The sequence below is a fragment of the Candidatus Roseilinea sp. NK_OTU-006 genome (genome assembly GCF_012931985.1).
GTDB lineage: Bacteria > Chloroflexota > Anaerolineae > J036 > Brachytrichaceae > JAAFGM01.
In genome coordinates this window covers 288357-332664 of the sequence record NZ_JAAFGM010000001.1, presented here as the reverse complement: position 1 = coordinate 332664, position 44308 = coordinate 288357, and the positions used below count along the sequence as shown (strand labels likewise).

Annotated in this window: 43 protein-coding genes and 2 tRNA genes (1 of these 45 running past the window's edge); 20 read left to right on the top strand and 25 right to left on the bottom strand. The window is 63.6% G+C overall.

Going from position 1 to position 44308, the window contains the following annotated elements; all coding sequences use genetic code 11:
- Together GXH28_RS01450 and GXH28_RS01445 are read left to right on the top strand one after the other, a co-directional pair.
- A partial coding sequence (locus GXH28_RS01450; protein WP_169237215.1) for a hypothetical protein occupies positions 1-306 on the top strand: 306 nt, incomplete at its 5' end.
- Positions 307-713: 407 nt separating this feature from the next.
- A complete protein-coding gene (locus GXH28_RS01445; protein ID WP_169237214.1) occupies positions 714-2645 on the top strand; it encodes an APC family permease in 1932 nt (643 codons plus the stop codon).
- A gap of 13 nt (positions 2646-2658) precedes the next feature.
- On the opposite strand, the gene GXH28_RS01440 is transcribed toward GXH28_RS01445, so the two are convergent.
- On the bottom strand, positions 2659-3825 hold the full coding sequence (locus GXH28_RS01440) for a pyridoxal phosphate-dependent aminotransferase (RefSeq protein WP_169237213.1): 1167 nt from the start codon (positions 3823-3825) through the stop codon (positions 2659-2661).
- A gap of 74 nt (positions 3826-3899) precedes the next feature.
- Complete coding sequence (locus tag GXH28_RS01435; RefSeq protein ID WP_169237212.1) at positions 3900-4376, bottom strand: Lrp/AsnC family transcriptional regulator; 477 nt, start codon at positions 4374-4376, stop codon at positions 3900-3902.
- 140 nt (positions 4377-4516) lie between these two features.
- On the opposite strand from GXH28_RS01435, the gene hppD reads away from it, so the two are divergent.
- From hppD to fahA, 5 genes are read left to right on the top strand one after another with little or no spacing between them, the layout of a single operon-like run.
- Positions 4517-5620, top strand: coding sequence for a 4-hydroxyphenylpyruvate dioxygenase (hppD, locus tag GXH28_RS01430; protein ID WP_169237211.1), 1104 nt, complete (start codon positions 4517-4519; stop codon positions 5618-5620).
- A 17-nt stretch (positions 5621-5637) separates the two neighbouring features.
- The gene (locus GXH28_RS01425) at positions 5638-6387 is read left to right on the top strand and encodes an amino acid hydroxylase (protein ID WP_169237210.1); all 750 of its coding nucleotides are present in this window, start codon (positions 5638-5640) and stop codon (positions 6385-6387) included.
- 5 nt (positions 6388-6392) lie between these two features.
- Positions 6393-7559 carry a homogentisate 1,2-dioxygenase gene (locus GXH28_RS01420; RefSeq protein WP_169237209.1) on the top strand — a complete coding sequence of 389 codons (1167 nt, stop codon included), beginning with the start codon at positions 6393-6395 and terminating at the stop codon, positions 7557-7559.
- 16 nt (positions 7560-7575) lie between these two features.
- Complete coding sequence (locus tag GXH28_RS01415) at positions 7576-8865, top strand: aminotransferase class I/II-fold pyridoxal phosphate-dependent enzyme (protein WP_169237208.1); 1290 nt, start codon at positions 7576-7578, stop codon at positions 8863-8865.
- Complete coding sequence (fahA, locus tag GXH28_RS01410; protein ID WP_169237207.1) at positions 8849-10126, top strand: fumarylacetoacetase; 1278 nt, start codon at positions 8849-8851, stop codon at positions 10124-10126. The genes GXH28_RS01415 and fahA overlap by 17 nt, the downstream gene beginning before the upstream one ends.
- Here fahA and GXH28_RS01405 read toward each other — a convergent pair.
- The 8 genes from GXH28_RS01405 to GXH28_RS01370 form a co-directional block, all read right to left on the bottom strand.
- Entirely contained in the window at positions 10123-10863 is a 741-nt protein-coding gene (locus GXH28_RS01405) for a hypothetical protein (RefSeq protein WP_169237206.1), read from the bottom strand. The genes fahA and GXH28_RS01405 overlap by 4 nt on opposite strands.
- Positions 10860-11780 carry a carbohydrate kinase family protein gene (locus GXH28_RS01400; RefSeq protein WP_169237205.1) on the bottom strand — a complete coding sequence of 307 codons (921 nt, stop codon included), beginning with the start codon at positions 11778-11780 and terminating at the stop codon, positions 10860-10862. Before GXH28_RS01400 ends, GXH28_RS01405 begins: the two co-directional genes overlap by 4 nt.
- Positions 11781-11823: 43 nt before the next feature.
- Positions 11824-11897 (bottom strand) — tRNA-Val (locus GXH28_RS01395).
- Between the two features lie 197 nt (positions 11898-12094).
- Positions 12095-13201, bottom strand: a complete 1107-nt coding sequence (locus tag GXH28_RS01390) for a glycosyltransferase (RefSeq protein WP_169237204.1) — start codon at positions 13199-13201, stop codon at positions 12095-12097.
- Positions 13192-14238: a tRNA dihydrouridine synthase DusB gene (gene dusB / locus GXH28_RS01385; protein WP_169237203.1), complete on the bottom strand. Its 1047-nt coding sequence runs from the start codon at positions 14236-14238 to the stop codon at positions 13192-13194. The genes GXH28_RS01390 and dusB overlap by 10 nt, the downstream gene beginning before the upstream one ends.
- Positions 14239-14324: 86 nt before the next feature.
- Positions 14325-14582 (bottom strand): hypothetical protein, encoded by a 258-nt coding sequence (locus GXH28_RS01380; protein WP_169237202.1) that lies wholly within the window; start codon positions 14580-14582, stop codon positions 14325-14327.
- 28 nt (positions 14583-14610) lie between these two features.
- Entirely contained in the window at positions 14611-15546 is a 936-nt protein-coding gene (locus tag GXH28_RS01375; RefSeq protein ID WP_169237201.1) for a glycosyltransferase family 2 protein, read from the bottom strand.
- 31 nt (positions 15547-15577) lie between these two features.
- Complete coding sequence (locus GXH28_RS01370; protein ID WP_169237200.1) at positions 15578-18076, bottom strand: hypothetical protein; 2499 nt, start codon at positions 18074-18076, stop codon at positions 15578-15580.
- Positions 18077-18142: 66 nt separating this feature from the next.
- Between GXH28_RS01370 and GXH28_RS01365 the strand changes: the two genes are divergently transcribed.
- Complete coding sequence (locus tag GXH28_RS01365) at positions 18143-19486, top strand: amidohydrolase (RefSeq protein ID WP_169237199.1); 1344 nt, start codon at positions 18143-18145, stop codon at positions 19484-19486.
- A gap of 22 nt (positions 19487-19508) precedes the next feature.
- Here the strand turns inward: GXH28_RS01365 and GXH28_RS01360 are convergent, their stop codons facing one another.
- Together GXH28_RS01360 and lysA are read right to left on the bottom strand one after the other, a co-directional pair.
- The gene (locus GXH28_RS01360; protein ID WP_169237198.1) at positions 19509-20102 is read right to left on the bottom strand and encodes an SH3 domain-containing protein; all 594 of its coding nucleotides are present in this window, start codon (positions 20100-20102) and stop codon (positions 19509-19511) included.
- A gap of 29 nt (positions 20103-20131) precedes the next feature.
- Positions 20132-21385 carry a diaminopimelate decarboxylase gene (gene lysA / locus GXH28_RS01355; RefSeq protein WP_169237197.1) on the bottom strand — a complete coding sequence of 418 codons (1254 nt, stop codon included), beginning with the start codon at positions 21383-21385 and terminating at the stop codon, positions 20132-20134.
- Between the two features lie 70 nt (positions 21386-21455).
- Between lysA and GXH28_RS01350 the strand changes: the two genes are divergently transcribed.
- Positions 21456-21848 carry a DUF3592 domain-containing protein gene (locus GXH28_RS01350; protein WP_169237196.1) on the top strand — a complete coding sequence of 131 codons (393 nt, stop codon included), beginning with the start codon at positions 21456-21458 and terminating at the stop codon, positions 21846-21848.
- Positions 21849-21855: 7 nt separating this feature from the next.
- Here the strand turns inward: GXH28_RS01350 and moeB are convergent, their stop codons facing one another.
- Positions 21856-23322: a molybdopterin-synthase adenylyltransferase MoeB gene (gene moeB / locus GXH28_RS01345; RefSeq protein ID WP_169237195.1), complete on the bottom strand. Its 1467-nt coding sequence runs from the start codon at positions 23320-23322 to the stop codon at positions 21856-21858.
- A gap of 82 nt (positions 23323-23404) precedes the next feature.
- Here moeB and GXH28_RS01340 point away from each other — a divergent pair, with 82 nt between their 5' ends.
- On the top strand, positions 23405-24364 hold the full coding sequence (locus GXH28_RS01340) for a serine hydrolase (RefSeq protein WP_169237194.1): 960 nt from the start codon (positions 23405-23407) through the stop codon (positions 24362-24364).
- On the opposite strand, the gene GXH28_RS01335 is transcribed toward GXH28_RS01340, so the two are convergent.
- The 3 genes from GXH28_RS01335 to GXH28_RS01325 are packed head-to-tail and all read right to left on the bottom strand — an operon-like array spanning position 24354 to position 26684.
- Entirely contained in the window at positions 24354-24803 is a 450-nt protein-coding gene (locus GXH28_RS01335; RefSeq protein WP_169237193.1) for a Mov34/MPN/PAD-1 family protein, read from the bottom strand. The two genes, GXH28_RS01340 and GXH28_RS01335, sit on opposite strands and share 11 nt — an antisense overlap.
- An 11-nt stretch (positions 24804-24814) precedes the next feature.
- Positions 24815-25720, bottom strand: a complete 906-nt coding sequence (locus GXH28_RS01330) for a PLP-dependent cysteine synthase family protein (protein WP_169237192.1) — start codon at positions 25718-25720, stop codon at positions 24815-24817.
- A gap of 1 nt (position 25721) precedes the next feature.
- Entirely contained in the window at positions 25722-26684 is a 963-nt protein-coding gene (locus GXH28_RS01325) for a nicotinamide-nucleotide amidohydrolase family protein (protein WP_240550100.1), read from the bottom strand.
- Positions 26685-26722: 38 nt separating this feature from the next.
- Here GXH28_RS01325 and GXH28_RS01320 point away from each other — a divergent pair, with 38 nt between their 5' ends.
- Positions 26723-27430 (top strand): DUF4397 domain-containing protein, encoded by a 708-nt coding sequence (locus GXH28_RS01320; RefSeq protein WP_169237191.1) that lies wholly within the window; start codon positions 26723-26725, stop codon positions 27428-27430.
- Position 27431: 1 nt separating this feature from the next.
- On the opposite strand, the gene GXH28_RS01315 is transcribed toward GXH28_RS01320, so the two are convergent.
- From GXH28_RS01315 to GXH28_RS01305, 3 genes are all read right to left on the bottom strand, one after another.
- On the bottom strand, positions 27432-27983 hold the full coding sequence (locus tag GXH28_RS01315) for a DNA-3-methyladenine glycosylase I (RefSeq protein ID WP_169237190.1): 552 nt from the start codon (positions 27981-27983) through the stop codon (positions 27432-27434).
- Positions 27983-28258 carry an FmdB family zinc ribbon protein gene (locus GXH28_RS16920; protein WP_169237189.1) on the bottom strand — a complete coding sequence of 92 codons (276 nt, stop codon included), beginning with the start codon at positions 28256-28258 and terminating at the stop codon, positions 27983-27985. The genes GXH28_RS01315 and GXH28_RS16920 overlap by 1 nt, the downstream gene beginning before the upstream one ends.
- A gap of 67 nt (positions 28259-28325) precedes the next feature.
- Positions 28326-30338, bottom strand: a complete 2013-nt coding sequence (locus tag GXH28_RS01305; protein ID WP_320447889.1) for an NAD(+) synthase — start codon at positions 30336-30338, stop codon at positions 28326-28328.
- Positions 30339-30553: 215 nt separating this feature from the next.
- Here GXH28_RS01305 and GXH28_RS01300 point away from each other — a divergent pair, with 215 nt between their 5' ends.
- The 4 genes from GXH28_RS01300 to GXH28_RS01285 all read left to right on the top strand — a co-directional run bounded on the left by GXH28_RS01300 (position 30554) and on the right by GXH28_RS01285 (position 36302).
- Positions 30554-32209, top strand: coding sequence for a DcrB-related protein (locus GXH28_RS01300; protein WP_169237188.1), 1656 nt, complete (start codon positions 30554-30556; stop codon positions 32207-32209).
- Positions 32210-32492: 283 nt separating this feature from the next.
- Positions 32493-34337: a peptide ABC transporter substrate-binding protein gene (locus GXH28_RS01295; protein ID WP_169237187.1), complete on the top strand. Its 1845-nt coding sequence runs from the start codon at positions 32493-32495 to the stop codon at positions 34335-34337.
- Between the two features lie 72 nt (positions 34338-34409).
- Positions 34410-35354 carry an ABC transporter permease gene (locus GXH28_RS01290; protein WP_169237186.1) on the top strand — a complete coding sequence of 315 codons (945 nt, stop codon included), beginning with the start codon at positions 34410-34412 and terminating at the stop codon, positions 35352-35354.
- Positions 35355-35357: 3 nt separating this feature from the next.
- Complete coding sequence (locus tag GXH28_RS01285) at positions 35358-36302, top strand: ABC transporter permease (RefSeq protein ID WP_240550099.1); 945 nt, start codon at positions 35358-35360, stop codon at positions 36300-36302.
- Between the two features lie 104 nt (positions 36303-36406).
- Here GXH28_RS01285 and GXH28_RS01280 read toward each other — a convergent pair whose 3' ends face one another.
- From GXH28_RS01280 to GXH28_RS01270, 3 genes are all read right to left on the bottom strand, one after another.
- Positions 36407-36868 (bottom strand): plastocyanin/azurin family copper-binding protein, encoded by a 462-nt coding sequence (locus tag GXH28_RS01280; RefSeq protein WP_169237185.1) that lies wholly within the window; start codon positions 36866-36868, stop codon positions 36407-36409.
- Between the two features lie 124 nt (positions 36869-36992).
- Entirely contained in the window at positions 36993-37883 is an 891-nt protein-coding gene (locus GXH28_RS01275) for a sugar phosphate isomerase/epimerase family protein (protein ID WP_169237184.1), read from the bottom strand.
- 8 nt (positions 37884-37891) lie between these two features.
- Positions 37892-38608 (bottom strand): SDR family NAD(P)-dependent oxidoreductase, encoded by a 717-nt coding sequence (locus tag GXH28_RS01270; protein WP_169237183.1) that lies wholly within the window; start codon positions 38606-38608, stop codon positions 37892-37894.
- Between the two features lie 136 nt (positions 38609-38744).
- Between GXH28_RS01270 and GXH28_RS01265 the strand changes: the two genes are divergently transcribed.
- Genes GXH28_RS01265 through GXH28_RS01255 form a run of 3 tightly spaced genes read left to right on the top strand, consistent with a single transcriptional unit; the run spans position 38745 to position 41511 of the window.
- The gene (locus GXH28_RS01265) at positions 38745-39503 is read left to right on the top strand and encodes an ABC transporter ATP-binding protein (RefSeq protein WP_169237182.1); all 759 of its coding nucleotides are present in this window, start codon (positions 38745-38747) and stop codon (positions 39501-39503) included.
- Between the two features lie 14 nt (positions 39504-39517).
- The gene (locus GXH28_RS01260) at positions 39518-40192 is read left to right on the top strand and encodes a heme exporter protein CcmB (protein WP_169237181.1); all 675 of its coding nucleotides are present in this window, start codon (positions 39518-39520) and stop codon (positions 40190-40192) included.
- Between the two features lie 32 nt (positions 40193-40224).
- Positions 40225-41511 (top strand): NAD(P)/FAD-dependent oxidoreductase, encoded by a 1287-nt coding sequence (locus tag GXH28_RS01255; protein ID WP_169237180.1) that lies wholly within the window; start codon positions 40225-40227, stop codon positions 41509-41511.
- A 27-nt stretch (positions 41512-41538) separates the two neighbouring features.
- Here GXH28_RS01255 and greA read toward each other — a convergent pair whose 3' ends face one another.
- On the bottom strand, positions 41539-42024 hold the full coding sequence (gene greA / locus GXH28_RS01250; RefSeq protein WP_169237179.1) for a transcription elongation factor GreA: 486 nt from the start codon (positions 42022-42024) through the stop codon (positions 41539-41541).
- A 51-nt stretch (positions 42025-42075) separates the two neighbouring features.
- Between greA and GXH28_RS01245 the strand changes: the two genes are divergently transcribed.
- Positions 42076-42807 carry an SDR family NAD(P)-dependent oxidoreductase gene (locus GXH28_RS01245; RefSeq protein WP_169237178.1) on the top strand — a complete coding sequence of 244 codons (732 nt, stop codon included), beginning with the start codon at positions 42076-42078 and terminating at the stop codon, positions 42805-42807.
- Here the strand turns inward: GXH28_RS01245 and GXH28_RS01240 are convergent.
- Complete coding sequence (locus tag GXH28_RS01240) at positions 42804-43583, bottom strand: glycosyltransferase family 2 protein (RefSeq protein ID WP_169237177.1); 780 nt, start codon at positions 43581-43583, stop codon at positions 42804-42806. The genes GXH28_RS01245 and GXH28_RS01240 overlap by 4 nt on opposite strands.
- A 48-nt stretch (positions 43584-43631) precedes the next feature.
- Here GXH28_RS01240 and GXH28_RS01235 point away from each other — a divergent pair.
- Positions 43632-43703, top strand: a tRNA-Cys gene (locus GXH28_RS01235).
- A 55-nt stretch (positions 43704-43758) separates the two neighbouring features.
- Here the strand turns inward: GXH28_RS01235 and GXH28_RS01230 are convergent.
- A protein-coding gene (locus tag GXH28_RS01230) for a zinc ribbon domain-containing protein (protein ID WP_169237176.1) crosses the window boundary here: on the bottom strand, positions 43759-44308 show its 3' portion. The gene runs 155 nt beyond the window's last position; only the last 550 of its 705 coding nucleotides appear in the window; its start codon lies beyond the right edge, outside the window — the gene reads right to left on this strand; the stop codon is at positions 43759-43761.

Sequence of the window (44308 nt, the reverse complement as noted above, 5' to 3'; positions counted from 1 at the left end):
AGCGGCAGCCTGTCGGTGACGGTGCGGGTGACGGACACGCTGGCGGCGAACGCGACGCTGCTGAGCGCGACGCCGGGCTACGCGCAGAGCGGGCAGACGCTGGCCTGGAGCAATGTGGTGGTGCCGGCCGGCGGGACGACTGTGCTGACGGTGACGGTGCGGGCGGGCAGCGGGCCGCTGCCGGGCGGCTACGCGCTGAACAACAGCGTGACCATCGGCGCGCACGATGGTGAGATCACGCGCAGCGCGCCGGCGGTGGACGTTGCGCCGCATCGGGCGTATGTGCCGGCGGTGATGAGACCGTAAAGGCGAGAGTGACCCTTCCGCAGGTGCACAGCCTGCGGAAGGGTCTTTTTTTTGATCGTCCCTCCTGCAGGTTGTGTACCTGTGGAAGGGTTGCGGATCGCCGGCGGCCGGCGTGCGCGGCATGCGCCGGCGCCTCTTAGCGACTCTCGGCAGGTGGTATACTCACGCGCGTTGCCAGCGTCGGATATCGTTTGCTTCGTGCCATCCGCCGGTTGCGCGGGCTGATCAGAGCGCTGCGCCTATCTGTTGATCGGCGTGCACCTCGGATTACCTCCCATTTGGACTTTCCCTTGCTGATTGCCAAGCTGTTGAATATGTCCCACGTATTGTCAAACGCTTCGCTAGAACCTATCAAGCGGGTGTTAATCGGGCGGCCGCTGCGCACCGAGGAGGCGCCTCACCAAGCCGTGAGTAATCCTATCGGCCTGGCCGTCTTTGCATCCGATGCGTTGTCGTCCACGGCCTATGCGACGCAGGAGATCCTCGTGGTGCTGGCGTCTGCGGTTGCCGTCTCCGGCATCGGCGTGTTTCGCATCTCAATTCCGATCGCCGTAGCCATCACGGCCATTCTCACTGTGTTGATCATCTCTTATCGGCAAACGATCAAGGCGTATGACGGTGCAAGCTGCGGCGCGTATGTGGTCTCGCGCGACAATCTGGGGGTGCTGCCCTCGCAGATCGCCGGCGCTGCGCTGTTAGTGGATTACGTGCTCACGGTGGCCGTCAGCATCTCCAGCGGTGTAGATCAAGTGGCCTCGGCGATTCCCGTTCTGCGTGGACGCGAGGTGCTGGTGGCGCTCGCCGCTATTCTGATCATGACGGTCATCAATCTGCGCGGCGTGAAGGAATCGGGGCGCATTTTTGCTGCGCCAACGTATTTCTTCGTCGGCATGACTTTCCTGACGCTGACGGTTGGCCTGTTCAAGCTGCTGACCGGTCAGCTCACGCCGGTTGAGAACGTCCATATGGTGGCGCAGACGGCCGAGCCGCTGAGCTTGTTCCTGATTCTGTATGCGTTCAGCAGCGGCTGCACGGCGCTGACCGGCATCGAAGCGATCTCCGATGGCGTGCAGAACTTCAAGGAGCCGCGTAGTCGGAACGCTGCCCTGACGATCTCGGCGATGGGCCTATTGCTCGGCGCGCTCTTCATGGGCATCACGCTGTTGGCCAATCAGGTGCAAGCCCTGCCTTCGGAGGAGGAGACGATCATCTCGCAGATCGCGCGTGCGGTGTTCGGCTCCGGCGCATTGTATGGATTACAGATTGCAGCGACGACGATCATCCTGATCATGGCGGCGAACACGGCCTACGCCGACTTTCCGCGCATTGCTGCGTTTGTGGCCAGCGATAGTTTCTTGCCGCGCCAGCTCGCCATCCGCGGCAGCCGGCTGGTGTACTCCGGCGGCATCGTCACCCTGGCGGTCGCAGCCGGTATATTGATTACCGTCTTCAACGCGCGCACGACGTCGCTCATCCCGCTGTATGCGATCGGCGTGTTCATGTGCTTCACCCTGTCGCAGTTGGGCATGGTGCGGCGTTGGTTAGAAGTTGCCAAACTCCAGCCGGGCGAATCGTTGAAGATGGGTCAAAGTGTGGCGACCTACGACCCGCACTGGCGACGCAACCTCGTCATCAACGGCGCCGGCGCCGTCGTTTCATTTGCGGTGATGGTGATCTTCGCAGTGACCAAGTTCACGCATGGCGCGTGGATCACCTTGTTGGTCATTCCGGTCATGGTGTTCGTGTTCCACCGCGTGCATGTGCACTACCGCAACGTCGCGCGCATCCTGAGCCTCAGCAAGGAGCGCGTCAAGCCGAGGCCGCACCCGGTGAAGACCATCGTGCTCGTGGACGACGTGCATCGCGGCACGGTGCGCGTCGTGGACTTCGCCAAGTCGCTGGGCAATCCGTGGACGCCGCTGCATGTGGATTACAACGATCGCAAGACGCACATCGTTCAGCAGAAGTGGCGCGAGCGCATCGGCGAGGGCGAGCTGGTGATCTTGCCGTCGCCCTATCGCCGCCTGGTCGAGCCGATTGTGGAGTATGTGAAGCGCGAGCTTGAAGCAGACCCCAACATCTTTGTCCACGTCATCATGGGTCAGCTAGTGATGGACACGCCTTGGGCGCGCATGCTGCACTCGAACAACTCCCTGGGCATCATGTCAGCCTTGCAAGCCATGGATCGCGTGATCGTCACCGACGTGCCGTATCAGTTACACGCCGAAGATGTGGAGCTATATCCGGAGAACGAGCCGAATGACTACAAGCGAGCCCAGCAGCACGAGGCGCAGCAACCGACACCCGAACAACAGACGATCAGGGCAGCGATGGGCTGACCCGCGGCGCGCCCTAGCGGCGCTTCAACCGTTGTAGCCGCTCGCGCGCCTGTTCGAGCGTCTCGCGCTTTTTGCAAAAGGCAAAGCGCACGATGTTCCGACTCCGCTCGGGCCGGCTGAAGAACGGCGACCCTGGCACGCACGCCACGCCGATCTCCTGCGCCATGCGCAGGCCAAAGGTAATATCATCCTCGTCGCTGATGGCGCTGAAGTCGGCCATGATGTAATATGCGCCCTCCGGCGTGACGGGTTTGAAGCCGACCTCGCGCAGCATCTCCAGCGCGAACTCGCGGCGCTGCGCATAGTCCTCGCGCAGTTGCCTGTAATAGTCGTCGCCCAGCGTCAGCATCGCAATGCCGGCGACCTGCAGCGGGGTAGCGGCACACACGCTCATGAAATCGTGCGCCTTGCGCACGCCGACCATCAGATCTGCGGGGGCCACCGCGTAGCCCAGCCGCCAGCCTGTGACGCTGAAGGTCTTGCTCATGCCGCTGATGGTGATGGTGCGCTCGGCCATGCCGGGCAGCGTGGCGATGGGCGTGTGCTGTGCGCCGTCGTAAGTGATGAACTCGTAGATCTCGTCGGTGATGGCGATCACGTCATGCGCGATGCACAATTCGGCAATCAGTTGCAGCTCGTCGCGCGTGAAGACCTTGCCGGTGGGATTGTGCGGCGAGTTGACGATGATGGCTTTGGTCTTCGCGTTGAACACGCGGCGCAGTTCGTCGGGGTCGAACGTCCATGCGCCGTCGGCGGCCGGTCGCAGCGAGACGAAGCGCGGGGTGCTTTGGGTGATGAAGCAATTGGGGATGTAGCTCTCGTAATACGGCTCAAAACAAACCACTTCGTCGCCGGGGTTCACCACGCCCAGCATAGCAGCGATCATGCACTCGGTCGCGCCACAACAGACCACGACATCCGTATCGGGGTTGACGTCCATCTCGTAGCGTCGGCGGTAATGATCGGCGATCGCGTCGCGCAATGGCTTCAGCCCCCAGGTGACCGAATACTGGTTCCAGTCATCCTGAATCGCGCGCGCGGCGGCGTCTTTGATCGCCTGCGGCGCTGGGAAATCGGGGTAGCCCTGCGAGAGGTTGATCGCGCCGACATCGAGGGCGACGCGCGTCATCTCGCGGATGATGGACTCGGGAAAGCGTTGGGTGCGGATCGAGGTGCGCATCAGGATGCAGGGAGACGTCAAACGGATCGCTGCCGGCACAGAGGCTCAGGGGCGTATTGTACTCGCGCGGCGCTTCACGCTTTAGGCGGGCACAGCCGTACGTCCGGGCCGCGCTTGTCCACCGGCGACTCCAGCACAATGGAGGTGGTGAGGCTGCGCGCAAAAGGCCGCAAACGCGAGATCAGCGCTTCGAGCTGGGCGACCGAGGCCACCACGACCTGCAAGAGATAGCTGTCGCTGCCGGTCAACATGTGGCACTCGATCACCTCGGGCTGCGTCTTCACCAGCCGAATCAACCGCTCGCACGGCTCGCAGTCGCCGACGCGAATAAAGGCTCTGATCGGCAAGCCGAGCTTGTCGGCATTCAGGCGGGCGTGATAGCCGGTGATGATGCCGGCCTCTTCCATCCGCCGCACGCGCTCGGCCACCGCCGGCGGCGTCAGCCCGACTCGCCGGCCCAGCTCGGCGAACGACATGCGCGCATCCTCCTGCAATAGCCTGAGCAGCTCCAGCCCGGTCCGATCCAAAAGCTTTTCGGAATCAAAAGCCATTCGACGCCTTTGATTTTAGTTTGCAAGTCAACGGCGGCAAGTACTTTTGTTTCTGTCTTCAGCGATCCGCTCAGTCTTTCTAGACTTTCTGTCATCCTGCGGCGCAGTCTGTCGCGCCCGGCAATTCACGTGAGGAGGCGATGGAAGTGACCCACGATCCTTTGGAATTTCAGGCGATAGATTACGTGGAGTTCTATGTGTCAAACGCGCGGCAGGCCGCGCATTTTTACCGCACCGTCTTCGGCTTTCGACCGGTGGCGTATGCGGGCCTGGAGACCGGCGTGCGCGATCATGCGTCGTGGTTGCTGACCGGCGGCGCGGTGCATGTGGTCCTCACTTCTCCGCTCGATCCGCATAGCCGGCCCGACATCAGCCAACACATCGCCCTGCACGGCGACGGCGTGAAAGACATCGCCTTGCGCGTGCGCGATGCGCGCGCCGCCTACCAGGAAGCGATCCGGCGCGGCGCGCGCAGCGTGATGCCGCCGGCGGTCGTCGAGGACGAGTGCGGCCGGTTCGTCAAGGCCACGATTGCCGCCTACGGCGACACCGTGCACAGCTTCATCGAGCGCGAAGGCTACCGCGGCTTCATGCCGGGGTTTAAGCCGATCGAGAATCCGCCGCCGGCGCCGGAGACCGGCCTGGTCGCCATTGACCACATCGTCGGCAACGTCGAACAAGGCAAGATGAACGAATGGGTCCGGTTCTACGCCGACGTGCTGGGGTTCACGCAGCTCGTCCACTTCGACGACAAGGACATCAGCACAGAGTACTCCGCTTTGATGAGCAAAGTGATGCAGAACGGCAGCGGCCGCATCAAGTTCCCCATCAACGAGCCGGCCGAAGGGAAGCGCCGCAGCCAGATCGAGGAATACCTCATCCACTATGGCGGCCCGGGTGTGCAGCACATCGCGCTGGCGACCGGGGACATCATCGCCAGCGTGGACGCCTTGCGCGCGGCCGGCATCCAGTTCTTGCGCGTGCCGGAGACCTACTACGAGGCGTTGCCCGAACGCGTCGGGCAAATCGAAGAAGACATCCGCGAGTTGGCCCGGCGCGGCATCCTCGTAGATCGCGATGATGAAGGCTATCTGCTCCAAATCTTCAGCCAGCCGATGCAGGATCGCCCCACGTTGTTCTTCGAGATCATCCAGCGTCGCGGCAGCCGCGGCTTCGGCAAAGGGAACTTCAAGGCGCTGTTCGAGGCGCTTGAGCGCGAACAGGCGCGCAGGGGCAACTTGTGAACATGCGGAGGCCAGCCATGACGCCAAACCTTGAACTGCGCTCCGTTCCGGTGATGCCGAATTACACCGACCAAGATCACCAGACGTGGGCTACGCTATACCACGCGCAGATGCAGCGGGTGCCCGACTACGCTTGCGAACTTTTCTTGAGCGGCTTGTCCAAATTGGCGTTCGACCCCGATCGCTTGCCCGACCCGCGGGTGATCAGCGAACGGCTGTATCGCCAAACGCGCTGGACGCTCGGCGATGCGCAAAACGAATACCTGAATGCGGTCGAGTGGTTCGAGCACCTGCGCGAGCGGCGTTTCCCGGTGACCAACTACATTCGTCAGCCGTCGGAGCTCGAATTTACCCCCTTGCCCGACGTGTTCCACGACTACTTCGGCCACCTAGCTTATTTCATGGACCCCTACTTCGCCGACCTGGCACAAGCCTTCGCGCCGTTGTTCTTCGCCGGCGATGCGCGCCAACAACTCGAAATCTCGCGTCTGTGGTGGTACACCACCGAATTCGGGTTGATCCGCGAACGAGGCGCGCTCAAAGCCTTTGGCGCAGGTCTGATCTCGTCCATCGCGGAGCTGCAGAAAGCCTTCGCGCCGGATACGCCCCGCGTCCCATTCGACATCCGGCGGGCCGCCGAGTTGGATTCGGCCAAGTACCACATGCACAGTTTGTATTTTGTGTTCGACGACGTCGAGCAAATCTACAACATCCTGCGCGATTACGCGCGGATGGAGGGTTTGCCCGAACCGGCAGGGATAAGGTGATTCCGATGGCTTACTACTACAAACTGGGCGACATTCCGCACAAGCGGCACACACAGTTTCGCAAACCGACCGGCGGCCTGTATCGAGAAGAGGTGATGGGCCTTGAGGGCTTCCACGGCGTGCAATCCGTGCTGTACCACCACTTCCTCCCCCCGCGCGTGCTGCGGACGGAATACCTCGGCGACGCTCGGGTCGTATATACGGATTATGGCGCAGTGCGCCACCGCGCTTTTGCGACCGCCAATGTGCCGGCCGGCGACGATCCGGTCTCGGCGCGGCGCACGCTGCTGGGCAACGCCGACGTGACGCTGGGCGTCAGTCGCGCCACGCAGAGTATGCGTTACTTCTACCGCAACGCGCAGGCGTACGAAGTGTGGTTCGTGCACGAAGGCGCCGGCGTGCTCCGCACGCAATTCGGCCGACTGGATTTTGGCAGCGGCGACTATCTCGTCATCCCATACGGCGTCACCTGGCAGATGGCGCTGAGCACGCCCGAAGCGCGCTTCTTCATCATCGAATCGCGCAGCCAAGTGGCGCCCCCGAAACGTTATCGCAACGCGTTCGGCCAACTGTTGGAACATGCGCCGTACTGCGAGCGCGACATCCGTCCGCCGAGCGCGCTGGAGACCTATACCGAGCGCGGCGAGTTCGAGGTGCGCGTCAAGGTGCGCGACGGCATCAGCCGGCACTGTCTCGACCATCATCCCTTTGACGTCGTCGGCTGGGACGGCTATCTATACCCCTGGGCGTTCAGCATCCACGACTTCGAGCCGATCACCGGCCGCGTGCATCAGCCGCCGCCGGCGCATCAGACGTTCGAGGCCCACAACTTTGTGGTGTGTTCGTTCGTGCCACGGCTGTTCGACTATCACCCGCTGGCTATTCCGGCGCCTTACGCGCACAGCAACGTCAACAGCGACGAAGTGATCTATTACTGCGACGGCAACTTCATGAGCCGCAAGGGCATCGCCAAATATGACATCACGCTGCACCCCAGCGGGCTGCCACACGGCCCGCAGCCGGGCATGACCGAGGCATCCATCGGCGCCAAGGAGACTCAAGAGCTGGCCGTGATGGTAGACACCTTCAACCCCTTGCACGTGGCGATACCCGCCCTTGAGCTGGAGAAGCCGGACTACCAGGCCACGTGGCTGGAGGGCAGTGGGGAGTGAGTCGCAACATCGTGCGATGACCATGCTGAACATCTCCCCTGCTCGGCGCATGTCGGCGCTTCACGCGCATCTGTTTGCTCAGCTCAACCGGCGCAAGGCTGAGCTGCGCGCAGCCGGCGTGGATGTCATCTCGCTCGACATGGGTTCGCCCGATCTGCCGCCTGCGTCGCACATCGTCGAAGCGTTGGTGCGCAGCGCGCGCCGGCCCGATCGCTACAGTTACGGCGAATTCAGCGGCTCGCCTGCCGTGAAGCGCGCTTTTGCCGATTTTTACGCACGGCGCTTCGGCGTCACGCTCGATCCGGACCGCGAGGTGTTGCTCTTGCTCGGCTCGAAGGAAGGCATTTACCACCTCAGCTTCGCGTATCTGGACGTGGGCGACGTGGCCCTGGTGCCGGACCCCGGCTATCCCACCTACGCGGCTGCGGCGAAATTAGCCGGCGCGACAGTCTATCCCCTGCCTCTGAAGCGCTTGAGCCACGCAACGCAAGCGGGCGCGTCCGAAGCAGCGGGCGACGTGTGGTTGCCCGAGTTGGATCACATCCCCGGCGATGTCGTCGCGCGGGCGAAAGTGTTGTGGCTGAACTACCCGAATAACCCGACGACCTCGGCGGCGCCATTAACGTTCTTCGAGCACGCAGCGGCCTTTTGCCGGCAGCACGGCCTCCTGCTGGTGCATGACAACGCCTATAGCGAAACCGGCTACGATGCCTATCGGCCGCCCAGTGCGCTTCAGGCGCCCGGCGCTAAAGAGATCGCCGTGGAGTGCTTCTCGCTGTCCAAAGCCTACAACATCGCCGGCATGCGCATCGGCGCGTTGGTCGGCCATGCAGAGGTGATCAAGACGGTGGCAGCGCTGAAGAGCAATGTGGATACCGGCGCCTTTGCCGCCATTGAGGACGCGGCCATCGCTGCGCTGACCGGCGACCAAACATGGCTGGAGGCGCGACAAGCGGAATACCGCCGGCGCCGCGATGTCTGCGTGGCGGCCTTGCGCGCGCTCGGCTGTCTCGTGGCGCTACCCCAGGCCACGATTTACGTCTGGGCGCGCCTGCCGAACGGCGAAACCGACAGCGCGGCGTGGTGCCAGGCCGTGCTCGAAGCGACCGGCGTCTCATTCACTCCCGGCGCGGCTTTTGGCGCAAACGGCGAAGGCTACTTTCGCATCGCGCTCACGGCGACGCCGGCGCGGCTGAGCGAGGCGATGGCGCGCCTGGCCGACTACTTGCAGCGCACGGATGGCCGACCCATCAGCAGCTCCCCCAGCGCTCCGGATCTCCACTGCGAACATGCAATCTTGGCTTGACGTTGATCCAACTTCCGACTTCAGCATCTACAACCTGCCGTTTGGCGTCTTTGAGACGCGCGATCGCGCGCCGCGCGCAGGCATCGCAATCGGCGACTACATCGTGGATCTCGCGGTATTGGCCGAGCGACGCCTGCTTCCTCTGCCCGATCACGCGCCGCACCGCGAAGAAGACTTGCAACGCGCCCTGAACCGTCCAACGCTGAATGATTTCATCGCCCTGAGCAAATCGGTGACCGGCGCCGTGCGGTTGTGCGTCCAGCAGTTGCTGATGGCGTCGTCGCGGGATGCACATCCCCCGGAGGTGTGGGCGCACGCCCTGGTGCGGCAACGCGACGCCAGGATGTTGATGCCGCTGCGTGTGCCGAACTATACCGATTTCTACTCCAGCCTGCATCACGCCACCAACGTCGGCGCGATGTTTCGTGACCCGAAGACCCCCCTGTTGCCGAACTGGCGCCACCTGCCGGTGGCCTATCACGGCCGCGCCTCGTCCATTGTGGTCAGCGGCGCGCCCATCCGTCGTCCACGCGGCCAGATCAAGCGCGATGACGACCCCACGCCTACCTTCGGCCCCACGCTCGCGCTGGACTTCGAATTAGAAATGGCTTTCGTCATCGGCAAGGCCTCGCCGCTGGGCCGGCCGATCACCACTTCTGAGGCTGAACAATACATCTTCGGCTTACTGCTGTTCAACGACTGGTCGGCGCGTGACATTCAAAAATGGGAATATCAGCCGCTCGGCCCGTTCCTCGGCAAGAACTTCGCCTCGACCATCTCACCCTGGATCGTGACGCTTGAGGCGCTTGATCCTTTTCGCGTCCCCATGCCGTCGCAAGAGCCACCCCCATTGCCGTACTTGCGCGCATCGGGCAACCAGAGCTTTGACATCCACCTGGCCGTAGACCTGATCGCCCCGAGTGGCCTGACGTTAACGGTCTGTCGCAGCAACTTCCGCCACATGTATTGGACGATGAGCCAACAACTGGCGCATCACACGGTGAACGGCTGCAATGTCGAGGTCGGCGATCTGATGGCGTCCGGCACGTTGAGCGGGCCGACGCCGGAGTCGTACGGCTCGATGCTTGAACTGACCTGGAACGGGCGAAACCCGCTGCGCTTGCCAGATGGCAGCACCCGCACTTTCCTCGAAGACGGCGATGCCGTCGCGCTGCGCGGGTGGGCGGAGCGCGACGGCATGCGCGTCGGCTTTGGCGAGGCACGCGCACAGATCTTGCCCGCTTTGGATGGCGAAGCTTAATTCGGCGCGCGGCGGTACGGCGCCGCCGGCGGCGCCGTTTGCGTGAACAAGCGTTCACCGACCCGGCGAATCGCCGCATGGGCGACGATCATCAGCCACAGATTGCGCGCCGTCACGTAAAGCAGACCGCTGGTCAGCATGCAACAGGTCGCTGCGAGCGCATGTGGCCGATTCGCATGCGGCGGCGTATGGCGCAGCCGTCGCGCGAGCACCCACTCCACAGCGACCAGGGCGAAGCCGGCAGTTGCGCCCCAGTAGGCATCCTGGAACAGCAGCACGAACGGCGCGCGGTAGAACGCCCAGTGCGCCTCGGCGTATGCGGCTTCGCGCACGATCAGCAGCGCGCTGGGCTGCGCGTCGAAGAGCGCCGGCGGCAGGTCGGCGCTGCGCCGCGCCAGCCAAAGCACGACCAACACGAATCCGGTCGCCAGGCCGGCGGCGATGCTGCCGCGCATCCAATCGCGCAGCGTGAAACCAGCCAACGTGGATGCGTCCTCCACGGCGATCGCGCCCAGACCGAGCAGATCCACGCTGAGCGCGCCGGTGATCAGCGCCCCAAACGGCAGCCCAATGTAATAGCTGAAGCGCACGACCTCGACAAACACGCTGCCCAATTCGGATTCGACGAGCGCGCGGCGGAGACGGGCTCCGCCGAAGCGGTAGACGGCGGCCACAGCCGCCAGGCCGACGGCGAACGAGCCGGCTACCCAGAGGGCCAGTTGGAGTTTGGGGTTCATTGGCTGCGGACGACTGCGCCTGATAGCGGCGCCTGCGCCAGGATCATTTCCACCTTGGCATCGAGCAGGCCGTGCTGCGCGCATTTGAGCGACGCCGCTGTGGTGGCGAAATGCGCCACTTGCACAATCGGCCAGCCGGCAAGTAAGCCGTACATGGCTGCGGCGGAATACACCGCACCGGCGCCCTGCGTGTCAACGACCTGCACGGCCGGCGCGGGCACTTCGATCAGCCCTGTCCGATCTAGCGCCAGCGAACCGTGCTTGCCGCGCGTCACAAACGCCGCCTCAACCCCTAGCGCTTGCAAGGCTTCGGCAATCGCGCGTGGGTCTTCCTGCGCCACGTGAACGTCGGACATCGGCGCTTGCGCGTAGCTCGCTTGGCTGATCAGAGGTCGGTAGCGGTCGGGTTGGCGCAGCGAATACTCCACGTTCAAGAAGACCGGCACACCATGGGCGCGCGCAAATGCAACAGCGCGCTCGGCAGCCGGCCCGACGTACCAATCCACATACAGCATGTCGGCGCCGACGATGGCTTCGAGATCCGCCTCAATCAAGCTTTCCCACACTGCGGGGGCATCCTCGACGAAGAAGGTGCGCGTGCCGGCGCGATCGGAGATATCCACCTCATCCGGCGTGCGCAGGTCGCCCCGCAGCGCGATGTGCGCACGCACGCCGAGCTCGGCTAGTTGCGTCAGCGTGCGGCGGCCCAAGTCGTCGTCGCCGAGCGCGTTGCCGATCAAGTGCGCTTCCACGCCCCATCGCGCCAGCACTTGAGCAGCCATCGCGCAGTCGGCCCCGATAAACGGCCGCTTAGCAGTGACATAGGCGCCGGTGTTGGCGGCAGGGTAGCGGTCCACCAAGAACACCACGCCGGGGTTAACGTAGCCAAAACAGACGATGCGAGGCGCGGAGGACATGGTCGCAAAATGAAAGGCGCACGCGCGTGCGCCTTTTCTCCAGTGGCCTCCACAGGGCTCGAACCTGTGACCTCACGGATGTGAACCGTGCGCTCTGACCAACTGAGCTAGGAGGCCGCTGTTTGCGAGCTAATTATACATCTCTCCCCTCGCGCTCATGTTCGTTGCCGGCCTCTGGTCGCGGGCAGGCGCAGGCCACGCCCGCGCCTGCCCATGTCTCACGCCTGCGGCGCGGCGCCTTCGTGGTTGGGCCGGGTGGCGCGAGGCATGCGGCCGATGCGCAAAAGGCTGGTCATGGTCGGTGGGTCGCCGGCTCATCTCCCCGCGTCAGCGCAGAGCGCTCGATAGACTTCCACGGTGCGATCGGCGATGTGGCGCATCGTGAAATGGGCGAGCACACGGGCGCGCCCACGTCGCCCGAGTTCTGCGCGCCGGTCAGGCTGCGCCATCAGCGCCGTGAGGCAATCGGCGAGTGCTGCATCGTCCGCTTCGTCGAAGATGAGGCCGGCGTCGCCCACAACGCTGGGCGCTTCCCCACAAGATGAGGCGATCACCGGCACCCCACACGCCATGGCTTCGACGAGCACGCGTCCGAATTGCTCCTTCCAGTTGGGCAGGGTGCGCGAGGGCAACACGAAGGCGTCGAGCGCGCGATAGAACTCCGGCATGTGGGTAGACGGCAGCGACGGGCAAAACGTCACACGCTCGGCAACGCGCAACTGCTGCGCCAATGCGCGTAAGGCATTTAGCTCCGGCCCTGCGCCGACGATGAGCAGGCGCGCTGAATTCGGCAAGCGGGCGAAGGCGCAGATCAATACGTCCACACCCTTTTCGCGCACCAGCCGGCCGGCGTAGCCGACGACGAACGCCTCGCCGTTGCGCCGCTCATCCGGCGGGGCGAACGTCTGCTCATCCACGCCAAACTGGGGGATGACATGGATCGGCCGGGTAAACCCTTTGGCCCGCCACACCACGCAAGCCGACTCGCTGCCGACGAGGGCGGCGTCGGCTGTTCGCAGCACACTGCGTTCCATCCAACTGAACGGCGGCGGGTAGCGCCGCCGAATGTTCTGCCAGGAGAAGAAGACGACGCGCGGCGACGGCCGAAGCGCCCTCGCTGCCTTCACGGCCAGCCACGTCGCCAAGTTGTAAGGTTCCTCATCAACGTGCACCACGTCCGGCCGCAGTTGCGCCAGCGCCCGAGGCAAAGTGGGGTAATAGTGCAGGTGAAAATTGCCGTTGAAGCGGATCGGGATGACCTGCAGCGCGTAGCCGTTGGCATAGGCGCGTTCGAGCGGCTGGTTGCCCCACGACGGCGGGACGAGCACCGTGAGCGCAACGCCAGGATGCGCCGCCAGGAGTTCACACTTGCGCTGATATGCGCCGACCACCAGCGCCTTGGAGATCAGCGTTACGCGCATGCGACAGCGGTCCGCTCGCACGACCACTCGACTTCCTCTTCCGGAACGGGGGCGGTTTCGTATGCCTCATCGGGCAAGACGCCTTGCTCGTAGCGTCGCTGGAATTCATCCACCCGTTCATGGAACGCGCCGACGCTTTCGCACGTGACGAGTTGTGCGCGCAGCGCCGCCACATGCGGCATGCCCTGCATGTATTTCACGGCATGCTTGCGGAAGAGGATCAGGCCGTGGTCGCCGTAATACGCAATCATCGCGCGCAGGTGACGCTTGAGCAACGCGATCACTTCCTGGACGGTGACCTCGTGGCGGTCTTTGCGTTGGAATATCCAGGGGTTGCCGATTGCGGCGCGACCGATCATCACGCCATCGCAGCCGGTGTGCGCTTTGATGCGCGCGATGTCGGCGACGGTCTTCACGTCTCCGTTGCCGATCACCGGAATCTTGACGGCCTGTTTGATTTCGGCGATGGCGTCCCAGTCGGCAACGCCTTTGTAGGCTTGCTCTTTTGTGCGGCCGTGCACGGCAATCAGCGACGCGCCGTTGTCTTCGAGGATCCTGGCCACCTCCAGGTAGTTGCGAGACCGCGCGTCCCACCCCAGGCGAATCTTAGCCGTGACCGGCACGCGCACCGCTTTGCTCAGGCGGTTGAAGATGCGCGCGATCTTTTGCGGGTCGCGCAGCAGGCCGGCGCCTGCGCCGCGGCCACTCACGCTGCTCACCGAGCACCCCATGTTCAGATCAATGATGCCGGGGCCGAGCTGCTCGATCTTCTGCGCGCAGGCCACAATGCGGTCTTCGTCGCTATCGAAGATCTGGAAGGTGAGTTGGGGCTTTTCGCGCGGGTCGTAGTCGAGCTGGCGCAGGGCCGGCCGAGCGTCGCGCAGGATGGCCTCGCATGACGTGAACTCGGTGTAGCTCATCGCGCTGCCGTATTCGCGGCAGATCAGCCGGTAGGGCAAGTCGGAAAACCCGTCCATCGGCGACAGGATCAGGTCGCCGTATACCGGCACATCCCGAACGTAGAACGTCGGCTGCATCGCCGCGCATTTTCCCACGATTGAGGATGGCCCACGGCGATGCGCCCGCTCACATCGCCGCCGCGCCTATCTTGCGCGTCGGTCGGCTATGGCGAACCGAGCAGCGCGCTCAACACCGAGATCAATCCCACGGCACCGCCGAGCGCCATCGCCCAGCCACACAGCCGGATGATGCGCATGCCGTTCTTCTCGCCCAGCATCCAGATGATGAAGTTGCCGATGCGGTGGCCGGGCGAGACGATCTTCTTTTTGGGCCGCAGCACCACGGCCAAGCCGCACAACAAGATGAACGTCGTCATGGCGACGCCGAACATGCGAAACGGATACATCTGCTCAGGGGTCATCTCGGTCGTCTCCTCTCCGTCATCGCGATCATCGCTCCTGCAACATCTCGCGCAGCAGCGCCGGCCCGCCGCGCACAGCCAGCCCCAGCCGGACCAGCCCGTCCACCAGCGGATGCGTGCTCGCGCGATAGTGCTTTTTGTAAAACAGCCACATGGCGCGCTGGAACTCGTACTGCGCCTTCACGCTCGCGCGGCTGGCGGCCCGCTTGACGTGATGCACGGTCACATCGGGGTAGTACACCACGCGATAGCCCGCCTGCTTGGCGCGCAGACACCAATCCAGGTCCTCGCCGTACATGAAGAATTGCTCATCGAGCAACCCGATGCGGGCAATGACCTCGGCGCGCAGCATCATGCATGCGCCGACGACGGAATCCACATCGGCTTGTGCGTCCTCATCCAGATAGGTCATGTTGTAGCGACCGAAGCGCTTGCTGCGCGGGAAGAGCCTGCTCAGGCCAACGAAGCGATAGAACGACACCTCCGGCGTGGGGAAGCTGCGCCGGCAAGCCTTGTCCAGCGAGCCATCCGTGAGCACCAGCTTCGGGCCCACGACCCCGATGTCGGGGTGAGCGTCGGCGAAGGCGACCAGCCGGCGCAGCGCATCGGGCGGCATCACCGTGTCCGGGTTGAGCAACATGGCATAGCGCGCCCGCCCGCACGCCGGGAAGCCAAAGTGCCGCAGGCCGAGGTTATTGCCGGCAGAGAAGCCTGCATTGGTGGCGTTGCGGATCAACGCGACTGCGGGAAATTCACTGCTCACCATCGCGGCGCTGTCATCCGTCGAAGCGTTGTCCACCACGCAGGCGGCAAAGCGCAGGCCGACCTGCGCGCACAGCGAATGTAAGCAATCGCGCAGCAGATCTCGCGTGTTGTAGTTCAGGATGACGATGGCGAGATCGGTGAGCTGTGAGCCATGAGCTTTGAGTTGTGAGTCATGAGTTGTGAGTTGTGAGTCGCGCATTTACCTGGCGATGATTTTAAGCTGTGGCAAATCATCGGCGCGCTTCGATCTTAAAGAGCGGCACGCGCCGGTTCTGCGAGCCGCCGCCGACGGCTTCGTAGTAGGGCAAGTCCAGGCGGCCGACCTCGCGCAAGGCATAGCGCGCGCGCAACGTTGCCAGCGATGCGCGCAGTTCTGCCCCGTCGTCCAGCAGGAAGACCGGCCGGCCCTCTGCGTGCAGCGCGTCTACGAAGCGGATGAGTTCGTCCGGCGTCCAGACGGCCGGCCGGAAGGCCGCGCGGCCCGCGTGCAAATCCACGGCCCCACTGTTCAGCGCGCAGCCGATGACTGCATCGTTCGGCGTCATCTGGCGCAGGCGCTCGAACGAAAGCCGCTGCTCGCGCGCCAGATATCCAAAGGCGCCAAAGCCGCGCGTGACCGGCAAGGCCAGCGTTTCCATCGCGCGCAACACGAATAGGTAGGACAGGGCACAGATGGCGGCGATGGCTAACAGTTGATTGAGCGTTGAACGGATGGCGTCACCGCAGTGAGCCGCCGGGCCCAGGCGTTGAGCAATCCAGGCGCAGCGCCCGCAGCGCAAGGCGGAGGCGCCGCGCCACAACTCGACCGCGCCGAATGCCGCCAGGAGGTGCAAAACCGGAAACAGGGAGAGGATGTCGCGCAGGCGCAGGTAGGCATAGGCGACATGGAAGAGAAAAAGCGTGACCGCGTAGGCTGCGAGGACGGCTAACGCACGGCGACTCCGCCGCCACATCGCCGCAGCGCCGATCAAGATCAACGGCATAAGCCAGCCGAACTCGCGGTAATGATTCAGCTCATCGGTCGTGCGGCCCAGCGTCTCGGGTAGGCGCACCAGCGAGAAGTTCGTCAGCTCCTCCGAACCGACGTGAAAAGGCCCACCGAACACGGTGGTGTGATACATCAAGACGGGTGAGGCGGCGATCCAGGCGGCCAGGGCGCAAGATGCGAGGCGCCAGGCATAAGATAGGAGCGGACCGCCCAGCGTTGCACGTGTGGCTTCTCGCGTCTCACGCCAGGCCGGCGCGAGGGCGAGGGCGATGGCCGGCGCTATCAGCACTTGTGTGTAGCGGATGTCGAACGCAGCGCCCAGCGCGAGGCCGCTCAGTCCAGCCATCAGCAACGAGCCGCGCGCGCGCCAGGCCAGCGTCAATGCGAGGATCGAGAACAGTTGCGCGGCGATGTCGGCCATCGGCACCATCTGCCATTCCACCTGCTGGTACGACGTCGCCGTGAAGAAGACGGTGAGGGCTGCAACCGCATCAGGCGCTGCGCGCGCTTCGTCTTGCCCGTGCGGTTGTCGCGCATGCGTTGCTTGACACTGAGCACCTGACACGTGATCCTCAGCGGGTGTCCGCTGATAAGCCATTTGTGACGCGTGATGCGCGAACCATGCGATCACGATGAGCGCAATCAGATTGAGCAGCGGTGTGACGAGATACAGGCCGCGCTCACCGGCGAGCAGATAAGCCAAGCCGGTAAACGCGGCGTAGCCCGGCGGCCAGACGGTCGGAGCTTCGTAACGGCTGCCGTCTGGGATGCGATAGCCGACGTGCACAACCGGATGCAGTGGAATGTCCAGCGCATAGGCGAGGCGCGCCAACGGGAAGGGATGAAGTACTGTGCCGCGCGTCGCCAGGTCGACGCCCATCTGCGCGTAGGCGTACGGATCGCTGCCGGTGACGCCATGGGTGCGCAGCGCCAGAGCCGCCCAGGCCGCCCAACCGAGGGATGCGGCTATCAGCAGCAGCGCGCTTCGGCGCACGAATCCCCAATCCCCGATCTCCAATCTCTGAGCTGCCCACCGCCCGCCGATCACGAACGCCAGCGCCGACATCACGATGAGCGATAGCAGCGGCGAAAGTACGCCGTTGAGCGCGCCCTTGAATCGCACGCCCCCAAAGCTCAGGCAAGTCGTCAGGTAGGCAATCGTCAATGGCGACAGTGACGAGAGCGCCCAAAACTGAACCGAGCGCCGGCGCGCTCGATCCAGCGCCGTCGAGAGGGTGAACGGCACAAGCAGAAACGCCAGCAGCGCCGGGGCCAGCAGAACAGGCAGATGCAGGTTAGCCAGGACGACGGCCAGGCCAAACAAATGGGCGGCCATCCACAGCGCTGCAGTCGTTATGCTCCAGTCGCCGGCTGCCCGTGGTGGGCCGAACGACAGCGCGCGCAGGCAATCGGCCACAAGCCCATCGGCCCGCGCGCGACCGAGTGCGCGCTTCGCCGGCGGCACCAGCGCCAGCAACGCTGCAATCAACCAGCCGGCCCGCAGGCCAAGCACAGGAATCGCAAACAGCCGTCCCAGCCCGACCAGAGCGATCAGCCCACTTGCAACGATCCACGCGAAGGCGGCATCGCGCGGCGTGCGCCCGCTGCGCCTCAACCCCCCCACAGCCAGGCAACCCAGCAGCCCAATCGCCACGACCAGCCACATCAACGGTCCGGCGGGCTGCACGGTAACGGAGCCATCGCTCCAGTAGTCGAAGCGCAGGAGGTTATCGAGGCGCATTGGCCGGTGCGATTGTTGACGAACAGCAGCGTTGCTCAGCGGAACGAGCTGAATATACTCCAGTTGATGCTACAGACGCTCTCGACGTTCGATCTGCTCGTTGTCGGCTGCGACGTGCTGGTTCGTCAGGACAGCCGATACATCGTCGTCAACGATCGCGACATTGCCATCACCGGCAACCGCATTGCCGCGATCTCCCCTGCCGAAGCCATTGACCGCGCCCAAGCGCGCGAGGTCATTGACGCCAGCGGCCTGCTCGCCATCCCCGGTTTGATCAACTGCCACACGCACGCGCCGATGGTGCTCTTCCGCGGCTTAGCTGAGGACGTCACCATCGAGTCCTGGTTCAACGATTACATCTGGCCGCTGGAGAGCAATGAGGAGCCGGAGGACATTTACTGGGGCGCGCTGCTGGCCATCGCGGAGATGATCCAAAGCGGGGTAACGACGTTTGCCGATCATTACTTCTTCTGCGACCAAATCGCCGAGGCGGTAACCGAATCCGGCATGCGCGCCAACATTGGTTGGGCCGTTTTCGGTCACGAGGGCGAGAGGAAACTGGACCAGACCGTGGCGTTCGCGCAGCGCTGGCAGGGCGGCGCCGGCGGGCGCATCACCACATGGCTTGCGCCGCATTCACCCTATCTATGCGATCGCAACTTCCTGGCGCTTACCGCGCAGCGCGCCAGAGCGCTGAACACAGGCATCCACATTCATTGCAGCGAGACGCACGATCAGGTCGCGCTCAGCTTGAAGCAACACGGCGTGACCCCGCCGGCCCTGTTGCAACAGGCCGGCGTACTGGATGTGCCGGTGTTGCTGGCTCACGGCATCGGCCTGACGCCCGAAGATATTGCGATGCTCAAGGATTACGACGTGGCGGTGGCGCAGTGTCCAAAGACCTACATGAAGCTGGCGATGGGCACGGCGCCCGTGCGTGCCATGCGCGAAGCCGGCATCGTCGTGGGCATTGGCACCGACGGCGTCGTGAGCAGCAACACGCTCGATGTGCTCGAGCAGATGCGCCTGTTGGCGCTCGACCAGAAGCAGGCGGCGAGGGACTCGACTACGATGCCGCTGCAGGAAGTGCTGGCGATCGCGTTCGCCGGCGGCGCGGCGGCGTTGCACCTACCGGACATCGGCGAGTTAGCCGAGGGCAAGCTGGCCGACATCGCCCTGCTGCGCCAAGACGGCGCACACCTCTTTCCGCGCTACGACGCAATCGCCAACCTCGTCTATTCCGCCCGCGCCGGCGACGTGGACACGGTGATCTGCGACGGCAAATTGCTGATGCGCTACGGTCGGCTGCTGACCATTGATCTGCCGCGCGTCAAGGCCGAGATTGCGCGCCGGTTGCAACGTCTGAACCAGCGCGTGGCCGAGAAGCGCCTCGCCACCTATCCCACCTAACCCTGCCGCGATGCGCCAGCGCTCACGGCGTGGGGCGCAGGTAATTCTGCACGCCCCAGCCAATCGTCCCATCGCTGGGGTCGCGCAACTGCCACCATACGAAGCCTCCGTTCTCCTGCGGCCCGCCGACGACTTCGTAAATCGTGCCATCGGGCAAACTGCGAATCTTCTCCGCCGAAATTGATGGTTCGCGGCGGAAGTTTAAGCCGTTGCCTCCGGTGCCGAAGATCACCACGCGGACGCCCACGCCGATCACGCCCGGCTGCCCCTCGGTAAGGGCCGTCGGCTCTGGAGTCGGCGGGTCGGTTGGCGCGACGTAAGGCGTCGCCGTCGGCGGAATCTCCTCTGTCGGCGTGGGGAAGATGACCTGGATCGTCGCGGTGGGCGCGCTGAAGTTCAACGCCGGACGGTTCTGGTTGACGAACGACGCGGCCAAAAAGCAGGCGACGCCGACCAGGGCGAAACTGATCGCCATCGGGATGATGGCCGGCACGCGCTGTTGTGGGTAGTCGCGTGGTTGCCGCGGAAGACGCCTGAACGGCCTTAAATCTTCCTCCCAGTGAATCTTTGGGTGATCCACGCCGCCGCGGCGGTCGGGGGTTTTTTGCACAGACATGATCCAGCCACTTCAACAACCAGCTCGGCCTAGCATTCTACTTCGTGCGCCACCAGGTCTTCTATGCTTTCTCGCCTACGAACCACCTTCCATTGGCCGTCTGCGACCAGCACCTCGGCGGCGCGCGGGCGGGCGTTGTAATTGCTGGCCATGCTCATGCCGTATGCGCCGGCGTGATGGATCACCAACAGGTCACCGCGCCGTGGCTCTGGGAGCACCACGCCTTCGGCCAACACGTCGCCGCTCTCGCACACCGGCCCCACAACGGTGCACGGCGTCAGATCGTCGTGCGCCAAACCGCCGACGTCGGTGACCGCTGGCCCTTTAACGCAGGACACGCGGTGCGCCGCGCCATAGAGCGCCGGGCGAATCAAGTCGTTCATCGCAGCATCCACCACGACGTAGCGTGTATCGCCGTTGGTCTTCGTGTAGAGCACGCGGGTGAGCAGCACGCCGGCGTCGGCCACAATGGCGCGGCCTGGCTCGAATAGCAGGCGTAGGTCGGCCTGGCGCGCCAGCGGCAGGATGTTGCGTGCTATGGCCTCGATGGGCGCCTCGGCTTGATCGGGCTGATAAGCCACGCCAAAGCCGCCGCCCAGGTTCAGCGTCGTGATCGTTGCGCCTAGCGCCCGATACTGTGCAACGACGGCGAGCGCAACCTGCATGGCGTCTAAATACGGCCTGGCGTCGCTCACCATCGAGCCGATATGGATGTGGACGCCCTCGATGCGGATGCCAGGGTAATCTGCGCGATGAGCGACCAGCCGAAGCGCTTCCTCGGTCTCGAGGCCGAATTTGCTGGCCCGCTTGCCGGTGGCGAGATAGCGATGGGTATGTGGGTCAACGCCGGGGTTGATCCGCAGGGCGACGCGCCGAACAACGCCGCGCGCTGTTGCCAAGTCGTTTAGGACACGCAGCTCCTGGGCGCTCTCGACGTTGATCCAACTGACGCCGGCATCCAGCGCGGCGACCAGTTCATCGTCGCGTTTGCCCACGCCGGCGAACACAATGCTATCCGGCGTTGCACCGGCCAGCAGCGCGCGCTGCAATTCGCCGCCGCTCACCACATCGAAGCCGGCGCCCAGGTTGCGCATCAGCCGCAGCACCGATAGGTTGCTGTTGGCTTTGACGGAGTAGCAAACGCGCCCAACCTCCGCGCTGGGCACCAGCGCTTCGGCCAAGCGCGCGTAGTTCTGCGCCATGCGCCCCTGGTCGTACACATAGCAGGGCGTGCCGACCTGGCGCGCGATTGCCGCGAGGAGGTCTTGAGGGAGGGAGTCCATGCCGAATCAAGCCGGGGTCAGGGCGCTCGGGGAGTTGCCGGTTGCGCGAGATAGGTTCACACTATTGGCTATGGATCCTATACGCTTGATGATCGCCATGCCGCTCATCGTTGTTGGGTGCTTGTTGGCTGCCGCCGGCATCGTGCTGCTGCGCCGGTCGTTGTCTTACTCGGCGACGGCGACCATTCATGCGTCGAGCGCGCCGCAAGGCGAGGGGGCATCGTCTCCACCGGCCGCGCTGCGGTTTACCACGCGCGACGGCCGGCCGGTCGAGGCGCCGCTCGCGCGCGCCGCAGACCACGAAGTGGGCGAGCAGGTGACGGTGATCTACGACCCCACCTATCCAGAGATTGCTCAGGTCGCCTCTCCGCTGCGGCTGTGGGTTGTGCCGGGTGCATTGGCCCTGGCCGGCGTAGCCATCGCCTTCGCCGGCGCGGCCAACTTAGCCGCCGCCGTGCGTTGATGGGCGATTAATACACTGGCATACGCGGGTCAATCTCGCGCGCCCAGGCCAGAATGCCGCCTTTGACGTTCTTCACCTTGCGAAAGCCGACGTCGTGGATCAGGAACCTCACCACATCGGCGCTGCGCGCGCCGCTGCGACAGTGCACCAGGATTTCGTCGGCCTGGCTCAGTTCGTGTAGGTGATTTTGAATCTCGCCTTTGGGAATGAGCCGTGCGGCGTCCAGGTGGGCAATCTGCCATTCGTATGGCTCGCGCACGTCAATCAGGATGGTGTTGGTCTGCTCCAAGCCGGCTTCGATGCGCTGCTTGAGTTCGTGCACGGTGATCTCCGGCACACCGTGCCCGGCGTCCGACGTTGCCGCGTTGCGTGAGGGCATGCCGCAGAACGCGTCGTAGTCTATCAGCTCGCGCACCGTGGGGTGCTCGCCGCAGATGGGGCAGGCCGGATCTTTGCGCAGCTTCAGCTCGCGGAAGCGCATCTCCAGCGCGTCGTAGAGCAGCAGCCGGCCGATCAGCGGCTCGCCGATGCCGGTGATGAGCTTGATCGCCTCGGTGGCCTGGATCACGCCGATTACGCCGGGCAGCACGCCCAGCACGCCGCCCTCTGCGCATGAGGGCACCAGGCCGGGCGGCGGCGGTTCCGGGTAGAGGCATCGGTAGCACGGGCCGTGTTTGGCCCAGAACACCGAAGCCTGGCCCTCGAAGCGAAAGATGCTGCCATACACGTTCGGCTTGCCGAGCAACACACAGGCGTCGTTGACCAGATAGCGCGTGGGGAAGTTGTCGGTGCCGTCCACGATCACGTCGTAGTCGGCGAAGATGCGCAGGGCGTTCTGGCGGGTCAGCGGCTCTTCATAGCCGGTCACTTCCACGAAAGGGTTGATGTCCTGGATGCGCTGCGCGGCGCTCTGCAGCTTGGGCTTGCCGACGGTGCTTTGGCCGTGGATGATCTGGCGTTGCAAATTCGACTCGTCCACCACGTCGAAGTCCACGATGCCGAGATGGCCGACGCCGGCCGCGGCGAGGTACATCGCCGCTGGCGCGCCCAGCCCGCCTACGCCAACCAGCAGCACGCTGGCCTGTTTGAGCTTCTTTTGACCGCTCATGGCAATCTCGGGCAGGATCAGGTGGCGCGAATAGCGGCGGATCTCGTCGTTGGAAAGGTGGACGCCGCTTAGCTCGGCCACAACCGGCGCCATGCCGCCTGCCACGCTCGGCACGATGCTCAACGTCGCGCCGTCGGGAACCAACGTGTCCGTCCCTTGCAAGTAGCGGATATCCTCGTCGCCGAGATACACGTTGACGAACGAGCGCAACTTGCCCTCGTCGTTAAACAGATGGCGCTTCAGCTCGGGATAGGTCGCGCTTAGCGCAGCGAGCACCTCGGCGACGGTGCCGGTGTTGCCGGTGATCTCTTTCGCCCCACCCACATAGGGCCGCAGCGGGGTGGGAATGCGAATGGTGATTGACATGCGCTGAAGGATACCTGATTTCGCGCACGCGGGCAGGGTCGGCACTGGTCTCCGGTTTGCGCCGGCGGCGATAATGGGCAGGGTGAGCTACGACTTCTCCAAGATCGAGGCGCACATTCAGGGGCTGATTGCGCGCACGCCGCTCAACGGCGCCGCATTGTCCATCGCTCATCGCGGCACGTTGATCTACGAACGCGCATTCGGCAGCTATTCCCCCGATATGCGCGTCGCCGTCGCTTCGGGCTCGAAATGGGTGAGCGCAGCAGTGATCGCATCGTTGATGAGCGATGGCATGCTTCACCTCGACGAGCGCGCCTCAGATTACCTGATGGGCTTTGATGGCGACAAGTCCACGATGACGCTGCGTCACTTGCTGGCGCACACGTCCGGCCTGCCGCCGGGACGGGCGCCGTGCGCCGGCCATGCTGCGCACTCGTTGGCTGCCTGCGCCGAGCGAATCGCGCTGTCGCCTTTGGTTGCCGCGCCAGGACAGGCTTTCGCCTATGGGGAAAGCGCGTTTCAGGTCATCGGGCGAATCGCTGAAGTGGCGACCGGCCGATCATGGTCGGCGTTGTTTCACGAGCGCATCGCCGAGCCGTTGAGGATGACGGCCAGCGACTACGGCGATCCACCCGCCGACCATCCTCGCATCGGCAGCGGCCTGCGCACGACCCTGCGCGACTACAGCCGCTTCGTGCGCATGATCGCTGCCGGAGGCACCCTCGACGGCGCGCGCGTGCTCGCGCCGGAGCTGGTCGCGCTCATGCACGAGGATCACACGTTCGGCGCACCGGTCATCGCTTCGCCCAATCTCTTCCCCGGCGATGGGTACGGCCTGGGCGTCTGGCGGGATAACGCCGATGCACGCGGGCAGGCCATCCAGGTGAGCAGTCCGGGCGCCAACGGATTCACGCCGTGGGTGGACTTTCGGCGCGGCTTGGCCTGCGTCTTCCTCGTGTGCGATTCATACCGGCGTATGGCTGCGCCGGTGCGCGAACTCCAACGCCTGGTGCACGCCGCCGTGGAGATCGTTAGTCGCTGATGACGAGCGACTCTTCCTCAAACGCATCGCGTTCGTTGCGCAGCAGCCACGCCTGCGCCGTCGTCGCTTTGCCGCCGCGCACCGAGACGATGAGATAGGAAATGCCCGGCCAGGCCTGGCGGCGATCCATCTCCGATGGTTGCGAAGGGTGATCGGGGTGTGAGTGGAAGACGCCCACGATGTCCAGGCCGCGCCGGCTGGCCTCTCGGTCGGCCTTGACGTATTCATCCGGCGAAATCAGGTAGCGGTTGCGCCGGCTTTCACGCGCGCTCACCGCTTCCCAAGCGTTGGCGACCAGAATGACATCGCGCACCAGCCGATGGTTCGGATGAGTGGGGTCGTCCATCTCGCCGATTAAGATGCCGCAGGCCTCGTAGGGATAGCCGGCCTCCAGATGGCGGGTCATTTTGTCGAAGAGCGATCGCGAGATCGTGAGCATGATGTCCTGGCCTACCAGAAGCGTTCGCTGACGTATTTGTAGCCGGCGTCGGCCAGGATGGTGACGATCACGCCTTCCTTCAGGCGTTCGGCCACACTGAGTGCGCCGGCGACGGCGCCGCCGGCGGATGGGCTGACGAACAGCCCCGCCTCGCGCGCGAGTTGTCGCGCCATGGAGTGCGCTTCTTCGGTCGCAATCTCGATGTTCTCATCGGCCAAGGCCGGGTCGTAAATCTGCGGCCGGATCGCCGTCGGCATGTGCTTCCAGCCTTCGATCGCGTTGAGCGGCGAATCCGGCTGGAGCGAGATCAGGCGAATCTTCGGGTTCAGCTCGCGCAGGCGGCGACCGGTACCGGTAAATGTGCCGCCCGTGCCCAACGCGGCGACGAAATGGGTGATGCGCCCTTGGGTCTGCCGCCAGATTTCCTCGGCGGTGCCGTGGTAGTGAGCCAGCCAGTTGGCGTCGTTGTCATACTGGTTGGCGTAGAAGAACGCATCCGGCGACTGAGCGTAGAGTTGGCGGGCCTTCTCGATGGCGCCATCGCTGCCGGCCATCGGGTCGGTGAAGGTCATGTCCGCGCCGTAGGCGTTCATGATCACCTTGCGCTCAGGGGTGACATTGGCCGGCATGACCAGATGGACGCGATACCCTAATGCCGCGCCGAGCATGGCATAGGCAATGCCCATGTTGCCGCTGGTTGCATCCAGCAACGTTTTCTCCGGGGTCAAATACCCGGATTGAATCGCCGTGCGGACGATGTTCCACGCGGCGCGATCCTTGACCGAGCCGCTCGGGTTGAACCACTCGGCCTTGGCGTAGATCTCGACCGGCGCAACATGCGCAGCGATGCGCGCGAGCGAAATGAGCGGTGTGTTGCCGACCAGGTCCACCAGCGCGGACGGAAGTGAAGCGCCCATGTCATCCTGAACGAGGGGATTCGGCTGGCGCGCTCGAATGTGCCACGGGGGGAGCGGCGAGGTGGCGCATGAGCAGACGCAGGGCGGCGTCGGCGGTCGCTTGTTTGTTGCCGATACGGTCGCGCGACCCGAGGTGGCGCTCGCCCTGTTCGCCCAGCGGCGAACTGACGCCGACGTAGGTCAAGCCCACCGGCTTATCGGCGCTGCCACCGTCTGGCCCGGCGATGCCGGTCGCGCTCACGCCGACATCCACGCCGAGCGCGCGGCGCACACCGCGCGCCATTTCCAGGGCACACGGCTCACTCACCGCGCCATGCTGCTGGAGCGTCGCCTGGCGCACACCCAACGCGCGTTGCTTGATCCCATTGCTGTAGGCGATAATGCCGCCGGCGAAGTAGGCCGAGCTGCCGGGTCGGTCGGTGATCACATTGCCGATCAGCCCGCCGGTACACGATTCGGCCGTGCCGAGCGTCCAGCCGCGCTGGATCAGCGCATGCGCAATCGCGTCGTTCGCGAAGCGCCGCCACTGCGTGCGCAGTTCGTCCTGGATGAGCGCGACGGCGCCGCGCGCGCTGGCCGCCTCGTTGGGCGGCAGTTCGCACGCGAGCGCCTCGAATTCATCCTCGTCCAGGATGAGCATCGTCCCCTGTGGATCCATCCAGATATCCAGGGCGAGGTCGTCCCACTCGATGCCGTCGTTTGCGATGCGCGCCGGCCGGGCGACATCGGCATACCAGCCCTTCAAGTCACCATGGCGATGGCGAATCTCAAACAGGTTATACCAACGATTGGTGTAGAAGGTTTCGATGAAGATATCCCCCTGTTCGAGCGTCACATAGGGCAGGGTCCGGGTCGGCAGCGTCCAAATGGCGCGCAGGGTGATGCGCTCACCATCGCGCGAGAGCACCTCGCCGTCGTAGCTGACTTTGCGCTCGCTGCGATGGTCGCATTTGTGCACGCGCATAGGGCGAGATTATACTGACGGGTGGTTAGCGATTGGCGATGATTTCCCCGCTGCGCATCCTGGCATTGACCGCCCTGGCGGGCGCAATGCTGCTCTCGAATACCGGCGTGACGCGCGCCGTCACCCGGTCGGCCTGTTTTCGTATTTTGCACGCCTCCCCGGATGCGTCGAATTTGGACGTGTACGTCAACCGCACGCGGGTAGCCGATGGCATCGCCTACACCCAGTTCAGCCAAAGGCGGTGGTGTATTGCGGCAACTATCGTGTTGGTGCGCGCCTTCCCGGCCGGCGCCGATCCGAATACGACTGCGCCGCTGGTGAGTTCAAACATCACCATGGCGTTCAGCCGGAGCTACGTGATCGCACTCGCCAACCGGCTACAGCAGTTACAGGTCGTCGCGCTGGAAAATCCAACGACACCGCCGGCCGGTCGGTTCAGCTTGCGCGTGGCGCATTTAGCGGTAGATGTCGGCGAAGTAGACTTGGCGGTGACGGGCGGCGCCGTGTGGCTCTTTAACGTTGGCTTTCCCACGGCGCAAACCACGACGCAACCCGCCGGCGCCTACACGCTCGAGTTGCGAGAGGCAGGAACCCCAACTGCACTGGCTGCGCTGGGCGCGCTCACCTTCCGCTCGCGCGAGCGCAAGACGATCTACGTGCTGGCGCCAAGCGCAGCAACGACCATGGACGCCACAGCGCGGGGGATCACAGCGCCGCTGATCACCTTCATCGAGCCCGATCGTTGATTCAGCGCGACGCGCGCATCCAGGGCGGACGGAGGGCAGCGATGCGCGCGAAGATCGGGCAGTCTTCGTCATGCGCGCCCGGCAAGTAGCCGGTGCTCATCAGGAATTCGTTGACGATCTCGCCGCCGGTGAAGACGAAGTTCTGCCTAAAGCGCTTCACCCACTCCTCCCTGCGGAGCGGATGATGCGCCTCCAGCCATCCCTGGAATGAGCCGTAGTTCGCGCGCAGCGCGACGATGCGCCGCGCATTTTCGATCGCGGCGTTGATCTTCAGTCGGTTGCGGACGATGCCGGGGTCGGCCAGCAGGCGCGCGCGGTCGGCCTCGCCGTAAGCTGCGACGGCGTCCACATCGAACCCGCTATAGGCGCGCCGAAAATGCTCCAGCTTGCGCAGCACCACGTCCCACGACAGGCCAGCCTGGTTGATCTCCAACACCAGTCGCTCGAACAAGGCGTTGTCATCGTGCACAGGGAAACCGTGCTCGTGATCGTGATACCAACGATGGATCGGGTGCGCCTTGGGCGAGCGCACGTATTCGCAGTAGCTTGCCACTACCCTACGCCCATCTTCTGACGCCGCCTGGTGATTTCGGCGATCTCTTTACGACCGAGCAGGCCGGTGGGCGTCGGTGAGTCGTCACCTTCTGCTGCGTCGCTTGCGCTTGTCGCGTCGCCGGACCTAACGCGCGCCGCCGAGATCAAGCGACGGACGCGCCGGCTGTTGCAAAACGGGCAGGCGCCCCCACCCTTCGGCGCCTTCTGATGAGAGGCGAACCAACGCTCGAACCTCTCTCCGCATTGGGCGCAATGATATTCGTAGATCGGCATAGCACTGTAGTTGTTCTACTGTCTCTCCGTGCCAATGATAGCGCTCGACGGGGACGGTTTTTAAGGTTTAGGCGCCTGCCGGCAACGCCAGCGCCGTTTGCACTGCCTCAACATCACGCTCCCACAATGCCGCCTGAGCGTCGCTGGGCATGCGCCAGTCGCCGCGCGGCGACAGCGCGACCGAGCCGACCTTTGGCCCGTCGGGCATGGCGCTGCGCTTGAACTGCTGCGCGAAGAACCGCCGGTAGAACACGCGCAGCCACCTGAGGATTGTTTCATCATCATAGCCGCGCCCCGATGAGCTACCGAACGCATGACGCGCCAAGAAGAACACCTTGCGCGGCGCATAGCCGTAGCGCACATGATAGAACAGGAAGAAGTCGTGCAACACGTAGGGGCCGATGGTCGCTTCGGTCTCTTGTTGCAGCCGGCCGTCCTTCAGCGGCAGCAGCTCGGGCGTGATGGGCGAGGCGCTGATGTCGCGCAGCACGCGCGATGTTTCGCCGCTGAACTCCTCGTCGGCGCACCAATCCACCATGTAGCGCACCAGGGTCTTCGGCACGCCGGCGTTGACGTGATACATGCTCATGTGGTCGCCGTTGAAGGTGGCCCAGCCCAGCGCCAGCTCGCTCAGGTCGCCGGTGCCGACGACAAAGCCGCCGATCTGGTTGGCCACGTCCATCAGGATCTGTGTGCGCTCACGCGCCTGTGCGTTCTCGTAGGTCACGTCGTGTTGATCTGGGTCGTGGCCGATGTCGGCGAAATGCTGGCCGACAGCCATGTGGATGGGAATTTCGCGCGCCGTGACGCCCAAAGCCTGCATCAGCGCCCAAGCGTTGCTGCGCGTGCGCTCGGTGGTGCCGAACCCGGGCATCGTGATGGCAGTGATACCTTCGCGCGGCAGGCCGAGCTTGTCAAAGGCGCGCGCCGTCACGAGCAGCGCCAGCGTCGAATCCAGCCCACCGGAGACGCCGATGGTCACCCGGCGCGCCCCGGTGTGCAGCAGTCGCTTGGCCAGGCCGGTGGACTGAATGGCGAAGATTTCGCGGCAGTGCTGAGCGCGCGCCGCCCGATCGCTTGGCACGAACGGCATTTGCGGGATCGGCCGACGCAGCGCGCGCCACAAGATGTTTGTCTGAGCATCGCCCAGGCGAAAGGGAATCACGCGAAAGGCATGCGACCCGCCGGCCGCCCGGTAGGTGGTGTTGAGCCAGCGGTCATGGCGCAGGCGTTGTAGATCAAGATCGGCGATGGCGACTTGAGTGTCGAAGTGAAAGCGCTCGGTCTCGGCTAACAGTTGGCCGTTCTCGCACACGAGCGCATGCCCGCTATACACCACGTCGGTGGTAGATTCACCCGGCCCCGACCCCGCATACAGGTAGCCGGCGATGCAGCGCGCCGATTGCTGTCGCACCAGGTCGCGCCGATAGTCCGCCTTGCCGAGTTGTTCCGGGCTGGCCGATGGGTTGAGCAGCACCGTGGCACCAGCGCGGGCCATGGGGCCGCTGGGCGGCTCGACCGCCCACAAGTCTTCACAGATTTCGACGCCGAGCACACAGTCCGGCATATCCTCAGCGACGAACAGCAGATCGGCGCCGAAGGGCACGGCCTGGCCATCGAGCACGACGTGTTGCGCCGTAGCACACTGCGCCGGACTGAACCAGCGCTGCTCGTAGAACTCGCTGTAGTTCGGCAGGTAAGTTTTGGGCACGAAACCCAGCACGCGCCCGTCGCTCACGAACGCTGCGCAGTTGAACACACGCCCGTCCAGCGGCACGGGCAGCCCCAAGACTGCGGCGATGCCGATCCGCCCGGCTGCTTCTGCGACCTGTCGCAGGCCAGACTGCGCTGCTTCCAGCAAGCTGGTCTGCCGGAAGAGGTCGCCGCAAGTGTAGCCGGTGATGCCCAGCTCAGGGCAAACGGCCAGCGCACACCCATGCGCCCGCGCCACCTCCAGCGCGGCGATAGTCGCGCGCGCGTTGAACGCCACGTCGGCGACGCGCACGGCCGGCGCGATCGCCGCGACGCGCAGCATGCCCAGCGAAGCGGCGGAGAATAAGTCTGACGGACGAGCAACCACCCCGGACGATTATAGAAGCCTGCGTTTACGATTTCGCGCACGGCCATTGGCGTGGTCATCCGCCGACGCCGACACCCGTTTGAATCTCCGGCAGCAGCCGTGCAACATCACATGCCATTCGCTATACTTCTGACCGTTGGGGCAAGTTGATTGGACGTAAAGCATCCCATCAGCTCACCCGGCCATTTTCAGATGACCCTCTATAGGAGAATGAAATGACCAAGCCAAGAACCCTCCTGCGTTACGCCCTAGTGAGCATATCGGCCCTGGCTATAGCCGGCCAGAGCTTCGGCGCAACCCCAGCCATTGGCCGGCTCCGCTACCAAATACCACCTGCCGCAGTAATCGAAAGCCCCGACCCGTCGCAGTCCATCCGCTCAACACCCCGCCCCACCCTATCCCCTACACCGACCCCAACACAGACGCCGGTAGCAACGGCGGGCGAGCGCACCGAGGAGCGTGATGGGGGATTTGCCTATATCCTACCTGCCGGCTGGCGAACCAAGGAAGTCTCAGCGTCATCCTTCAAAGTGCTGTTTGCCCCTTCCGATGGGAGCGGCTTTACCCCTAACGTGAATTTCGTCATAGATGAGTCTGAGGTTGACTTGGAGACTTACGTCGAACTTGCAATTGAAGAGCTGAAAAACGAAATCTCAGGATTCGTGTTGCTCAAGGAGGAGAGGCTAACCACAGACCAGGACAGCGACGTGGTCAAGCTAACTGCCAATTCGACGCTCCAAGGGCGGCGATTGCGCCAAGTCTTTTACATCGTCGAGCTGGGGCCGCGTCGGCTTATCGTCACTTACACCCGCTTGCAGAACAGTCAACAGCGATACGACAGGGAGGTAGACAACTTTGTTAAGACTATTGAACTCCTTGAAGTTGACGAAGAACAAAGCAAGCCCTCGCGACACAGTGAGCCGGATGGTGGGTTCTCGTATGTCATCCCAGAAGGCTGGGAGTTGGAAGACACACCCGGCGCAGAATTCAAATCCCTCGTCAATCCGGGAGAAGAGGACAGCGTTAAACCAACGGTCGCCTTCTTTACGCTGGATGATCCTGCGCCTATTGATCAGGCATTTAGGCGCAAGTATCGCACCTTGCTGCCGAACCGACTGCGGGAATTCTATAATCGCGCGGGGAGCGTCCGCTTCATCCGGGATTCGCTGTTCACCACCGATACAGGCTACAACGCCGCCAAGTTCGTCATGGAAGGTACGGTGTATAACCAGCGCGCACAAATTACCGCCTACATCGTTGATATTGAGGGACGCAAGATTGTAGCGCTCTATGCGCGGCCACGCGGCAGCTCGCCAGACAACGACGAGCAAATCGAAGCGATGATCAACACGCTGGGCACGCTGGACCTTGCAGAGGCTGAGCCGGCAAGCAATGATGAGGCCGAGACGTTAGAAGATGGACGACACTACGAGCCACTCGGTAACTTCTCCTACAACTTGCTGCCGAAATGGAGTTTGAAGTCCCCCCAAGAACTGAATGTTTCAGACACCGAATTCAGCGTCCTGATCGGCCCTGTGTCCCAGAACTTTGCTCCGAATGTCCTCTTCCTCGAGGAAGCAATGCCCAGCAAACTATCGGACTACGTCAGCTCGCTGACGCGCCAACTGCGCAGCAGCGGCCGTCGCGTCAGCTCAGAGCCGCAAGAGCGCAAGACCGATGACGGCCTGACATACGTGCGCCTCATCACCACAAGGACAGATGACGGACAGCAGATACAACAGGTCTTCTACGTCTTCCCTGAACAAAAGCGCGTGATCGTCGGCATATACACACGGCTGGCCCAGCGAAGCCAAGCATCTCTCGATGGCGAAGTCGAGGCCATGATGCAATCGTTCCGTTTTGGCAGATAACCTTGCTGTCGCGCCAACGCTAAAGCCGGCCCAAAAGCCGGCTTTAGCGTTTAATCCTCCAAGGCCTGTCTCAAAGGTCGAGAGCACGATGCCCAGGGCGTTGTCGGTTCAGTTTGCGTTATGGGCGTCCCTGCTTACAATGGCCTACCCAGGAAGGGCGATTGCCGGTAAAGCACTTACGCAATCGGCCATCGCCCTCAATTTGCTCAAGCTCACATCAAACATTATTATGGAGGACAACGAGATGACGCATAAACCAGAAACGACTCTCAGCCGCCGTCAGATGCTGAAATTGCTGAGCATCGGTGCAGGCGGCGCGCTCTTGGCTGCGTGCGCGCCGGCCACTCCTGCCGCCCCCGCAGCTACCGAAGCACCTGCTGCGCCGGCCGCCACCGAAGCGCCCGCCGCCCCCAAGCCCACTGAGGCGCCGAAGCCGACCGAGGCGCCCGCTGCGACGGCTGGCCCGATGAAGAATAGCGTGGGCAAGGTGCTGCCAGAAGATGCCGCGCCGCCGGAGCTGCAGGTATACGTCACCGCCGGCAGCGGTAGTCCCGGCCAGTTTATGGACATCAGCGCGAGCGTCTACAACCGCGCCCCGCTGGCCGACATGTATGGCGTGCCGCTTACGCGCATCAACAAGGATTTCGAGCTGGTGCCCGGCGCAGCCAAGGAATGGAAGGTGTCCGAAGACGGCCTGACCTGGACGTTCACCCTGCGGGATGATATTGTCTGGAGCGATGACACGCCGCTGACCGCCGACGACTTCGTGGCCACCTTCCGCTACATGGCCGACCCGAAGAGCGCCTACGACTTCACGTGGTATTACAGCAAAGGCTCCGGCAACATCAAGAATTTCGACGAAGTCGTCGCCGGCAAGATACCGGTCGAAGAGCTGGGCGTGCGCAAGGGCGCCAACGACTACGAACTGATCATCGAGACCAGCGAGGTCACGCCGTATTTGCCGCGCCTGTTCATGTTCGCTATGCCGTTGCAGGCCAAGGCGCTGGCCGCCCACGGCCCGGCATACAACTCCAACCCGGCCACCTGCGTTTCGTGCGGCCCGTTCATCGTCAAAGAGTTTAGCCCGACCCGCATCGAAATCGTCGCCAACCCGAAGGCGGCCGACGACATCAAACCCTTCCTCGAGCGCATAATCGCCGTGCCGTTCCCCGACGCCTTCCAGGCGTATCAGGCCGGCCAGGTGGACTTCACCAGCATCGGCAACGCGGCGCAAGTGGACGCGGTGCTGAACGACCCACAGCTCAGCGCGCAGGCGACGCCGGACGTGGGCGACTTCCGCACCGACTACTTCTTCTTCGATGTCACTAAGCCGCCGTTCGATAACCTGAAGTTCCGCCAGGCGCTCTCACACCTGTTGGATCGCGACAGCATCGTCAAGTTCATCACCAAGCCGCTGCTGGCACGTCCGGCCTACTCGTTCCTCGCGCCCGGCTTCCCCGCAGCCAACGGCGAAGCGCTGAAGGAAATCCAACGCTACGATCCCGAATTGGCCAAGCAGCTCTACGCAGAGTCCGGCGTCAAGGTGGACAAACTGCTGCTGCAGATGCGCGGCGACCTGGAGGGCTACTTCGGCAAAGAGATCACCCAAGCCTACGCCGACTCGATCAAGCAGAACCTCGGCATCGAGGTTGAAGTCAAGTCCGTGCCGCAGAAAGACTACATGGCCGACCTGCTCAAGCGCACGCCGGACGGCAAGCCCGATACGACGATTGACTTCGGCTACATCTCCTACGGCATGGACTACCTCGACCCGTCGAACATGCTGACGGTGATGAAGGGCAGCGACCTGGGCGGCCGCCATACCTGGAACAACAAGGAATACCAGGACCTGCTGGCTAAGGCCGGTCCGATGACCGACATCGAGGAGCGCACCAAGCTCTACCAGCAGGCCGAGAAGCTGATGGTCGAGGAGTGCGCCTTCATCTTCTGCATCCATCGCACGCCGGTCAACTTGTGGAAGCCTTACATCAAGGGCGCGCCGATGGAACCCGGCAAGATCAACACCAACCGCGGCGTGGCTTGGCCGAACGTGAACGCAATGAACAACAGCGCCTCGGAAATCTACATCGCCAACAACGTCCTCGAGTATCGCAAGAACATCCCGTAAGCCAAGTCGCACCAAGCAACAAGCATCAGAACCTAAGGTCCTCAACGGACCTTAGGTTCTGATTCGTATCGTATGGCGAGATATATCCTGGGCCGTTTGGCCGGGCTGGTATTCGTGCTGCTCACCGTCTCGTTCCTGACGTTCTTTCTGATGTACAGCACGCCCGGCGGCCCCTTTGATGAACTCAACCAGCCGTTGTCGCCCGAAGCCAAGGCTAACATGATGCGCAAATACGGGCTGGACCGGCCGTTCTACGTGAACTGGTGGAACTGGGTCACCAAAGCCGTGCAGGGCGACTTCGGCATGTCCTACTACTACCCCAATACGCGGGTGATTGATTTGTTCTCCAAGTATTGGGGGTCGAGTTTGATGTTGGGCTTCCTTGCGGTGGCGTGGAGTTTCCCACTCGGCGTCGTGCTCGGCGTGATTGCAGCGCTCAAACGCAACACCTTTGTGGACCAAGTCATCACCACCGTTGCGCTGGTCACCGTCACTGTGCCGATCATCTCGTTAATCTTCTTCGGCATCGCCATCTTCGTCATCGGGCTGAAGTGGTTCGGCTTCAACAACGGCCAGCCGCTGTATCAACAGCCCCCCAATGCATGGGTGTTGCCGGCGTTCATCTTCGGCCTGGGCACGGTCGGCTCGCTCACGCGCTACACGCGCTCCGGCATGCTGGACGTGTTGAGCCAGGACTACATCCGCACCGCGCGCGCCAAGGGGCTGAATCGCACCGTCATCATCATGAAGCACGCCATGCGCAACATGCTCATCCCGCTGGTCACGATCTTCGGCCCGGTGCTGGCCAACGCGATCACCGGCTCGACGTTCGTCGAAATCGCCTTTGCGATCCCCGGCATCGGGCGCTTCTTCCTGGAGAGCATCTACACCCGCGATTATCCCGTCATCATCTTCACGGTCATCATCACGGCAACGATTTTGACGATCAGCAACTTGCTGATCGACATTGCCTACACGCTGATCGATCCGCGCGTCCGATTAGGAGGAGGGCACTGACCGATGGCTGTGCAGAACCTCCCAGCGCAAGGCGCGACCTCCGCCCGCACAGCCGCCCGAGGCACGCCGACGATGACTTACAAACCACTTTCGCCGACGCAGTTGGCCTGGCGGCGATTCCAACGCAACCGACTGGCCATCATCGGCCTGTTCATTGTGCTGATATTCATCGCCGCCGGTGTGCTCGCGCCGGTCATCTCGCCCTTCCCTTACGATAAGACTAACCTGTTCAAGACGTGGCTGCCGCCCGGACGTGATCCGGCGCACATCCTGGGCACCGACGAACTCGGGCGTGACATCCTCAGCCGGTTGATCTGGGGCGCGCGCGTCAGCCTCGTCGTTTCGCTCGCCGCGACCGCCATCGTCGTAGCGCTCGCTTTGCTCTTCGGATTCCTCTCAGGCTACTTCGGCGGCGCATGGGATTACCTGCTCAACCGCGCGTTCGAAGTAATTGGCGCGCTGCCAGGCTTGCTCTTTCAAATCCTCCTGATGCTGCTGATCGGCAACGGCATCTTACAGGTCACGATTGCCATCTCGATACTCGGCTGGCCGGGACTAGCACGCCTGGTGCGCGCACAAGTGCTAACCTACAAGGAGCGCGACTTCGTGAGCGCAGCGCGCAGTCTGGGCGCCACGACGCCTTTCATCTTAGTGCGGCACTTGCTGCCCAACATCATCAATCCGCTCATCGTGGCGATCAGCTTCGCCATCCCCGGCTTCATCGGCACCGAAGCCGGCTTGAGCTTCCTGGGCTACGGCATCAACGATCCTTTGCCGAGTTGGGGCAAAATGGTCGGCGCGATCGGCCGCTACCTCTCCAGCCCGAACTATCTCTACGTCGGCGTCATCCCCACCATCGCACTGGCGCTGCTGGTGCTGGGATTCTCCTTCCTCGGCGACGGTCTGCGCGACGCGCTCGATCCATCATCCGACCGTGCGCGGCTATAGCGCGAGCGCGACGCAGGCCCCGCGAGCAGCTCGACCTGAATCCGGATGGGTAAGGGCGCCGCCCTCATCCATCCGCGCTGGCTTGGGATACTTCGGTCCGTTGCCTACCGCACCACCAGCACGCCATTCATCGTGTTGTAGTAGCCGGGGAAGGTGCAAATGAAGGGATACTCGCCCGGCGGTGGCGCATCGAAGGTGATGGTGTCGCTCTCGCCGGCGGCAACCAGCCGCGTGTGTGCGATCACATTCGGATCGTTTGGTTTGACGTAGCTCGTCTCAGGTGACCCCTCAGACTGGCCGTCGCTCACTACACGGAGCTGTGTATTCGGCTTCACCAGCACCCAGTTGAACGTCCGATTAGAACCGGGATCGGCGGCGTTCTTGAATGTAAGCGTGACGCGCGCGCCGGCCTTGACCTCTAAGCGGTCCCGATCGTAGAACGGCGTACTGCCTTTCGATGCCAGCGTAATCGAGACTTCGCCGCCCGAACCGGGCGGCGGCGCGGTAGGCTGGGCCGGCTGCCCCGAATCACCGCCGCATGCAGCCAGCGACACACCGGAAGCCATGCTCACAATTATCAGTGCCAGAAAACTTCTGCGTGAAATGTCTCTTGCCATTGCACGCCCTCAATCGAACGGTTCAGAACCTGCGTTGAACTTCTATGAAAGCGCGCTCGCACACGCGGGCGCATTAGCATTCGAGGAGCATGCCCAAGGCAGCCGCTACAGACCGAACGAAGTTGCGCGCCTGTGGCACAAGCGCATTGGGCAGATGCTCGATGATGAAATAGCCGTCCGGGCAGGCTTCCTGAAAGCGGCGCATGAACAGCGCATAATCCAGCACGCCGGCACCCGGCACGACTTCTTCGATGTGCACGACGAGCTGGTCGGCCAGGCGGCAATCCTTAGCGTGCGCCGCCACAATGTCGCGCCCCAGCAGATCATAGAGTTCGTTCAGCACGCTTGCCGTGTCGTGCACCTGCCTCACCGTACCGACGAAGTTGACCGGATCGTAGTTGAACTTCAGCATTGGCGAACCCACTGCGTCGAGCAAGTCGCGCACGCGCCGGGGCGTGTCGAGCGCAGAGAGCACGTGTCCTTCAACGGCCACCGGCACCCCCTCGGCTTGCGCCACAGCGCATATCTGGCGCAGGCTGTCCACGATTTTGTCGAACGTGCGCGCAGAGTGATTCTCCGGATGGGCATACCAGTGACCGTTTGGGTTGTGTCCCCCCGGACGGACATAGACGCTGGGCGCATCCACCATCCGCCCGATGCGCACCAGCGTCTGCATGCCGCGCACGCCCTGCGCGCGCGCAGCATCGTCGTAGCTGCACAGCGGCTCGTACCAACCGTTCACCTGCGCCACTTCGAGGCCCGCTGCATCGAAGGCGCGCTTTACCTGCCGCACCTCCTGCGGGTCGGCTTCCAGCGGGCGCTGAATGAATAATTGCGCGCCGCGAAATCCGGCTTGGCGCACGCGCCGCGTCGCTGCCGCGTCAATCGTCCGCCAGTCCGGCGGTAGGAGCACTGCGTTAGGTTCGTCGGGGCGAGCCAGTTGGCCGGCAACGCCGAGTTTCATGCGCCCTCCTAGCGCGTCTGGATCATGCCACGCACGTAGTCGGCATCGTCGCTGGCCAGCCAAGCCAAGATGCGCCCGACGCCGGCCGGTTCGCCCAGGTTGAGTTGTTGCTGCTCCCCACCCAAACCCAGTCGCTCTCGCTCGGCGGCGATCACCGACCGCTTCATCGCCGTGTCAATATTGCCCGGCATCACGACGTTGACGCGGATGTTGTCGGCAGCTAGTTTGTTCGCCAGCGTAATGCCCAGCCCGTTCACGCCCCCTTTGCTGGCCCCGTAGGCGTACGAAGAGCTGCCGCCGATCGCCGCCCCAGACGACACCAGCACAATCACGCCCTTGCCCGCCTTCTTGAGCAGCGGGACAGCGTGTTTGGCGCACAAAAAGCTGCCGATCAGGTTCACGTCCACGACAGACTCGAAAGTGGCGAGGTCGAACTCTTCGAGCGGCACAAATGCGCCGCGCAAGATGCCGGCGGTTTGGATCAGCGCGTCCAGGCGTCCATACTGCGCGGCGATGTTGGTGAAAGCGGCAGCGACCGAAGATTCATCAGCCACATTAATGGGAAAGAAAGCGCCACCGACGGCCAACGCAGTTGTGCGCCCCTCAACCTCATTGAGGTCCGCAACAATCACGGTTGCACCGACTTCGGCGCACACCTCAGCGGTGGCTTTGCCGATGCCCGTCGCGCCGCCAACAATGGCAACGATCTTGTCGCGCAGATTCATAGCGCGCATATATCGCATAAGCGGCGCTAAAAGTCAACCAGCTTGCGAGGTTGCACAAGCGACCCGTCAAGCCGAGTCGGTTACACTTACCGTCTGTCGGCGCGCGCCGATCCGGCGACGCCGACTCCACATTCCTATGACTGCGCTGCTCTACGCCGCGAACATCGGCAAACGATATGGCCTACGCCCCGTGCTGCACGGCGTCTCGCTCGACGTCTCGCGCGGCGAATTCGTCGCCATCCTGGGCGCCAACGGCGCCGGCAAAACGACGCTGCTGCGCATCCTGGCCACGCTCACCCGACCCAACAGCGGCGCGCTCACCATCGGCGGGATAGACGCGCTGGCGCATCCCGACCGCGCGCGCGCCTGCATCGGCCTGGTGTCGCACCAATCGCTGATCTACCCCGACCTTACCGCGCGCGAGAACCTGGAGTTCTATGGGCGCATGTATGGCGCGGCGAACTGGAGATTGGAGATGAGAGATTCGTCGGCGCAATCTGCGATCTCCAATCTCCCAATCCGCAATCTTTCTTCCCGAATCGAGGAGGCGCTGCGGCGCGTCAACCTTTGGCAGCGTCGCGACGATCCGGCGCGCACCTTTTCGCGCGGCATGATCCAGCGGCTCGCCATCGCCCGCGCCATCTTGCACGATCCACCGCTGCTCTTGCTGGATGAGCCGTTCACCGGCCTCGATCAGGCGTCGGCCGCCAATCTATCCGCGCTGCTGCGCGACGCCGCGCTGGGCGACCGCGCCGTGGTCATGACCACCCACGAGTTGAGCCGCAGCTTGGACGGCGTCACGCGCGCCCTCGTCCTGCAGGGCGGACGCATTGTGCGCGAAGTGCACGACGGCATCACTGCCCAGTCACTCACCGCGCTCATGAGCCACGCTTGAAGGCGGCCTGCGCCATGCCGACTGCTCTCCGCCAAATTGCCGCCATCATCCGCAAAGACATACTGCTGGAGCTGCGCACGCGCGAGTCCACCACCGCGATGGTGGTCTTCGCCGTGATGGCCATCGTGATGTTCAACTTTGCGCTGCGGCTGCGCGTGGATACCTTTCGCCCACTCACGCCCGGCGTGTTGTGGGTAACGCTGGTGTTCGCCGGCACGCTGGGGCTGTCGCGCTCGATGTCGTCCGAGCAGATCAACCAGTGCATGGATGGGCTATTGCTAGCGCCCTGCGACCGCAGCGTGATCTTCGCCGGCAAGGCCATCGCCAACGTCATCTTCACGCTGGCCGTCGCGCTGCTGGTCACGCCGATCATGGCCATTCTGTTCGACGAAACGCTCATGCAACCGGGCGTGTGGCTGGTCGTGCTGCTCGGCGTGATCGGCTATGCGGGCGCCGGCACGCTGATCGCGACAATGGCGGCCAGCACCCGCGCGCGCGAGGTGTTCTTGCCGATCTTGCTCTTCCCACTCGCGCTGCCGCTGCTCGTCGCCGCCGTCATCGCCACGTCGGGCTTCCTCGACCGGCTGCCGCTGGGTGAATTCGCAGCCTGGATCGGCGTCGAGCTGGCCTTCATCGTCATCTTCTGGACGGCGGGCACATTGCTGTTCGAGTATCTGGCGGAAGGATGAGGGCTGTCTCAGCTTACGCGATAATGCCGGGCATGAAAGAGCGACCGTACTGGTCCGACACCGTCGCGCCTTTCTCGCCCGCGCCACACGACTTCCCCGCACGCGTAGACGTTGCCATCGTCGGCGGCGGCTACACGGGGTTATCGGCCGCGCGTGAGCTGGCGCGCAGCGGCGCGCGTGTGGCAGTGCTCGAAGCGAACACGCTGGGCTGGGGCGCCAGTTCCCGCAACGGCGGCATGGTGCTCACCGGTCTCAAATCCAGCGCCGGCGCGCTGGTCAAGCGCTTCGGGATGGAGACGGCGCGCGCGCTGTTCTGCACATCACTCGACGCGATCAACCATGTCGAGCGAGTCGTCCGCGAGGAAGGCCTCGCCTGCGACTTCCGACGCTGCGGCCACATCGAGCTGGCTTACAAACCCGGCCACTTCGCCGGCTTCATCCGCGAGGCGGAGCTTTTGCAGAAGCACTTCCAGCACCCGGTGCGCTTGGTGGACAAAGCGCATCTAGGCGATGAGATTGAGACTGACCTATATCATGGCGGGCTGGTGGACGAGGCGAGCGCCGGGCTGAATCCCGCGCAGTATGCTGTTGGCTTAGCCCAGGCCGCCGAACGTGCCGGAGCGGGGCTGTTCGAGAACGCCCGCGTGACGCACATTGAGCATGACGCCGCAGGCACGGGTTTCGCAGTGACTACTGCGCGCGGCAAGCTGCATGCCGACCAAGTGATGATCGCGACGAACGGTTACACGGAACGCCTCGTCCCCTGGTTGCAGCGCCGGATCATCCCGATCGGCTCCTACATCATCGCCACCGAGCCGCTGCCGCCGGAGCTGGCGCAGCGGGTCAGCCGACATCGGCGCATGATGTTCGACTCGAAGAACTTTCTCTACTACTTCCGCCTTTCGGCGGACAACCGCATGATCTTCGGCGGACGCGCCGGCTTCATGCCCGCCAATGCGCACACCGTGCGCGAGAGCGCAGCCATCCTAAGACGCGGCATGCTGGAGGTATATCCGCAGTTGAAGGACATCGCGGTTGAGTATGCCTGGGGCGGCACACTGGGCTTCACGTTCGACCTGCTGCCGCACGCCGGCACTACTGCGGCGGGCATTCACTATGCGCTCGGATGTGGCGGCCACGGCGTGGCGTTGCTCTCATATCTGGGCGCATGTGTGGCGCAACACATCGCCGGCCGGCGCATCGAGAATCCACTTTTCACCCTACCCTTCCCCACGGCTCCGGCCAACCTATATCGCGGCAACCCCTGGTTCCTGCCGCTGGCCGGTCTGTATTACCGGTTGCTCGACGCCATCAGTTAAGGCGCCGCAGAGGTTGAGCTGACGGCGTCACTCAACAGCGAGGATCTTGAAGATGGTCGTGCCGGCCGGTGTCACCACACGCACCTTCGCCCCGACGCGCTTGCCAAGTAACGCCTGGCCTAGCGGCGACGCATTCGAAATCTTGCCGTTCATCGGATCGGCTTCCGCGACGCCGACGATCTGGAAGGTTTCTCGGTCGTCAAAGCCATCCTCAACCACTGTGACGCGGCTGCCCATGCGCACTTCTTCCTGGTCATTGGCTGCCTCATCGAGGATGATGCAGTCGGCCAGCATGCGCTCGAGGGCTAGGATGCGTCCTTCCAAAAACCCTTGTTCTTCTTTAGCCGCAGTGTAGTCCGCATTCTCCGACAAGTCACCCTGCTGGATGGCGAAACGCAGGCGCTCCGCCAGCTCCGGGCGCTTCACGTCGCGCAGATAGGCCAGCTCGTCGCGCAGCTTTTGCGCGCCTTCGGGGGTGAGATAGACCTTATTCGAATTGTGCGGGCTTGACATGGCCGAGATTTTACCTGACCAGGATCGCGCGACGTGGTGCACAATCACGGCATGGAGATCACAGGATCGGTCATCCTCATCACCGGCGCCGCACAGCGGGTCGGGCGCGCCGTTGCGCTCGACTTGGCGGCGCATGGTGCGCATATTGCGTTCAGCTATTACCTCGAAAGCGAACCCTGGCGCGCCACGGTGGAAGCGATCGAGCGCCTGGGCGTGCGCAGCTTTGCCATGCAAGCCGACATGACACAAGCCGGCCAGGTGCGCGCGTTGGCGCAGGCCGTGCTGCAGCGCTTCGGGCGCGTAGATGTCCTCATCAACAATGCGTCCATTTGGTTGAAGAAACCGGCGCTCGAGATCAGCGAGGCAGAATGGGACGCGGAGATGAGCCTGAACGCCAAAGCGCCTTTCCTGATAGCGCAGGCCGTTGCCCCACACATGATCGCGCAAGGGTGCGGCCTGATCATCAACATCACCGACCTATCGGCGTTCCAGGCCTGGCCGGGCTACGCCCATCATTCGGCCAGCAAGGCCGCGCTGGTGGCGCTCACCAAGGTGTTGGCGCTGGAGTGGGCGCCGCAGGTGCGCGTGAACGCCATCGCGCCCGGCACCGTCCTGCTGCCGGACGACGCCGACGAGGCCAAACGGCAGTGGGCAATTGAAAAGTCCGCCCTCAAACGCATCGGCTCGCCGGAGGACGTCGCGCGCACGGTGCGTTACTTGATCGAAGAGGATTTCGCCACCGGCGCGGTGTATTTCGTGGATGGCGGGCGGTCGCTGGTCTAAGCGCCTCGCCTATCCTGCTCCCGCCACATGCGCGCCAACCGACGGTACATGTCGAAGTTGTAATACGCCATCAGCGCGCTCAGGCGCAGGCCATGCCAGCCATCGCGATAGCCGCGCAGCGTGAAGAACCGCCGGCGAAACTCGCGCAGCGGCTGCAGCACGAAGTTGCGCGGCTTGGGGCGAACGCCCTGCTTGAACAGGATGCCGGCGTCGTATTCGGCATACTTGCGCTGTTTGACGTGGAATTGCGCGACGGTGTCGTAGTTGTAATGGATCAGCGCGGCGCGTAGGTAACCCATGGGGCCGTCATGCTGCGCCACCTCATGCACCTCGCGGCGCGGGTCGAAGCAAGCGCGACCGACGCGAAACAACCGCGCCTGGTGATCGGGGTGCCAGCCGGCGCCCAGCGTAAGCCGGCCGAACAGATAGTTCTGCCGGGGTACCGCATACACATCGTGCTGCGGCGCGGCAACTACGGCGCGAATTTCTTCGCCCAGCGCCTGCGGGCAGCGCTCGTCCGCGTCTACGAAGAACACCCATTCACTGTCAACGGCGCCGAGCGCAGCGTTGCGCTGTTGCGCGTAGTTCTGGAAGGGATGCTGAATCACCTGCGCGCCGGCTTGCTCGGCAAGCGCGACTGTGGCATCGGTGCTGAACGAATCGAAAACGATGCGCGCATCTGCCCAGGCGAGCGTCTCCAGACACGCGCGAATGTGCCGCTCCTCGTTCAATGTGAGTATGACGGCACTGACGCGAGGCGACGAAGCAGCGCTCATCTCCGCATCAGTGTAGCATGAGCGCTGCGTGCTATACTTCCTTCACCCGGCGACGTGGCCAAGTGGTAAGGCAAGGGTCTGCAAAACCCTGATGCGTGGGTTCGATTCCCACCGTCGCCTCTTTCATCCCGCGTAGGGATGTCCTCACCCCGCCGCCCTGCGTCCACCCACAGCTTCACAGCGCATACAAAATCCGCCCGCAATTGGAACACATCGCCAGCGCAGCGCCGGTGTGGGCTTGCTGGATGAGTTGGGAGGAAGGCGTCTCACCGCACTGGCTACAGGCGCCGGCTTTGATGAGCGCGACGGCTACGCCGTTGGGTTTCTTCGCCCGGATGGCCGAATACAGGTCTAAGTCTCTGGCCGGGAGGCTGCGACACAGGGCTTCGCGTTGCTCCAAAGCGCCCTCGACCACGGCTGTAAGGTTGTCGCGCTCGGCGCGCAGGTGCGCGCTGTCCTCGGCAAAGTTGCGCTCGGCCTGAGCCAGCGCCTGGCGACAACGCAGCTCGTCGGCGCGGAGCTGCTCCACCTGCTCCATCGCCGCCAAAATCTGCTCGTCCAGCGCAACACGCCGCCGCTTCAAAACATCCAGTTCGTGCTGCAGGTCAAGCATTTCCTTGGGGTTGCGAATCGCGCCGGAGTACAACCGCTGTTCCTCACGAGCGATCTTGTCGTCGAGCGCCTGGGCATCCAGCTCGAGCGACTTGAGTTCGGACGAAGCGAGT

Excerpts from the sequence above, each read along its gene's own strand:
- GXH28_RS01440 (WP_169237213.1), bottom strand. The coding sequence starts at position 3,825 with ATGCGCACCTCGATCCGCACCCAACGCTTTCCCGAGTCCATCATCCGC.
- GXH28_RS01435 (WP_169237212.1), bottom strand. The coding sequence starts at position 4,376 with ATGGCTTTTGATTCCGAAAAGCTTTTGGATCGGACCGGGCTGGAGCTG.
- hppD (WP_169237211.1), top strand. The coding sequence starts at position 4,517 with ATGGAAGTGACCCACGATCCTTTGGAATTTCAGGCGATAGATTACGTG.
- GXH28_RS01425 (WP_169237210.1), top strand. The coding sequence starts at position 5,638 with ATGACGCCAAACCTTGAACTGCGCTCCGTTCCGGTGATGCCGAATTAC.
- GXH28_RS01420 (WP_169237209.1), top strand. The coding sequence starts at position 6,393 with ATGGCTTACTACTACAAACTGGGCGACATTCCGCACAAGCGGCACACA.
- GXH28_RS01415 (WP_169237208.1), top strand. The coding sequence starts at position 7,576 with ATGACCATGCTGAACATCTCCCCTGCTCGGCGCATGTCGGCGCTTCAC.
- fahA (WP_169237207.1), top strand. The coding sequence starts at position 8,849 with ATGCAATCTTGGCTTGACGTTGATCCAACTTCCGACTTCAGCATCTAC.
- GXH28_RS01405 (WP_169237206.1), bottom strand. The coding sequence starts at position 10,863 with ATGAACCCCAAACTCCAACTGGCCCTCTGGGTAGCCGGCTCGTTCGCC.
- GXH28_RS01400 (WP_169237205.1), bottom strand. The coding sequence starts at position 11,780 with ATGTCCTCCGCGCCTCGCATCGTCTGTTTTGGCTACGTTAACCCCGGC.
- GXH28_RS01390 (WP_169237204.1), bottom strand. The coding sequence starts at position 13,201 with ATGCGCGTAACGCTGATCTCCAAGGCGCTGGTGGTCGGCGCATATCAG.
- dusB (WP_169237203.1), bottom strand. The coding sequence starts at position 14,238 with ATGCAGCCGACGTTCTACGTTCGGGATGTGCCGGTATACGGCGACCTG.
- GXH28_RS01380 (WP_169237202.1), bottom strand. The coding sequence starts at position 14,582 with ATGACCCCTGAGCAGATGTATCCGTTTCGCATGTTCGGCGTCGCCATG.
- GXH28_RS01375 (WP_169237201.1), bottom strand. The coding sequence starts at position 15,546 with ATGCGCGACTCACAACTCACAACTCATGACTCACAACTCAAAGCTCAT.
- GXH28_RS01370 (WP_169237200.1), bottom strand. The coding sequence starts at position 18,076 with ATGCGCCTCGATAACCTCCTGCGCTTCGACTACTGGAGCGATGGCTCC.
- GXH28_RS01365 (WP_169237199.1), top strand. The coding sequence starts at position 18,143 with ATGCTACAGACGCTCTCGACGTTCGATCTGCTCGTTGTCGGCTGCGAC.
- GXH28_RS01360 (WP_169237198.1), bottom strand. The coding sequence starts at position 20,102 with ATGTCTGTGCAAAAAACCCCCGACCGCCGCGGCGGCGTGGATCACCCA.
- lysA (WP_169237197.1), bottom strand. The coding sequence starts at position 21,385 with ATGGACTCCCTCCCTCAAGACCTCCTCGCGGCAATCGCGCGCCAGGTC.
- GXH28_RS01350 (WP_169237196.1), top strand. The coding sequence starts at position 21,456 with ATGGATCCTATACGCTTGATGATCGCCATGCCGCTCATCGTTGTTGGG.
- moeB (WP_169237195.1), bottom strand. The coding sequence starts at position 23,322 with ATGTCAATCACCATTCGCATTCCCACCCCGCTGCGGCCCTATGTGGGT.
- GXH28_RS01335 (WP_169237193.1), bottom strand. The coding sequence starts at position 24,803 with ATGCTCACGATCTCGCGATCGCTCTTCGACAAAATGACCCGCCATCTG.
- GXH28_RS01330 (WP_169237192.1), bottom strand. The coding sequence starts at position 25,720 with ATGGGCGCTTCACTTCCGTCCGCGCTGGTGGACCTGGTCGGCAACACA.
- GXH28_RS01325 (WP_240550100.1), bottom strand. The coding sequence starts at position 26,684 with ATGCGCGTGCACAAATGCGACCATCGCAGCGAGCGCAAAGTCAGCTAC.
- GXH28_RS01320 (WP_169237191.1), top strand. The coding sequence starts at position 26,723 with ATGATTTCCCCGCTGCGCATCCTGGCATTGACCGCCCTGGCGGGCGCA.
- GXH28_RS16920 (WP_169237189.1), bottom strand. The coding sequence starts at position 28,258 with ATGCCGATCTACGAATATCATTGCGCCCAATGCGGAGAGAGGTTCGAG.
- GXH28_RS01300 (WP_169237188.1), top strand. The coding sequence starts at position 30,554 with ATGACCAAGCCAAGAACCCTCCTGCGTTACGCCCTAGTGAGCATATCG.
- GXH28_RS01295 (WP_169237187.1), top strand. The coding sequence starts at position 32,493 with ATGCTGAAATTGCTGAGCATCGGTGCAGGCGGCGCGCTCTTGGCTGCG.
- GXH28_RS01290 (WP_169237186.1), top strand. The coding sequence starts at position 34,410 with ATGGCGAGATATATCCTGGGCCGTTTGGCCGGGCTGGTATTCGTGCTG.
- GXH28_RS01285 (WP_240550099.1), top strand. The coding sequence starts at position 35,358 with ATGGCTGTGCAGAACCTCCCAGCGCAAGGCGCGACCTCCGCCCGCACA.
- GXH28_RS01280 (WP_169237185.1), bottom strand. The coding sequence starts at position 36,868 with ATGGCTTCCGGTGTGTCGCTGGCTGCATGCGGCGGTGATTCGGGGCAG.
- GXH28_RS01275 (WP_169237184.1), bottom strand. The coding sequence starts at position 37,883 with ATGAAACTCGGCGTTGCCGGCCAACTGGCTCGCCCCGACGAACCTAAC.
- GXH28_RS01270 (WP_169237183.1), bottom strand. The coding sequence starts at position 38,608 with ATGAATCTGCGCGACAAGATCGTTGCCATTGTTGGCGGCGCGACGGGC.
- GXH28_RS01265 (WP_169237182.1), top strand. The coding sequence starts at position 38,745 with ATGACTGCGCTGCTCTACGCCGCGAACATCGGCAAACGATATGGCCTA.
- GXH28_RS01260 (WP_169237181.1), top strand. The coding sequence starts at position 39,518 with ATGCCGACTGCTCTCCGCCAAATTGCCGCCATCATCCGCAAAGACATA.
- GXH28_RS01255 (WP_169237180.1), top strand. The coding sequence starts at position 40,225 with ATGAAAGAGCGACCGTACTGGTCCGACACCGTCGCGCCTTTCTCGCCC.
- greA (WP_169237179.1), bottom strand. The coding sequence starts at position 42,024 with ATGTCAAGCCCGCACAATTCGAATAAGGTCTATCTCACCCCCGAAGGC.
- GXH28_RS01245 (WP_169237178.1), top strand. The coding sequence starts at position 42,076 with ATGGAGATCACAGGATCGGTCATCCTCATCACCGGCGCCGCACAGCGG.
- GXH28_RS01240 (WP_169237177.1), bottom strand. The coding sequence starts at position 43,583 with ATGAGCGCTGCTTCGTCGCCTCGCGTCAGTGCCGTCATACTCACATTG.